The 56152-nt window shown below is 62.0% G+C and carries 57 protein-coding genes (2 of these 57 only partly in view); 32 read left to right on the top strand and 25 right to left on the bottom strand.

Annotation, left to right across the window (positions count from 1 at the left end):
* The 4 genes from M1L53_RS11240 to M1L53_RS11225 all read right to left on the bottom strand — a co-directional run.
* Positions 1-1380: the 5' portion of a class I adenylate-forming enzyme family protein gene (locus M1L53_RS11240; protein WP_185744512.1), read on the bottom strand. It extends 276 nt beyond the left edge of the window; 1380 of the gene's 1656 nt are visible here — the first part of the coding sequence; its start codon is at positions 1378-1380; the stop codon falls past the left edge of the window.
* A 41-nt stretch (positions 1381-1421) separates the two neighbouring features.
* Positions 1422-2186 carry an SDR family NAD(P)-dependent oxidoreductase gene (locus M1L53_RS11235; protein ID WP_003939944.1) on the bottom strand — a complete coding sequence of 255 codons (765 nt, stop codon included), beginning with the start codon at positions 2184-2186 and terminating at the stop codon, positions 1422-1424.
* A gap of 54 nt (positions 2187-2240) precedes the next feature.
* Complete coding sequence (locus M1L53_RS11230) at positions 2241-3371, bottom strand: thiolase family protein (protein WP_003939840.1); 1131 nt, start codon at positions 3369-3371, stop codon at positions 2241-2243.
* Positions 3372-3505: 134 nt separating this feature from the next.
* A complete protein-coding gene (locus tag M1L53_RS11225) occupies positions 3506-4969 on the bottom strand; it encodes an MFS transporter (protein ID WP_174519483.1) in 1464 nt (487 codons plus the stop codon).
* A gap of 195 nt (positions 4970-5164) precedes the next feature.
* Between M1L53_RS11225 and M1L53_RS11220 the strand changes: the two genes are divergently transcribed.
* Positions 5165-6322, top strand: a complete 1158-nt coding sequence (locus tag M1L53_RS11220) for an acyl-CoA dehydrogenase family protein (protein WP_003940617.1) — start codon at positions 5165-5167, stop codon at positions 6320-6322.
* A 66-nt stretch (positions 6323-6388) separates the two neighbouring features.
* Here M1L53_RS11220 and M1L53_RS11215 read toward each other — a convergent pair whose 3' ends face one another.
* Genes M1L53_RS11215 through M1L53_RS11205 form a run of 3 tightly spaced genes read right to left on the bottom strand, consistent with a single transcriptional unit; the run spans position 6389 to position 9511 of the window.
* The gene (locus tag M1L53_RS11215; protein ID WP_054188392.1) at positions 6389-7609 is read right to left on the bottom strand and encodes a CoA transferase; all 1221 of its coding nucleotides are present in this window, start codon (positions 7607-7609) and stop codon (positions 6389-6391) included.
* A gap of 31 nt (positions 7610-7640) precedes the next feature.
* Positions 7641-8639: a MaoC family dehydratase gene (locus tag M1L53_RS11210; RefSeq protein WP_054188391.1), complete on the bottom strand. Its 999-nt coding sequence runs from the start codon at positions 8637-8639 to the stop codon at positions 7641-7643.
* The gene (locus M1L53_RS11205) at positions 8636-9511 is read right to left on the bottom strand and encodes a CoA ester lyase (RefSeq protein ID WP_054188390.1); all 876 of its coding nucleotides are present in this window, start codon (positions 9509-9511) and stop codon (positions 8636-8638) included. Before M1L53_RS11205 ends, M1L53_RS11210 begins: the two co-directional genes overlap by 4 nt.
* Positions 9512-9711: 200 nt before the next feature.
* Between M1L53_RS11205 and M1L53_RS11200 the strand changes: the two genes are divergently transcribed.
* From M1L53_RS11200 to M1L53_RS11180, 5 genes are read left to right on the top strand one after another with little or no spacing between them, the layout of a single operon-like run.
* On the top strand, positions 9712-10863 hold the full coding sequence (locus M1L53_RS11200) for an acyl-CoA dehydrogenase family protein (RefSeq protein WP_003940468.1): 1152 nt from the start codon (positions 9712-9714) through the stop codon (positions 10861-10863).
* A gap of 31 nt (positions 10864-10894) precedes the next feature.
* Complete coding sequence (locus M1L53_RS11195; protein ID WP_003940169.1) at positions 10895-11641, top strand: GntR family transcriptional regulator; 747 nt, start codon at positions 10895-10897, stop codon at positions 11639-11641.
* Between the two features lie 44 nt (positions 11642-11685).
* Positions 11686-12138: a MaoC family dehydratase gene (locus tag M1L53_RS11190; RefSeq protein ID WP_003940415.1), complete on the top strand. Its 453-nt coding sequence runs from the start codon at positions 11686-11688 to the stop codon at positions 12136-12138.
* Positions 12139-12178: 40 nt separating this feature from the next.
* The gene (locus tag M1L53_RS11185; protein ID WP_050654613.1) at positions 12179-13375 is read left to right on the top strand and encodes an acetyl-CoA C-acetyltransferase; all 1197 of its coding nucleotides are present in this window, start codon (positions 12179-12181) and stop codon (positions 13373-13375) included.
* A gap of 60 nt (positions 13376-13435) precedes the next feature.
* Positions 13436-13825: a metalloregulator ArsR/SmtB family transcription factor gene (locus M1L53_RS11180; RefSeq protein WP_003940184.1), complete on the top strand. Its 390-nt coding sequence runs from the start codon at positions 13436-13438 to the stop codon at positions 13823-13825.
* A 7-nt stretch (positions 13826-13832) separates the two neighbouring features.
* Here the strand turns inward: M1L53_RS11180 and M1L53_RS11175 are convergent, their stop codons facing one another.
* The 3 genes from M1L53_RS11175 to M1L53_RS11165 all read right to left on the bottom strand — a co-directional run bounded on the left by M1L53_RS11175 (position 13833) and on the right by M1L53_RS11165 (position 16063).
* The gene (locus tag M1L53_RS11175) at positions 13833-14330 is read right to left on the bottom strand and encodes a hypothetical protein (RefSeq protein WP_003940625.1); all 498 of its coding nucleotides are present in this window, start codon (positions 14328-14330) and stop codon (positions 13833-13835) included.
* Positions 14331-14441: 111 nt separating this feature from the next.
* Positions 14442-15092: a pyridoxamine 5'-phosphate oxidase family protein gene (locus tag M1L53_RS11170; RefSeq protein ID WP_003940212.1), complete on the bottom strand. Its 651-nt coding sequence runs from the start codon at positions 15090-15092 to the stop codon at positions 14442-14444.
* 17 nt (positions 15093-15109) lie between these two features.
* Positions 15110-16063, bottom strand: a complete 954-nt coding sequence (locus tag M1L53_RS11165) for a DNA-3-methyladenine glycosylase (protein ID WP_030537185.1) — start codon at positions 16061-16063, stop codon at positions 15110-15112.
* A 45-nt stretch (positions 16064-16108) separates the two neighbouring features.
* Between M1L53_RS11165 and M1L53_RS11160 the strand changes: the two genes are divergently transcribed.
* Positions 16109-16660: a ribonuclease H gene (locus M1L53_RS11160; protein ID WP_054188389.1), complete on the top strand. Its 552-nt coding sequence runs from the start codon at positions 16109-16111 to the stop codon at positions 16658-16660.
* A gap of 5 nt (positions 16661-16665) precedes the next feature.
* On the opposite strand, the gene M1L53_RS11155 is transcribed toward M1L53_RS11160, so the two are convergent.
* The 3 genes from M1L53_RS11155 to M1L53_RS11145 form a co-directional block, all read right to left on the bottom strand.
* Entirely contained in the window at positions 16666-17664 is a 999-nt protein-coding gene (locus M1L53_RS11155) for an MDR family oxidoreductase (protein ID WP_261949222.1), read from the bottom strand.
* 80 nt (positions 17665-17744) lie between these two features.
* Positions 17745-18878, bottom strand: a complete 1134-nt coding sequence (locus tag M1L53_RS11150) for a 12-oxophytodienoate reductase (protein ID WP_050654615.1) — start codon at positions 18876-18878, stop codon at positions 17745-17747.
* 4 nt (positions 18879-18882) lie between these two features.
* A complete protein-coding gene (locus M1L53_RS11145) occupies positions 18883-19410 on the bottom strand; it encodes a nuclear transport factor 2 family protein (RefSeq protein WP_054188388.1) in 528 nt (175 codons plus the stop codon).
* Between the two features lie 125 nt (positions 19411-19535).
* Between M1L53_RS11145 and M1L53_RS11140 the strand changes: the two genes are divergently transcribed.
* The gene (locus tag M1L53_RS11140; RefSeq protein ID WP_003940342.1) at positions 19536-20441 is read left to right on the top strand and encodes an amidohydrolase family protein; all 906 of its coding nucleotides are present in this window, start codon (positions 19536-19538) and stop codon (positions 20439-20441) included.
* 21 nt (positions 20442-20462) lie between these two features.
* Here the strand turns inward: M1L53_RS11140 and M1L53_RS11135 are convergent, their stop codons facing one another.
* Both M1L53_RS11135 and M1L53_RS11130 read right to left on the bottom strand, forming a co-directional pair.
* On the bottom strand, positions 20463-21206 hold the full coding sequence (locus M1L53_RS11135) for an SDR family NAD(P)-dependent oxidoreductase (RefSeq protein WP_054188387.1): 744 nt from the start codon (positions 21204-21206) through the stop codon (positions 20463-20465).
* Positions 21207-21233: 27 nt separating this feature from the next.
* The gene (locus tag M1L53_RS11130; protein ID WP_007729451.1) at positions 21234-22172 is read right to left on the bottom strand and encodes a 3-oxoacyl-ACP reductase; all 939 of its coding nucleotides are present in this window, start codon (positions 22170-22172) and stop codon (positions 21234-21236) included.
* A 369-nt stretch (positions 22173-22541) separates the two neighbouring features.
* Between M1L53_RS11130 and M1L53_RS11125 the strand changes: the two genes are divergently transcribed.
* Complete coding sequence (locus tag M1L53_RS11125) at positions 22542-24137, top strand: acyl-CoA synthetase (RefSeq protein WP_054188386.1); 1596 nt, start codon at positions 22542-22544, stop codon at positions 24135-24137.
* A 56-nt stretch (positions 24138-24193) separates the two neighbouring features.
* Here the strand turns inward: M1L53_RS11125 and M1L53_RS11120 are convergent, their stop codons facing one another.
* From M1L53_RS11120 to M1L53_RS11110, 3 genes are all read right to left on the bottom strand, one after another.
* Entirely contained in the window at positions 24194-25441 is a 1248-nt protein-coding gene (locus M1L53_RS11120) for an Nramp family divalent metal transporter (RefSeq protein ID WP_020909201.1), read from the bottom strand.
* A 129-nt stretch (positions 25442-25570) separates the two neighbouring features.
* Complete coding sequence (locus tag M1L53_RS11115; protein WP_003939809.1) at positions 25571-26062, bottom strand: nuclear transport factor 2 family protein; 492 nt, start codon at positions 26060-26062, stop codon at positions 25571-25573.
* Positions 26063-26094: 32 nt separating this feature from the next.
* Positions 26095-26970 carry a TIGR03619 family F420-dependent LLM class oxidoreductase gene (locus tag M1L53_RS11110; protein ID WP_003940045.1) on the bottom strand — a complete coding sequence of 292 codons (876 nt, stop codon included), beginning with the start codon at positions 26968-26970 and terminating at the stop codon, positions 26095-26097.
* Between the two features lie 138 nt (positions 26971-27108).
* Here M1L53_RS11110 and M1L53_RS11105 point away from each other — a divergent pair, with 138 nt between their 5' ends.
* From M1L53_RS11105 to bphC, 4 genes are all read left to right on the top strand, one after another.
* Complete coding sequence (locus tag M1L53_RS11105) at positions 27109-28017, top strand: IclR family transcriptional regulator (RefSeq protein ID WP_003940451.1); 909 nt, start codon at positions 27109-27111, stop codon at positions 28015-28017.
* Positions 28018-28093: 76 nt separating this feature from the next.
* Positions 28094-28963, top strand: a complete 870-nt coding sequence (locus tag M1L53_RS11100; RefSeq protein WP_019745379.1) for an alpha/beta fold hydrolase — start codon at positions 28094-28096, stop codon at positions 28961-28963.
* 171 nt (positions 28964-29134) lie between these two features.
* Positions 29135-30313, top strand: coding sequence for an acyl-CoA dehydrogenase family protein (locus M1L53_RS11095; protein ID WP_003940250.1), 1179 nt, complete (start codon positions 29135-29137; stop codon positions 30311-30313).
* A gap of 35 nt (positions 30314-30348) precedes the next feature.
* Entirely contained in the window at positions 30349-31269 is a 921-nt protein-coding gene (bphC, locus tag M1L53_RS11090; protein WP_003940493.1) for a biphenyl-2,3-diol 1,2-dioxygenase, read from the top strand.
* A gap of 64 nt (positions 31270-31333) precedes the next feature.
* Here bphC and M1L53_RS11085 read toward each other — a convergent pair whose 3' ends face one another.
* From M1L53_RS11085 to M1L53_RS11075, 3 genes are all read right to left on the bottom strand, one after another.
* Positions 31334-32647 carry a bifunctional o-acetylhomoserine/o-acetylserine sulfhydrylase gene (locus M1L53_RS11085; protein WP_003939848.1) on the bottom strand — a complete coding sequence of 438 codons (1314 nt, stop codon included), beginning with the start codon at positions 32645-32647 and terminating at the stop codon, positions 31334-31336.
* Between the two features lie 37 nt (positions 32648-32684).
* Positions 32685-33200 (bottom strand): OsmC family protein, encoded by a 516-nt coding sequence (locus M1L53_RS11080; RefSeq protein ID WP_007732784.1) that lies wholly within the window; start codon positions 33198-33200, stop codon positions 32685-32687.
* A 241-nt stretch (positions 33201-33441) separates the two neighbouring features.
* Complete coding sequence (locus tag M1L53_RS11075; RefSeq protein WP_030536952.1) at positions 33442-34203, bottom strand: enoyl-CoA hydratase-related protein; 762 nt, start codon at positions 34201-34203, stop codon at positions 33442-33444.
* Positions 34204-34320: 117 nt separating this feature from the next.
* On the opposite strand from M1L53_RS11075, the gene M1L53_RS11070 reads away from it, so the two are divergent.
* Positions 34321-34914, top strand: coding sequence for a TetR/AcrR family transcriptional regulator (locus M1L53_RS11070; RefSeq protein WP_003940428.1), 594 nt, complete (start codon positions 34321-34323; stop codon positions 34912-34914).
* Here the strand turns inward: M1L53_RS11070 and M1L53_RS11065 are convergent, their stop codons facing one another.
* Entirely contained in the window at positions 34915-35517 is a 603-nt protein-coding gene (locus M1L53_RS11065) for a TetR/AcrR family transcriptional regulator (RefSeq protein WP_054187484.1), read from the bottom strand.
* A 343-nt stretch (positions 35518-35860) separates the two neighbouring features.
* Between M1L53_RS11065 and M1L53_RS11060 the strand changes: the two genes are divergently transcribed.
* From M1L53_RS11060 to M1L53_RS10995, 14 genes are all read left to right on the top strand, one after another.
* Complete coding sequence (locus M1L53_RS11060) at positions 35861-36664, top strand: SDR family NAD(P)-dependent oxidoreductase (protein ID WP_007732778.1); 804 nt, start codon at positions 35861-35863, stop codon at positions 36662-36664.
* Between the two features lie 55 nt (positions 36665-36719).
* Positions 36720-37841, top strand: a complete 1122-nt coding sequence (locus M1L53_RS11055) for a DUF5938 domain-containing protein (RefSeq protein ID WP_003940189.1) — start codon at positions 36720-36722, stop codon at positions 37839-37841.
* 73 nt (positions 37842-37914) lie between these two features.
* Complete coding sequence (locus M1L53_RS11050) at positions 37915-39435, top strand: AMP-binding protein (protein ID WP_054187477.1); 1521 nt, start codon at positions 37915-37917, stop codon at positions 39433-39435.
* Between the two features lie 205 nt (positions 39436-39640).
* Positions 39641-41020 carry an MFS transporter gene (locus M1L53_RS11045; RefSeq protein WP_007732774.1) on the top strand — a complete coding sequence of 460 codons (1380 nt, stop codon included), beginning with the start codon at positions 39641-39643 and terminating at the stop codon, positions 41018-41020.
* Positions 41021-41157: 137 nt separating this feature from the next.
* Entirely contained in the window at positions 41158-41700 is a 543-nt protein-coding gene (locus M1L53_RS11040) for a VOC family protein (protein ID WP_042448493.1), read from the top strand.
* A gap of 2 nt (positions 41701-41702) precedes the next feature.
* Entirely contained in the window at positions 41703-42467 is a 765-nt protein-coding gene (locus M1L53_RS11035) for an SDR family NAD(P)-dependent oxidoreductase (protein WP_007732770.1), read from the top strand.
* Positions 42457-43377: a 3-keto-5-aminohexanoate cleavage protein gene (locus tag M1L53_RS11030; protein ID WP_054187476.1), complete on the top strand. Its 921-nt coding sequence runs from the start codon at positions 42457-42459 to the stop codon at positions 43375-43377. Before M1L53_RS11035 ends, M1L53_RS11030 begins: the two co-directional genes overlap by 11 nt.
* Positions 43378-43435: 58 nt before the next feature.
* The gene (locus tag M1L53_RS11025; RefSeq protein WP_007732768.1) at positions 43436-43792 is read left to right on the top strand and encodes a hypothetical protein; all 357 of its coding nucleotides are present in this window, start codon (positions 43436-43438) and stop codon (positions 43790-43792) included.
* The gene (locus M1L53_RS11020) at positions 43792-44226 is read left to right on the top strand and encodes a hypothetical protein (RefSeq protein WP_007732767.1); all 435 of its coding nucleotides are present in this window, start codon (positions 43792-43794) and stop codon (positions 44224-44226) included. The genes M1L53_RS11025 and M1L53_RS11020 overlap by 1 nt, the downstream gene beginning before the upstream one ends.
* Positions 44223-45218: a dihydroxyacetone kinase subunit DhaK gene (locus tag M1L53_RS11015; protein ID WP_042448479.1), complete on the top strand. Its 996-nt coding sequence runs from the start codon at positions 44223-44225 to the stop codon at positions 45216-45218. The genes M1L53_RS11020 and M1L53_RS11015 overlap by 4 nt, the downstream gene beginning before the upstream one ends.
* A 32-nt stretch (positions 45219-45250) precedes the next feature.
* The gene (gene dhaL, locus M1L53_RS11010; RefSeq protein ID WP_054187483.1) at positions 45251-45880 is read left to right on the top strand and encodes a dihydroxyacetone kinase subunit DhaL; all 630 of its coding nucleotides are present in this window, start codon (positions 45251-45253) and stop codon (positions 45878-45880) included.
* Positions 45877-46770 (top strand): 3-keto-5-aminohexanoate cleavage protein, encoded by an 894-nt coding sequence (locus M1L53_RS11005; protein WP_007732764.1) that lies wholly within the window; start codon positions 45877-45879, stop codon positions 46768-46770. Before dhaL ends, M1L53_RS11005 begins: the two co-directional genes overlap by 4 nt.
* Positions 46763-48493, top strand: coding sequence for an IlvD/Edd family dehydratase (locus M1L53_RS11000; RefSeq protein ID WP_042448473.1), 1731 nt, complete (start codon positions 46763-46765; stop codon positions 48491-48493). Before M1L53_RS11005 ends, M1L53_RS11000 begins: the two co-directional genes overlap by 8 nt.
* Entirely contained in the window at positions 48480-49235 is a 756-nt protein-coding gene (locus M1L53_RS10995; protein WP_007732761.1) for an SDR family oxidoreductase, read from the top strand. Before M1L53_RS11000 ends, M1L53_RS10995 begins: the two co-directional genes overlap by 14 nt.
* A 5-nt stretch (positions 49236-49240) precedes the next feature.
* On the opposite strand, the gene M1L53_RS10990 is transcribed toward M1L53_RS10995, so the two are convergent.
* The 3 genes from M1L53_RS10990 to M1L53_RS10980 form a co-directional block, all read right to left on the bottom strand.
* The gene (locus M1L53_RS10990; RefSeq protein ID WP_007732760.1) at positions 49241-50026 is read right to left on the bottom strand and encodes an IclR family transcriptional regulator; all 786 of its coding nucleotides are present in this window, start codon (positions 50024-50026) and stop codon (positions 49241-49243) included.
* A gap of 92 nt (positions 50027-50118) precedes the next feature.
* Positions 50119-51675 carry an alpha/beta hydrolase gene (locus tag M1L53_RS10985; RefSeq protein ID WP_054187482.1) on the bottom strand — a complete coding sequence of 519 codons (1557 nt, stop codon included), beginning with the start codon at positions 51673-51675 and terminating at the stop codon, positions 50119-50121.
* A 78-nt stretch (positions 51676-51753) separates the two neighbouring features.
* On the bottom strand, positions 51754-52521 hold the full coding sequence (locus M1L53_RS10980) for a MerR family transcriptional regulator (protein ID WP_042448467.1): 768 nt from the start codon (positions 52519-52521) through the stop codon (positions 51754-51756).
* 175 nt (positions 52522-52696) lie between these two features.
* On the opposite strand from M1L53_RS10980, the gene M1L53_RS10975 reads away from it, so the two are divergent.
* The 4 genes from M1L53_RS10975 to M1L53_RS10960 all read left to right on the top strand — a co-directional run.
* Entirely contained in the window at positions 52697-53647 is a 951-nt protein-coding gene (locus tag M1L53_RS10975; RefSeq protein WP_054187475.1) for a TauD/TfdA family dioxygenase, read from the top strand.
* A gap of 142 nt (positions 53648-53789) precedes the next feature.
* The gene (locus M1L53_RS10970) at positions 53790-54920 is read left to right on the top strand and encodes an ABC transporter permease (protein WP_054187481.1); all 1131 of its coding nucleotides are present in this window, start codon (positions 53790-53792) and stop codon (positions 54918-54920) included.
* Positions 54917-55603 carry an ABC transporter ATP-binding protein gene (locus M1L53_RS10965; RefSeq protein WP_003939803.1) on the top strand — a complete coding sequence of 229 codons (687 nt, stop codon included), beginning with the start codon at positions 54917-54919 and terminating at the stop codon, positions 55601-55603. The genes M1L53_RS10970 and M1L53_RS10965 overlap by 4 nt, the downstream gene beginning before the upstream one ends.
* A gap of 27 nt (positions 55604-55630) precedes the next feature.
* On the top strand, positions 55631-56152 hold the 5' portion of the coding sequence (locus tag M1L53_RS10960; RefSeq protein WP_007732757.1) for a TetR/AcrR family transcriptional regulator. It continues 30 nt past the right edge of the window; only the first 522 of its 552 coding nucleotides appear in the window; it begins with the start codon at positions 55631-55633; its stop codon lies off the right edge, out of view.

The raw sequence follows: 56152 nt of genomic DNA, 5'->3' as shown, positions 1-56152 counted from the left end.
CAGAATCTCTTCCAGTTCACGCGGATAGACGTTGTACCCCTTGTAGATGAGCATGTCCTTGGCCCGGTCACAGATGAAGAGGTATCCGTCCGAGTCCAGGTACGCGATGTCTCCCGTGTCCAACCAGCCGTCGACGAACTGTTCTGCGGTGGTTTCCGGGTGTCCGAGATAGCCGTCGGTGACCTGAGGCCCACGCACCCACAGTTCGCCGCGTTCGTTCTCGCCCAGAACGGTCTTCCGGTCGAGCTGATCGCGAATCTGGATTTCGGTGTCGAAGATCGGGAGGCCGACGCTGCTCTGCCGATATTCCGAGCCGTTGATCAGCGGAGCGGCCGTGACCACACAGGTGGCCTCGGTCAGCCCGTAGCCTTCGACGACGAGCGCTTTGGGAAATGCCCGGCGGAGTGCGGCGAGCGTGACACTGTCGATCGGGGCAGCACCCGAAGACACGACGCACACGCTGTCGGTGTTGCGCACCGTAGCGTCGGGATGAACCGACAGTGCGTGCCACATAGCGGGAGACCCGGTGAGATAGGTGGCCTCGTGCTTTTCGATCAGCTCGAGCATCCGGCCGGGTTCGAACCGACCGGCAAACACCTGGGTGAGACCGGAAATCAACAGGAACGACGTGTTGAGCAACGAATGTGCGTGGAAGAGAGGGGAGACAACGATGGTCGCCCCGGTCCCGGGCGTCGGACCGAGCACGTCGAGGCCATCGATGCGTCGAGGAGTGACGAGACCTTCAGGACCTGCATCCAACTCGTGACCGGTTCTCCACCCACACATCTGCGTGATGTTGCCGACGACGTTGCGGTGAAGAACACGAACACCTTTGGAGACTCCGGTGGTTCCGCCGGTGAACGCGATGTGTGCGATGTCGTCGCTACGAACCGAGGCAGGGGTGAATTCGGTGGGTAGATCGGCGATGAAGGAGTCGAATGCGACGACCGACTCCGGTGTGTCGAGCGCGCCCTCGGTGTCCTGGACCATCACGATCGTACGCACGGAGGTTCCTGAAGCGGCCGCGAGCAGTACGTGCAGCTGCGAACTCTGAGTCACTGCAGCAACGGCGGACGTCTCTTCGATCTGCTTGCGCAGGCCGAGCTCTGGCTGCAGTGGGTTGACCAATGTGACTGTCGCCCCGGCCTGTAGGCATCCGTAGTAAGCCTGGAGGAACTCGACGCAGTTCCCGAGGTGCATCAACACCACGTCGCCGACGCCCACCCCGGCTTGCCGCAGTGCGCCGGCGAATTGCGCACTGCGCTGACCGAGTTCGCGGAAGGTGCACGTACGCTCGCCGTCCACGACGGCGAGGCGGTCACCGTAGAGCGCCGCCATGCTGGGCGCCCAGTACGCCATGGTGGTATCCGGGTATTGCATGTTGTGCCGCAGTTGTGGATTGGCGATCACGCTGGTGCCCGTCACCGGGGAGCCATTCGGATAGCGCCGTCGAGTCTGATGGTCTCGCCGTTGAGGTAGCCGTTCTCGAGCATCGAGACGGCGAGCTGGCCGAACTCGTCCGGACGACCCAGTCGTGAGGGATTGGGAACAGAGGCTTCGAGGGCCGTGCGCACGTCTTCGCGTAGGCGCGCCAGCAGGGGAGTGTCCATGATGCCGGGAGCAATGGTGTTGACGCGAATTCCGCGGCTGGCGAGATCGCGGGCAGCGGTGACCGTCATACCGACGATGCCGGCTTTGGACGCTGTGTAGTTGATCTGACCGATCTGACCCTCGAATGCTGCGACCGACGCCGTCATGACGATGGCACCTCGCTCACCGTCCACGGCGTCGAGTTCCGCCATCCGCTCGGCGCCGAGACGGAGTGCGTTGAACGAACCGACAAGATTCAGCTTGACGACGAACTCGAAATCTTCGACCGATCCGGCTTTTCCGTCCTTGTCGAGAATGCGCATACGACGCCCGGCACCCGCGCAGTGGACGACGCCGCGGAGGCCGCCGCGCTCGTGCGCCGCGTCGAGTGCTTCGGCGAATTGTTCGCTGTCGGTGACGTCGGCCGGGGCGAATTGTGCGGCAGCACCGAGATCGGCCGCCACCTGCTTACCGTCGGACGAAGGCAGATCGATCAACGTGACCTGCGCTCCGGCGTCGAGCAGCCGTCGAGCGGTTGCCAGGCCGAGGCCTGAAGCGCCGCCGGTGATCGCGGTGGAAAGTCCCTCGAGTTTCATGGATCAATTCTTCTTTCCTGCTGGATGACGTGTCGGCCCGAAAGCGTTGTCGGGTCAGATCAATTCGAGAATGGTCGCATTGGCCATGCCGCCGGCCTCGCACATCGACTGGAGACCGTAGCGAATTCCGTTGTCGCGCATGTGATGTGCCAGGCGAGTCATCAAGATCGCACCTGATCCGCCGAGTGGGTGGCCGACCGCGATAGCGCCGCCGAGCGGATTCACACGATCGATGGCTGCGCCGGTTTCAGCCTGCCAGGCAAGCGGGACGGGGGCGAATGCCTCGTTGATCTCGAAGGCGCCGATGTCGTCGATGGACAATCCGGAGCGATCCAATGCCTTTGCGGTGGCGGCAATCGGACCGGTGAGCATGATGACCGGGTCGTCGGCTGCGACCACTGCGGTGTGAATACGAACGAGCGGCTTCCACCCGCGTGCCCGGGCGTACTCGCTGGTCGTGACGAGTGTGGCGCCCGCCCCGTCGGAGATCTGAGAAGAGTTGCCGGCGTGGATGGCACCGTCGGCGTCGAAGGCCGGGGGCAACTTCGCGAGCGACTCCACACTTCCGCCTCGCCGAATGCCTTCGTCCTGGGACAAGCCCGCGATCGGAGTGATCTGCCCGGTGAATGCCCCTTCATCGGTGGCACGGGCCGCGAGTTCGTGTGAGCGGAGGGAGTATTCGTCCAGAGCTGTTCGTGTGAGTGCCCATTTCCGGGCCATCATCTCGGCGCCGGTCCCCTGGCTGAAACCGTCCACCCCGTAGCGTTCGAGTACCGAAGCCGGAAAATGCTCACCGTTCTTGCTGGCGGTACCCATCGGTACTCGTGACATCGATTCGACGCCTCCGGCTACGACCACGTCGTTCTGACCGGAGATGACGGTGGCCGCAGCAAAGGAAACTGCCTGCTGGCTCGATCCGCAGGCCCGGGTCAGTGTGACGCCGGGAACGCTGTCGGGCCAGCCGGCAGCGAGTGCCGCTGTGCGGGCGATGCTTCCGGCCTGCTCGCCGACCTGACTGACGCAACCCCAGATCACGTCGTCGACCGTCGCCGCGTCGAGTCCGGTCCGTTCAGCGAGCGCACGCAGTACATGGGCGGACAACTCGGCCGGATGGATCTCCGAGAGGGCGCGGCCGCGACGGCCGATCGGTGTACGTACTGCGTCGACGATGACGGCATCTCGCATGTATCTCTCCTGCTGTTCGTGCCCGGTTCTGCGACTGTGCGGTCGGGGCGTGTCTCGAGTCGATCACGAGCGGGTCGACCCGGCAATGTCTTTCGGTGAATGGCTTTGTTAGCGAATGGCTATACGTGGAGTACTCAGCCTCGGATGAGCTTGCGATCGCGCTCGGGATTGGCGAAGACGAGGACCAGAACCGCGGCGATCACTCCGATGACGCCGATTGCCTGGAAGGACTGGGCGTAACCGTCGGCCGGGGTTGCAGCGTTGTCCACGATGACTCCCGTTGCGTAAGGAGCAATCAGGCCACCGATCGACATGATGGCGAGGAAGAATCCCATCGTTCCGGCAGTCTGCTGCGGCGGGCACAGCTCCGAGATCGCAGCGTTGATGAGCGGGAAGGTGATTGCCGAGAACCCGTAGCCGATCGAGACCATGGCGACAGCGACGATGGGAGTGGAGATCTGTGGCAGGAACAGGAGAATCGATCCGCAGATCAGAACGCCGACACAGGGAACGATGACGCGAACCGTACGAGAGGTGAAGCCGCGGCCGATCAACTTGTCCGTGACGGAACCGGAGGTGATCATGAGGACGAGACCGACGATCGAGGGCAGCGCGAACATCGAACCGGCCTGCATCGCACTGTATCCGAGGCCGACCTCGAAGTACGACGGCAACCAGGTGAGAACGACGGTGGTCAGCGCGTAGATGGTCGCGATGAGGAAGCAGCAGCTGACGAAGGTGCGGGAGAGCAGGATCTTGCGCCACGGAACGTTGGGCTCGGTGACCGCCTTCGTGGCTGTCCCGGCTGCCTCGGTTGCTTCTGTATCTGCAGTCTTGGTCGCCTTGACGGCCTTGCTCGTGTACGGGCCCTCGGACCAACCGGCCAGCCAGCAACCCATCCACACGAGACCGAGAACGGAGAGCGAGAGAACTGCTGCGCGCCAGCCGTAATGAACGGCGATGAAGGTCAGTACCGGCGCGAGGGCGATCTTTGCGACAGAGGCGGATCCGGCGAGCATTGCGCCGGGAAGGCCGCGCTTGGCCGGCGGGTGCCACGAGTACGCCGCGGTGTGCATCAGCGCCGAACTGGGGCCTTCGGCAAATCCGAGGAGCATGCGCGAGACGATCAACATCGCGAGGCTGGCGCCGAGAACGAGGGGGAGCATGACCACGGACCAGATTGCGGCCAGGATCAACAGCGCCCAACGCAGGGTCAGGTACTTGTTGAGCGGTCCGGCGAGGAATCCACCGATGCAGAACATCAGGAAGAAGAGCGAGCCGACCATGCCGATTTGCGAAGACTTCAGTCCGAGCTCACGAGCGAGGGGCTGAGCGATGATTCCGAGGACTGCCTTGTCCGCGTAGTTGACGATGTAGAGGAAAACGACGAGCCCGGTCATCGTCCACGCACGCTTGCGGGTACCGAAGACGGGAACTGCTGACGAATCTGGCGTTGCTGTTGCTTCGGGCTGGACGTCGTTACGCTGTGGCGCGATGGGGGTCACGTGGCGTCCCTTCGAGACTGGTGGGCGGATGCGATCGTGCTCGAAGCGCGGCCTCGAAGCGATCGATGGTGGTGTGTTTGCCGGCTGACTCATTCAACGTGTTCTGGATCACTTTGAGCAATGTCGCGTCGATGATCGGAACGATAGCGGTTGCCTATGTATCGCAGGTCAGGCCATATTGGTACGCCCTATCGGACGCATAGCCGATGGGTGTTGGATCGAATGCGGAACATTGAGGCAAGGTGAGATCAGGATCACCCTGTCCCCTTGACCGACTGGAGTTCATACATGCAGCGCACCGTGTTCAACGAGGATCACGAGGCATTCCGGGCAACCGTTCGCGATTTCATCGCGAAGGAAGTAACCCCGGTCCACGAGAAGTGGGAAGAGGACGGTCACCCGCCCCGTGACTTCTACCGACGACTCGGAGAGCTGGGCGTACTCGGAATTCAGGTGCCGGAAGAATACGGCGGAGGCGGCGAGAAGTCGCTCAAGTTCAACGTCGTCGTCGCCGAGGAAGTTGCTGCCGCCGGGGCGTCATTCGGCTCGCAGTCGGTGCATACGAACCTGATCCTGCCCTACCTGCTCGAGTACGCGAACGAAGAACAGAAGAGCCGCTGGTTGCCGGGCTTCGCTTCCGGAGATCTGATGTTCGCGATTGCGATGACCGAACCGGGAACAGGATCGGATCTGGCGAACATCGCGACCACGGCCAAGCTGTCGGAGGACGGTACGCACTACGTGGTCAATGGTTCCAAGACGTTCATCACCGGTGGAGTACTTGCCGACCGCGTCCTGGTGGTGTGCCGTACCGCGCCCAGCACAGCGGAGAACCGGCGCACGGGGTTGTCGATTCTGGTGATCGATACGTCGTCGCCCGGATACTCGGTGGGGCGCAAGATCAACAAGATCGGGCTCAAGACCTCCGACACTGCGGAGCTTTCGTTTGTCGACGTCAAGGTGCCCGTCGAGGACCGACTCGGAGAAGAGGGCGACGGCTTCAGCTATCTGACCCACAACCTGGCTCAGGAGCGGTTGACCATCGCGTTCGGAGCGGCCGCCACTGCCAGTGCAGCGCTTCGCTTTGCCATCGACTACGTCAAGGACCGCAAGGTGTTCGGCAAGCCGGTCGCGGCCTTCCAGAACACCAAATTCGTTCTGGCCGAATGCGCTACCGAGGTTGATGCCATCCAGCTGGTGTCCGACAACGCACTCGAATGTCATGACCGCGGCACTCTGACGATTCCCGACGCAGCGAAGGCGAAACTGTTCTGCACCGAGGCGGCAGGTCGAGTGATCGACAAGTGCCTCCAATTGCACGGCGGGTACGGCTACATCACCGAGTATCCCATCGCGCGTCTTTACGCAGACACGCGTGTCACACGAATCTACGGTGGCACAAGTGAAGTCATGAAGACCATCATCGCGAAGGATCTTGGTCTCTGACGCACTCTCGACATGTTGTCGGCCTCGGAACAAGTGTTCCGAGGCCGAAAACATCTTCCGGGTAGGTCAGTTCGCCGGAACCCCGACCACGCCGTCCGCGATCAGCGTCGAGGCGTGATCGGCGTTGGTTCCGAGGATGTCGGCGAGCACCGCGATCGAATCGCCGCCGACCTCGGAGGCGGGTCCGGTACCCAGGTGTGCGCCGTCGAACGAGGCAGGATTGGCGGCAGCCAGGTAGCTTCCGATTCGAGGTTGATCGAGTGCGGAGAACATCGGGTTGTTCTCCAGTTCGCCAGATTTCACCACTTCCTCGAAACTGCGGTACCTCTCGAACAGAACCGACGATGTGTCCAGCGCTGCAGCGATCTCGGCGCCGCTGTGTTCCCGGAACCAATGTGAGAACAGAGCAGTGAGTACCTCTCGATGACGGTAGCGATCCGCTTCGGTGGAGAAGTCGGCTCCGAGCGCAGCTTCGACAGCGTCGACAGCCGCCGTGGTGCCGGTGACCGACGCAAGGTCGCGGAAATGGCGGGTAGTGAGTGCAACGATCATGAACCGTTCGTTGTCGCTGGAGACGAAATCGATTCCGTACGTGCCGTAGACGGCGTTTCCGCCGGACTCGCGACTGCGACCGTTCACTTGTACCTCGGTGAGGTAACCGAGGGTTCCCGCGGTGGCCAATGCGACGTCTTCGAGTGGGAGCGTGATCCGAGATCCATGTCCGGTCGAGTCACGTTGGCGCACTGCGGCAGTGATCGACAGGGCGGCGTAGAGCCCGCATGCGACGTCCCAGGCGGGCAGTGCGTGGTTGACAACTCCGGCGTAGTCGGCGGGGCCGGTGATCTGTGGAAATCCCAAGGCGGCGTTGACCGTGTAGTCGACTCCGGGGCTGCCGTCGCGGCGTCCGAGGATCTCGAGGGTGATGACGTCGCTACGCAACTGGGCCAGGGAGTCGTGGCTCATCCACTTACGGCCGCCGGCGTTGGTGACCAGGATTCCGCCGCCAGGTCCCGGCGCCGTGACCAGTTGGCGTATCAGTTCTTGGCCGCGTTCGGCGCGCATGTCCACTGACAGTGACCGTTTGCCTTTGTTGAGTCCGGTCCAGTAGATGCTCTCGCCCTTGTCTGTGACGGGCCAGCGGTTGTAATCGGAGGCACCTCCGATCGGGTCGATCCGGATCACCTCGGCGCCGAGTTGGGAGAGCGTCAGTCCGCACAGCGGCGCGGCGACAAAGCTCGAGACCTCGACGATGCGAAGCCCGGACAGCGGGCCTGGGCTCTGAGTCATGTGTGGTCCTCCGTGATAGAAGAGTGTGTGCTCATGCCATCAACACGGTGAAACGCCAGTCGAGAACCGGAGTTTGTGTTGCAGAAGCATTGTGGGAGAACACGAGCGAACGCAGTTGCACTGCGGTTCCGTGTTCGAGGGGCGACGAGTTTTCGACGTGCAGTTCGCTCGTGAGGGTATCGCCCTCGTGAACGGGTCCGGTGTGATCGCACGAGTGCCACCCGAGAACCGTCACCACGTTGGGCAGAGCGCGAGTCGCCTGGGCGAGTGCGATCCCGATGGTGTGGCCGCCGTAGACGAGGCGACCGTGGGCGCCGACGCGATCGTCATGGTGCGTCGCTGCGATGTTCAAGCTCAGCCGGGCAAGTTCGGGTGCGCTGGAGACGACGTCGCCGCTGCTGTGGAAGACGGAGCCCACCAAATCGGAATCGAAGTGCCTGCCGGGTACCCGCTCTCGATACGTGTCGAGGTCCCAACCGTCAGGTGATACGTACGGAGCCGGTTCGGACGGACCGATCGCCCCGAGGTCGTCGGCGTGGCGAGTTCTCGTCTCGATCGGGTCGGGGCTCAGGGGGAGCATGGCGCAGCGGTAGAAGTCGAGGACCGTGTTGCCGTTCTGATCAGCAGACGTCATCCGTAGCGCGGCAAGTCCGGTGGCGCCGCGTCCCGGCTTGGCCGAGTTCTCGCGTAGACCGACAACCTCGGTGCGCGTGTACAGAGTGTCGCCGAGTACCGGGAAACGGTGGAATCGCAGTCCACGGTAGAAGAGGTTCGCCTTGACGTGGTGTGTGACCACGGTTGACTGGCCGATGGCGATGTCGGTGACCAGTCCTGGATTCGCCACTGGTGCAACGGAACCCGTGACGCTCGACGACAAGTGTGCGTCGAGAGGCAAGCGCATGCGGTCACCGAGGATCGCCTGATGGGAGGCGGCGAGTCCACTGGTCAACGTCACCGCGGGGGCTTCGTCGAAGATCTGACCATGGGTGAGCTCGTCGAAGTACGGGCCTCCCACGTAGTGCTCGCTCATACGGTGACTCCTTCGGCTCGGGCAAGCGTACGACGCGCTGCCACGGCCACAGCTTCGTCGAGCATCTGGCCGTCGAGTTGGGCGGCACCCGAACCCAGGGTTTCGGCTTCTTCGAGTGCGGTCAGTACCCGTCGGGCGTCATTGACGGCGTCGTCCGAAGGAGTGAATGCGGTAGTGGCCGAGTCGATCTGCGCCGGGTGGATGACCCATTTGCCGTCGAACCCGAGAGCGCTGGTCCAGTGCGCGGCGCGGCGGAAAGCGTCGTCGTCGGTGATGCCGAGAAAGGGCCCGTCGATGGCTGCGACGCCGGCTGCGCGGCAGGCGATCAGGATTCTGTCCTGGACGGCAAGCCAGTGTTCAGGCAGTGCCGAGCGTGAACGGCCGAGCGCTGCACCGAGATCGGCGTATCCGATGATCACGGCTTGGAGACGAGGAGTCGCGCGGGCGATGGAGTCGGCATTCTGGACGCCGAGCGGAGTTTCGATCAGGGCTTGCAGGGTGGTGTGGTGCCCACCGGCAGTGAAGAGGATGTGCTCGGCCTCGAGTAGTTCGTCGGCGGACTCGACCTTCGGGACGATCACGCTCGTCAGCGATTCTCCGAGGGCGCCGCAGGCGATCAGGTCGTCGCGGGCCCATGGTGTGGTCAGGCCGTTGATTCGGACCGAGATGGTGCGCGCCCTACCGAACTCGTGCACCAAGGTGCTCACGAGGGTTCGCGCCAGGTCCTTGTTCGCCGAAGTGACGGCATCTTCGAGGTCGAGAATCACCTCGTCTGCGTTCGAGAAGAGTGCTTTGCGTGCCTTGCGCTCGTCTGAACCCGGCGCGACCAGGGACGCGCGACGTCTGGTGGCGCGGTAGTGGTTCTCGTCCATAGTGTGTCGATTACCTCGATCTGGAAATCAAATGTACGGCCAGTTGTGAAGTGGATGAGCTGCCGTGAACGGCGTTGATGTGCACGGAACTGCCTCGATGCTGGCAGTTGCTGCGTATCGATGTCAAGGCGCGGTATTGACATTGCGCGAACAATATCGAAATATGGCCGTACAAACTTATTTCAAGTCGAGGCGGATTCATGCTCAAGCTCAACGACGAAGAGACATTCCTGATCGAAACCGTGCGCCGGTTCGTCGACCGAGAGGTCAAGCCCACGGTCCAGGAGGTGGAGCACGCGAACGAGTATCCCGAGAAGTGGATCGATCAGATGAAGCAGATCGGGATCTACGGGCTCGCGATTCCCGAGGAGTACGGCGGATCGCCGGTGTCCATGCCCTGTTATGCGCAGGTGACGCAAGAACTGTCGCGCGGATGGATGTCCCTGGCGGGAGCGATGGGCGGGCACACTGTGGTCGCCAAGCTCATCTCGCTGTTCGGTACCGAAGAACAGAAGGTGAAGTACCTGCCGCGAATGGCAACCGGCGAGATCCGGGCAACGATGGCCCTCACCGAGCCCGGCGGAGGTTCCGATCTGCAGGCCATGACAACCAACGCCAAGAGCGACGGCACAGATCTGGTCGTCAACGGCGCCAAGACATGGATCACCAATGCCCGCCGATCCGGCGTGATCGCCTTGCTGTGCAAGACCGATCCAAGCGCAAGCCCTCGTCATGCGGGCATCTCGATCGTTCTCGTCGAGCACGGCGAAGGGCTGACCGTCTCCCGCGACCTCCCGAAGCTCGGATACAAGGGCGTCGAGAGTTGTGAACTGTCCTTCGACAATTACCGCATCTCCGAGTCGGCCATTCTGGGCGGTACTCCCGGAAAGGGTTTCGGGCAGATGATGAAGGGGCTCGAGACCGGCCGTATACAGGTGGCTTGCCGCGCACTGGGCGTCGCCACGGCCGCACTCGAGGATTCACTTGCCTACGCGCAGCAGCGCGAGAGCTTCGGCCAGCCGATCTGGAAGCACCAGTCGATCGGCAATTACCTCGCCGACATGGCAACGAAGCTGACGGCCGCACGGCAGCTGACGTGGCACGCGGCGCAGATGTACGACAGCGGCGAGCGGTGCGACATGGAGGCAGGCATGGCCAAGCTGTACGCCTCCGAGGTGGCGATGGAAATCGCTTTGTCCGCCGTCCGCATCCACGGCGGTTACGGCTACTCGACGGAGTACGACGTCGAGCGGTATTTCCGTGATGCACCACTGATGATCGTCGGGGAGGGAACCAACGAAATTCAGCGCAACGTGATCGTTTCGCAGCTGGTTGCCCGCGGCGGTCTGTGACGGACCGGTGAGCAAGTAGGATCATGTCGCTATGAGCGGTAAGGAAAGAGAGACGGAGCCGGCGTACCAACGCCTCTCTCGTGAGCTTCGTCAGCAGATCTCTGCCGGTACCTACCGCGACGGCATTCAACTGCCCACCGAATCCGAACTGGCGCAGCATCACGGCGTGAGTCGGCAGACGGTCCGCCGAGCCTTTCACGATCTGGTTGCCGAGGGCATCGTGTACCGAGTACCCGGGCGCGGAACGTTCGTGACCGAGAACAGCGGCCGCTATCTCCGTCATCTCGGATCCATCGAAGATCTCATGAACCTTTCGCGGGACACGACGATGGAAGTTGTGTCACCGCTGCAACGGCGCGTGGACATCGAGGCGGCCAGTCGGCTTCGGCTCGACACCGACGTCGTGTACACCGTGGTCTTCCGGCGGATACACGAGGGAGTTCCGTTCGTGCAGACGACGGCGCATCTGCCGGAGGCGATCGCGCGGCAGATCATCGACCTGCCCGCCATGGCGGCCGGTGCGGTGAGCGCCAATACGGTGATCGGCTTGCTGGAACCGCTGATCGACAGTCCGATTGTCGAAGCAGCACAATCGATCACGGTGTCCCCGGCCACGGCGGACGTTGCCAGGGACGTCGATTGCGAAATCGGCCACGCCATGTTGCGGGTGGACCGTTTGTACTCCAACGCGCAGGGCGTTGCCAACGAGTTGTCGGTGAGCTATTTCTTGCCGGAGCAGTACACGTATCGGGTCACGCTGCGCCGCGGCGCACATTAGCGCTGCACTTTTCTTTGCTGTTCAACACCTTTCAGGAGAGAACTATGCGAATTTTCAACGGAATCGACGAAGTGGAGACGGCTGTCGGTGAGCACTTGGGCTACAGCGCGTGGTTCCCGGTCACACAGGACCGGATCGACAAGTTCGCCGACGCCACCGAGGATCACCAGTGGATTCACGTGGATCCCGAGCGCGCAGCGCAGGGTCCGTACGGCGGCACCATCGCCCACGGCTATCTGACTCTTTCGTTGTTGCCGGTGCTCGGCGCTCAGGTGATGCGTGTCGACGGAATCTCCATGACCGTGAACTACGGAAGCAACAAGGTGCGATTCCCCGAACCGGTCAAGGTCGGTTCTTCGGTGCGGGCAGGTGCGGAGATTCTTTCCTTCGAGCGCACCGCGAAGGGCGCGACGATAGTCGTGCGGTACACGATCGAAATCGAAGGAGCGGGTAAACCTGCGCTGGTGGCGGATACCGTGCGCCTGTTGGTCTCCTGAATCCTTTTCCATTCTTCCAGAACGAGATTCGAGGTCAGTTGTGAAACGAGCAGCATTGGTGGCGCCGGTCAGAACCGCGGTGGGCCGTTTCGGAGGGGCACTTCGTGACGTGCCTGCGGAAAGTTTGGCTGCCACTGTCGTCAAGGAGACCGTGCGTCGTAGCGGAATCGATCCGTCCCGCATCGACGACGTCGCGATGGGGCAGTCGTATGCCAATTCGGAGGCACCGTGCATCGGAAGGTGGGCGGCGCTCGAGGCCGGGTTGCCGATTTCGGTAGCCGGCTTCCAGACGGATCGCCGATGTGGAACGGGTCTGCAGGCCATCGTTACCGCGGCCATGATGGTCCAGACGGGTGCGGCCGACGTGGTTCTCGCGGGTGGCGTCGAATCGATGAGCGGGATCGAGCACTACACCACCGGAGCGCGGTGGGGCACCAGATCCGGTGGGCTGCAACTGTTCGACCGCCTCGATCGTGGCCGCGAGCGCTCGCAACCCGAGTGGCGATTCGGTCGGATCAGCGGAATGATCGAAACGGCCGAGAACGTCGCGACACGCTGCGGGATCACGCGGGAAGAGTCGGACACCTTCGCCGTCGACAGCCACCGAAAGGCAACACTGGCAAGAGAATCCGGCCGCTTCGATGCCGAAATCGTCGCCGTCGAACTGACGGATCGAAAAGGGAACGTCACACAGTTTCGTGCTGACGAGGGGATTCGTCCGGATACCTCACTCGAAACCTTGGCACGGCTGCGTGCGGTGACCGAGGGAGGCGTCGTGACCGCCGGTAACGCCAGCCAGCAGAACGACGCTGCGGCAGCGATGTTGGTTGTCGCCGAGGATCGTCTGGACGAGCTGGGGCTGGAACCCATCGGGTTCCTCGACAGTTGGGCCGCGGCCGGTTGTGAACCGGCGCTGATGGGCCTCGGGCCGGTTGCCGCCGTCTCGAAACTGTTTGCTCGCACCGGGGCACGCTTTGCCGATTTCGATCTGGTCGAGCTGAACGAGGCGTTTGCGTGCCAGGTTCTCGGCGTCGTGAAGGAATGGGGATTCGAGGACCTCGATCGCCTGAACGTCAACGGTTCCGGCATCTCGCTCGGGCACCCCGTGGGAGCGACGGGTGCGCGTATGGCAACAACCGCGCTTCACGAACTCGGCCGACGCGGCGGCGGAAAAGCGCTGTTGACCATGTGTATCGGCGGTGGCCAGGGTATGGCGGCCGTGGTGGAGTCTGCCTGACGAGGTTCGCTTCTGGGTACACTTGCGGCGGGGGATCGGAAGTTCTACGGAGGCAGTCGGTTGACGAATGCAGGCGCAGCAGACACCAGTGGCGCGCTGAGCGTCGAGGATGTTCGTCGCGCCAGGGCCGCACTCGAGGGTTTGGACGTCACCAGTTGGTCCGGTCGCTTCGAGCTTCTCTCCGACACCAATCGTCTGCGTCTGTTGCTCTGCCTTCATCACGCACCGGGTATCTGCGTCACGGATTTGTCCGTGGCGCTGGGGATGAGCGGCACAGCCGTCTCACATGCGCTGCGGCTACTGCGTAGCCAGGGGTGGGTGAGCGCGACCCGCGACGGCCGATCGATGCGATACCAACTGGCGGACGACACCGTTCACCAGCTGCTGCATTCGATCGGCGCCACACATTTTCACGACGAGACACCCACCCCCGGGCACACGCACAGCTGAGCGCTACTCAAGGAGTCGCGAAGAACTTCTCGACGGCCGGCGCAGCGTTCGGGTTTCCGTTGGTGATTCCTGCGCCGACTCCGGCAACCGTGCCGATGACTCCACCGACGATGCAGCCGGCGATGAAGTTCGGGAAGATCGACAGGCAGCCGATTCCGACGCCGAGGTTAGCTCCGATCAGGGTCGATTGCAGACCACCGTTGTTCCAGCCGATATTGACCTCGTTGGCCATCGTGTCGAACGCGGCCTGCTTCGGATCGTTACCGGGGAAGAGCATCAACGCCGCCTGGCTGTTCGACTCTGCGGTCGGTGTCAGTAGGGGTTGGGACGGATCGAAGCCCGCATTCGGGGGCGCTGCGACCGCGGTGCCGGCTCCAGCGCCGACTGCGGCGACGACGAGAACGGACATGGTGAGAGTTCGGGACAGTTTCATGGGGACGGCCAATCTGTCTGTGTGGAACCAGTCGTGAATGGTGGCGGTGCAGTTCGTTAACCAGAACTCCACCGTCTGGATCGATCGTGCGGACCTCCTCGGGCACAACGGGACCCGTCGTCTCCGCGCGACGGGCCGTGTTTGGTGGCTACCCGACTCCGAGTGCCCTGAAACCGCCTAGTCTCATTCGTTTTTCGACAACCGCGCACGCAATTCTTCGACCTCGGCAGTAAGCCGATCTACCTCGGCTTGCAGGGGTTGGCGTGCCAGAGCGAGGGATTCGTCCATGCGCTCCTTGTCGAAGCGTGGCGTGATGTTTCGACTGCAGTTCCAGTCGAACGCTTCGACGTCGATGACGATGGAACGCTGGGCTTTTGCCGTCATGGTGCCGCCGGGGACTTGCAAGAGCTGTTGCAGTAGTGCAGGGTCCTCGTCCGCTTCGATCACCTGCGCGCGCCCGTAGATCTTCAATCTCGTTCGCGTCGGGTAATCGATGACGAACAGCGAGATGCGATTGTTCTCTTCCAGATTGCCGAGCGTCACGAATTGCTGATTGCCGGGGAGATCGGCGAATCCGATTCGATTCGGGCCCAACACATGCAGGAATCCGCGCGGGCCGCCGCGATGTTGGACGTACGGCCAACCGTCGGGCGTCACCGTGGACATGAAGAAGGAATCCACGGATTTCACGAATCCCTGCGCGCGGAAATCGAATTCCATCGGGCCTTCGTCGGGCTGATCGAGTTTCGAACCGTACACGGTGAAACTTCCGGTCGACCGCTGACGCTCCACCGCAGCGGGGGAGAAGGCGATGTGTGCGTATCGGGTCGACATTTTCCAACTCCTGATGCTCAGTGCCAACGGTGGTCGGCAACGGCAGTTCGCGGACCGAACTTGGGTTTGACGGCTTGCCCGCTGACCTGCAGGAGCCTCACGGCGCGGTATCGATGCGGTTGAAGGGGAGCGAGGTACTGCACCATCTCGGCGTCGTCGATCGGTTCACCCAGCAGTGACCACCCGACGACGGCAGCGAGGTGGTAGTCGCCGACCGAGAGTGCATCGGAATCGCCGAATGCACGCTGAGCCACTTCGGCGGCAGTCCAGATCCCGACGCCGGGTACCGCTCGCAACCGTTTGGTCGCCTCGGTCCTGGGGAACGTGGATGCCTGCTCGAGGCGGTCGGCGACGCGAGCGCACTGAACGATCGTCTTGGACCTCGCGGGATCGACGTTCGCGCGATGGAATTCCCATGACGGCATTCGACGCCATTGGTCCGCGGTGAGTGGAACCCGCATTCCGTCGGGCGCGGGGCCGGGTGGGCGCTCCCCGAACTTGGTCAGCAGGCGGCGCCACGCGGCGAATGCGTCGATGCCGTGGACTCGTTGCTCGAGGATCGCGGGAACGAGAGCTTCCATGACGCGGCCGGTGCGGCCGATGCGCAGATGAGGGAAGCGTCGATGAGCTTCGGCGAGCTTGGGATGTTCGGGGGCAAAATCTTCGGCTTCGTCGTCGAGACCGAGCAGCGCTTCGGCGCCGGTCAGGAATTCCGTGGCGCCGGGACCCCAGGCCTGTACCCGGACCGTATGGCGATCCGACTGGGTGATGCGGTAGGTCACAGGACCCGAAAGTTGGCGGGAAACTCGCCAGATCGCTCCGTCGGCTGACCGTCGATGTGCGGGGTCGCCGGGTCCGCGCTGATGCGGGCTGAGCGTCAGCGCGGCATCGAGTGGTCGCTGAGAAGTCACCGTGACTTCGTCGACCGGAGATAGCGGCGTCATCGAGGTCAGCGTATCGCCACCGTCCATCCTCCGTTAAGGCGTGTGTCGGTGGCGCAACGTATTGTCCGAGCCATGATCATCGTGAGCACCGACGGATCCTGTCTGCGAAACCCCGGTGGGGCTATCGGCTGGGCGTGGGTCAATCACGAGGGTCCGAGCATGTCCGGCGGAGAAGCGTCCGGCACCAACCAGATTGCAGAGTTGCGTGCTCTGTTCGAAGCCGTCGTCGCCCATCCCGGTGCTGATCCTCTACTCATCGAATCCGACTCGCAGTACGCCATCAAGTGCGCTTCCGAATGGTTGCCCAGTTGGAAGCGCAAGGGCTGGAAGACCGCGAGCGGCGGGGCGGTCAAGAACCTCGAACTGGTGCAGAGTATCGATCGAGCCATCACCGATCGAGTCGGTCCGGTGCGCTTTCGCTGGGTGCGCGGGCACGTCGGCAACCACTACAACGAAATGGCAGACAAGCTGGCCGGCGAAGCCGCACGCGCCATCGTCTCGGGGGACATCGCATCGGTCCCGCTTGCTGCCCCGGTGAAGAAGGAACCGACCGCCGTGAACTCTCCTTACAAGGAGAAGTCCACGACGGTCGAAGAACCGGCAGATCTGTTCACACTTTTCTGAGCGGTTCAGAATCCGTCGGCAACCTGAACCAGCGCCCGGCCGGTGTACTTGCCTTCGCGGACCTGATCGATCACCGAGACGACGTCGCTGACGGCAACGAGGTTCGTGATCTCCTTCAGATGACGTGGGGCCAAGTCGGAGCCCAGACGGGCCCACAGCGCGCGACGGGGTTCGATCGGCATCAATACCGAGTCCATGCCCAGCAGTGAGACTCCGCGGAGAATGAACGGCAGCACGGTCGTAGGCAGCGCGGCGCCGCCGGTCAATCCGCTGGCGGCCACAACACCGCCGTAGTTGATCGTGCTCAGAACGTGAGCGAGGGTCTTTCCACCGACGCAGTCGACGGCCGCCGCCCACTGAGATTTTCCGAGCGGGCGAGGCTTGGCGTCGGGATCTTCGGGGAGCCGGCCGATCACCGAAGACGCACCGAGTGACGTCAGAAGGTCTGCCGCGCCTGGCTTACCGCTGGAGGCGACCACGTCGAAGCCTGCGCTTGCCAGAAGGTCGACGCTGACGGTGCCGACTCCGCCGCTCGCACCCGTCACCAGGACGGGACCGTCGGCGGGCTTCACTCCGCTGGCCAGAATGGCTTGGACACTCATGGCCGCGGTGAATCCTGCCGTGCCGATCGCGGCAGCGTCGGCGGTGGAAATGCCGTCGAGCTTCACGACCCACTCGGCAGGCAAACGGGCGATCTCGGCGTAGCCGCCGTTGCGGGCGGTCCCGATCTCGTAGCCATGTGCGACGACCTTGTCTCCCGGGGCGAATGCGTCGGACTCGGAGGCGATGACCTCGCCGGCGACGTCGATGCCGGGGACGATCGGGTACTCGCGAACTACCCCGCCTTTCGGCGTGACCGCGAGCGCGTCCTTGTAGTTGACGCTCGAATACTCGACGCGAATGGTGACCTCACCTGCCGGGAGGAAGGATTCGTCGACGGTTTCGGGGGCGAAGTCGATGGTGCCGTCGCTGTCGCGGGCGACCCAGGCGTTGAAAGTAGTCATGGGTCGAACATAAAGGCCTTCGGCCCTGTGCGCCTTTTTGGTAGTGCGAACTACCAGAAAGGCGCACAGGGGCGGAGCCCCTAGATCAAGCTGCCCTCATGCACCGCTCGATCGAACGCCGGTAGCGGGCCACCGGCGCGCAGGGTAGTTGCCAATGCAGGATCGGCGAGATGGAGACGGCCGATCGCGATCAGATCGAACTCTCCGCTGCCGATGCGCTCCTCGAGCTGTGGGATGTTGTCGACTACAGGTGCGACGCCTTCGATGCGGCTGTCCCGCAGCGACTTTCCGATACCGACGCTGCCGACGGCCATCGTGACGGCGCCGGTCAGCTTCTTCGCCCAACCCGCCAACGAGAGATCGCTGCCTTCGAAGGCCGGCACGTCGAAACGCCTGATGCTGGCGTCGAGAACGTCGACTCCGGCGTCGACCAGCGCGCCCAGGATGACGCCCAACTCTTCGGGGGTTTCGGCGATCTTCGCGGTGAAATCTTGCTGCTTGTGCTGTGAGAAACGGTAGATGATCGGCAGATCCGGTCCGATGGCCGCGCGGATCGCGGCGACGACGGCGGCCGGGAACCTGGTACGACGCTCCAGGTCGCCTCCCCACGCGTCGTCGCGCTGGTTGGTGCCCTCCCAGAAGAAGGAATCGAGGAGATAGCCGTGACCGCCGTGGATCGCGATGCCGTCGAAGCCGAGTTCGACGGCGTGCTTCGCGCTACGGACGTACGCGTCGATGACGTCCTGGATGTCCTGCTCGGTCATCGCTTCGGTGCTGGCCTGTGCGCGTTCGACGTAGGCAGCGGAGTACGAGGTGACGCCGAGCGGGCCCCACTCGCCTGAGGGGCGCATCGGCTTGAGTGAGGGGTCCATCTGCGTCATCGCGCCCCACAAAGGTCCGACGTGCCAGAGCTGAGGCACGATCTTGCCGCCCGCAGCGTGCACATCGTCGACTACCTTCCGCCATCCGGCCTGAGCAGCGGGAGTGTGGAGGTTGGGGACGTTGGCGTGGTCGACAGCAGTCTCGTGATCGATCGCGACGCCTTCGGTGACGATCAGTCCGGTGCCGCCCTCAGCTCGTCGGCGGTAGTACTCGGCGACGTCCCGGCCAGGCACGCCCTCGATGGAGTACGTGCGCGTCATCGGCGACATGACTATGCGGTTGGACAGTTCGAGCGAACGGATGCGGAGCGGTTGGAACAGCGGGTTGGTCACTTCGTCACAGCGCTTTCATGAATCGGAAGAATCCGGGGTCCTGGTCGACACGGAGCCGGGTGAGGGTTCGGTAGCTGATCAGCCACTTGCCGTCTTCTTTGCGGTATTTCTCGTGGTAGTGGCCGTAGCCGTGTAGGTGCAGTTCTTTTTCGCCGTCGTTCCACCACAGCATGTCCTCCATCGCCCAGATGCCGGTTGCGGTGGAGGGCGAGGTCAGCACGATTTCGGGAGTGTGTGCGTGGTGCGCCGTGGTGAGGGGGATGTCGCCGTCGAGCATGTTCCGAATTGCCGCGGTGAGTTTGTCGATGCCCACTACCTGGTTCGAGGTGTCGCCGGTCTTGGGTTGCTTGTCTGTCGGGAGTCCGCCCCACGTCTCGCTGACGACGTCTGCGGTGTGCAGGGTTGGGTAGACGTGCCACTGCTTGGTGTCCATGCAGCGTAGGCGCGCGGCGAACACACGCTTGATTTCCTCGATTGCGAGCAGTTCCTCGACGGCACTGATCGACCCCACTTCGGACTCGGCCTGAGACATTCAACCTCCAACGGTGATCGGCAAGATGGGTTCACATTCGGGTGCTCCGGGCGGGCCGTCAACGACCTGTCCCGGTGAGCGCGACGGCACTCGGTATGGTCGAGCGAACGAAAGGGGTGTCAGACGTGTGTACCGAAGAGGTCCCATCGACTGGACCGGAGGAGATCGCCGAGGTTCGGGCTTTTTGGCGCGAGTTGGGTGTTCCTGGCGTGATCGACGTCCATACCCATTTCATGCCGAAGAGCGTCATGGACAAGGTGTGGGGCTACTTCGATTCGGCGGGACCGATGATCGGTCGACCTTGGCCGATCGCGTACCGACTTGCCGAGGAGGAGCGGGTACACCGTCTCCGCGAGTTCGGTGTCCGGGCTTTCACGTCGATGATATACCCGCACAAGCACGCGATGGCCGAGTGGCTCAATCAGTGGGCCGTCGAATTTGCCGCGCAAACGCCCGATTGCCTGCACACGGCCACGTTCTATCCCGAGGAGTCGGCGGCGTCGTACGTCGGCAAGGCATTGGAGTCGGGCGCGCGAATCTTCAAGTCCCACATTCAGGTCGGAAACTACGATCCGAACGACCCTCTGCTCGACAAGGTCTGGGGGCAACTCGAGGACTCCGAGACGCCCATCGTGATCCACTGTGGTTCGGGACCGGCGCCGGGGGAGTACACGGGACCTGATCGCATTGCTTCGCTGCTCGCACGGTACCCGCGCCTGTCGTTGATCGTCGCCCACATGGGGATGCCCGAGTACAGCGAATTCCTCGATCTGGCAGAGGCTTACGGCAACGTCCGCCTGGATACGACCATGGCGTTCACCGATTTCACGGAAGAGCAGTGTGCCTTCCCGAAGGCGGACGTTTCACGGCTCGTCGACATGCAGGACCGGATTCTGTTCGGTAGCGACTTCCCGAACATTCCGTACCCGTATCTCACGGCTTTGCAAGCGGTTACGCGTTTCGATCTCGGAGACGAATGGTTGCGAGCCGTCGTGCACGACAACGCTGCGAAACTCTTCTCGGTGAGCTGAGCCCACCGAGAAGTATTTCGCTCAGCGCAATTTGATGCTGCCGCCGTCGGCCATCAACGTCTGTCCGGTCATGTACTTGGAATCCTCGCTCGCCAGGAATACCACGACGGGAGCGATGTCGGTTTCGGGATCACCGATGCGTCCGAGAGGTACCTTGGCAACCGATGCGGCTGCGCGCTCGGGGAAGGCTTCCTGCCACTTGACGACGCCTTCGGTGGCGGCGAACGGGCAGACCACGTTGACCCGAATGCCTTCCGGCGCCCACTCGTTGGCGACGACGCGCGTCAGGCCTCGCACAGCTTCCTTGGCCGCAGCGTAGGACGTCTGGGTGGGCATTCCGTCCAAACCTGAACCCGATGCGAAGTTGACGACCGAACCCTTGGTCTTCGCGAGTTCGTCGTGGCACGCCTGCATGAGGTGGACAACGGGGTAGAAACCGGTGTTGAAGGACAGGTCGAACATGTCCTGCGTGGTTTCGAGCAACGGAGCCTGACGGGACGCGTGAGCGTTGTTCACCAGGATGTCGAGCTTGCCGAAAGCCTCGAGTGCGGCGTCACGGATCTGCTCGGCCGAACCGGCGGCAGCAAGGTCGACGTTCAGGAACTTGCCGGAGCCGGCCAGTTCTTGTTCGAGGGCCTGGCCCTGCTCGTCGTTGATATCGACGAACAGGACCATCGCGCCTTCACGGGCGAAGACTCGGGTGATAGCGCGACCGATTCCACCGGCGCCGCCGGTGACGATCGCTACCTTGCCGTTCAACCTCATGAAAACGCTCCTCTTCGTAAGTGCTGCTCAAACTGTTGCGGTCTCGTCGACTGCAAGTGCAATCTTTTCGAGGCCGGCGATGCTGTAGGCGGCGTAGGTCTCGTACGGCCCACGGCCGGAGAAGTAAGACGAGAGCTGGCCACCGAGCTCTTCGACGGTGAACGCGGATCCGGCTGCGTCGAAACGGTTCTCGACCTTGGGTGCTTCCATCAACGCCACCATCTTGCCGTAGACGACGAAGACCTGTCCGTTGATCTCGTCGGAATCGGGGGATGCGAGGTAGCTGACCAGGGTCGCGACGCGCTCGGGTGCAAGCGGATCGAGGCCGACGACGCCGGTGTTGTTCTCGCCGAAGGCTTCTGCCGTCATGGCGGTGCGCGCGCGGGGGCAGATCGCGTTGGTGCGGACGCCGTAGCGGGAAAGACCTGCTGCGCTCGAGAGCGTCAGAGCGGTGATGCCGGCCTTGGCTGCCGAGTAGTTGGGCTGTCCGGCGCTGCCGAAGAGGAAGGCCTCGGAAGAGGTGTTGATGATGCGGCCGTAGACCGGTGCGTCGGCTGCCTTGCTGGCTGCGCGCCAGTGGACTGCGGCTGCGTGCGAGGTGGCGGCGTGGCCCTTGAGGTGCACACGGATGACGTCGTCCCAATCGGATTCGGTCAGGTTGAAGATCATCTTGTCGCGCAGGATGCCTGCATTGTTGACGAGGATGTCGAAGGATCCGAAGTTCTTGACAGCCTCTTCGATGATGCGCCCGCCGAGCGACCAGTCGGAGACGTCGCCGGTGATGGCGAGTGCCTGTCCACCTGCGGCCTTGATCTCGTCGACCACGTCGTTGGCCGCTGCACCCATGTCGTTGACGATGACGGCTGCACCGGCAGCCGCGAGTCCGAGTGCTTCGGCGCGACCCAGGCCGGCGCCGGCGCCGGTGACGGCGGCAACTTTGCCTTCCAAGCTCAGTGATTGCGTCATGTCGTGCTCCTTCGATCCGGTCTGGCGGGTAGGTATAGCAAAATTAGTATTCATTCTAATTTGAAGTCGAGAGTTCGGTAGTCGTTCCGAAAAAATCATTCGAGCGAAATCAGAATTAGTTCTAGTTTTGAACAGAAGTTTGGCCGACTGAGGAGGAGTCTCACTCAGCGGGAGCGGTGATCTGGGTCACGAGCGCTGCATGCCACCTTGGGGCGACGCGGCGATCCCACCGCGTACGCGTTTGCGTCACCACCGATCCGCTCAGTTCTCGGCCGCATTCGTCGGCTCCAGGGTCGGATAGTTCCCACCGAAAACGCAGTACGGTCGGCCCCGAATTCACCGGGCCGGACATCAAGGAAGGCACCAGCAGTGTCACTGAATTTGGCAGATCTGTACGAGGGCATCTCGGATCTGATTCCGGACCGCACGGCGCTCGTGTGCGATGGTCGTCGTCGCACCTACGTCGAGCTGGACGAGGGCTCGAATCGCATCGCCCGCCACCTGGCGAGCGTCGGTGTCGGGCCCGGCGATCACGTTGCTCTGCACATGCGCAACAGCATCGAGTTCGTCGAGAGTTTGCTCGGCTGCCTCAAGATTCGTGCGGTCCCGATCAACGTCAACTATCGCTACGTCGACGCCGAACTGACCTATCTGTACAACGATTCGCAGTCGGTGGCACTGATCGTGGACGAGGAGTTCGTTTCCGTCGTGGAGACGGTTCTCCCGGCCGCGCCCGGCATCAAGCACGTCGTTGTCGTCGGCGAGTCAGCCGTCCGCGATATCGAAGGCGTCGACGTCGTTCGATTTGCCGACGCTGCCGCGGAGCAGGCCGCCACTCGTGACTTCGCGCCCCGCAGCAACGACGACCTCTTCGTCATCTACACCGGCGGCACGACAGGGATGCCCAAGGGCGTCATGTGGCGTCATGAAGACTTCTACTTCGCGGCGCTCACCGGCGGAAATCCGTTCGGTCCGCCGCACACGACCGCTGAGGCTCTGTTCGCCGCGGTGCCGAACGTCCCCGCGATGAACATGCTCAGTACCGCACCCCTGATGCACGGTGCGGCGTCGTACTCGCTGTTCACCGGATTCTTCATGGGCGCCAACGCAATTCTCATGGCGCGGTTCGACGCGAAGACGACGCTCCAGCTCGCCGGAAGTGAGAAGGCCGTCTCCATCACCGTCGTCGGAGACGCGATGGCACGTCCGCTCGCAGACGAATTGGCAGCAAACGCAGCAGATTACGACCTCAGCACGGTCGGAATGGTCTCGTCCGGCGGAGCCTTGTTCTCGCTCTCACTGCGGGAGCAGCTCAAGTCGATGCTTCCGAACCTGGTGATCCGCGACGGATTCGGCTCCTCGGAGTCGGGCGTCGACGGCAATCTGGAGATCGGCGAAGACGGCCTGATGCGCATCGCCGCTCGCGACGAGACCCGCGTCGTGGACGAAAGGATGCGGCCGCTGGAGCCGGGATCGCCCGAGACCGGCTACATCGCTCGCAGCGGTCACGTGCCGGTCGGCTACTTCAATGATCCGGTCAAGACCGCGGCTACGTTCCCGGTGATCGACGGGGTGCGGATGTCGGTGCTCGGCGACGTCGGACGCGTGGAAGCCGACGGCTCGATCGTCTTGCTGGGACGTGGTTCTCAGTGCATCAACACCGGCGGGGAGAAGGTGTATCCGGAAGAGGTCGAGCAGGCGCTCAAGAGTCACCCGGCGGTGCTCGACGCTTTGGTCGCGGGAATTCCGGATGCGAAGTTCGGTGAGCGCGTCGCTGCGGTCATCACGACCCGCGAAGGCTTCGACGTCCCGGACGCTGCCGAGATCGGTGAGCATTGCGCGTCGCAGGTCGCTCGGTACAAAGTGCCGCGCACCGTCATGAACGTTCCGTCGATCAGGCGTTCTCCCAGCGGAAAGGCCGACTATCGCTGGGCCAAGGCCACTCTCGCCGAGCAAGTCTCCTAGTCCGGCCGGAGCCGTCCAGCGCGTTTGTGAGGGACGCGTTGGGTGGCTCCGGTGCTCTAGCCTGTCACCGTCAGAACCAGCAGAGCGACGTTGAGTGCAACGATCAAGCCCGCCGCAATCCACGCCGCGACGGTCGTGAGCGGGGCATTGCGCGCGTCGCCCATGAGTTCGGGGTCCGAGGTCATTCGCACCAGCGGGATGATCGCGAAGGGGATGCACAGGCTCAAGACCACTTGGCTGAGCACGAGCGCCAGCGTCGGGTCGACGCCGAGTCCGAGCACGATCAGTGCCGGGATGAGCGTGACGATCCGGCGTGTGATCACCGGAATCCGAATGGCCAGAAGACCATGCATGATCTCGGCGCCGGCCGCGCATCCCACGGAGGTCGACGCGAGTCCGGAGGCGAGGAGGCCGATCGCGAACACCACGGCTACGCCCGGGCCGAGCGAATTCTCGATCGCGGCATGCGCGCCGTCGATGGTGTCGGTGCCGGGTACTCCGCGCAGCGCCGAAGCGGCCAGCAGCAGCATGCCGATGTTCACGCCACCGGCGATGATCAACGCGACAACGACATCCCAACGGGTGACTTTGAGTAATCGCTGCAACCGTGGGCCGGGTTTGATGTGGCCGTGGCGATCACGTGCCAATGCGGAGTGAAGGTAGATCGCGTGCGGCATGACCGTTGCTCCGAGCATGCTGGCGGCGAGCAGTACGGTCTCGGTTCCTTCGAAGCGGGGGACCAGTCCGGCGACGGCCTCGCTGCCGGAGACGTCGGTGAAGGCGAGCCCGGTCAGGAAGCCGATGGTGATGATGGCCAGCAATCCCATGACCACGAACTCGAAAGTGCGCTGTCCGCGCCGACTTTGGATCGTCAGGATGACCATCGACACGCATCCGGTGATCAGTCCGCCGAGGAAGAGCGGGATGTTGAAGAGCAGGTTGAGTGCGATGGCGCCGCCGATGACTTCGGCGACGTCGGTCGCGATCGCCATCATCTCGGCCTGGAGCCAGAACGCGCGGCGGTTGTTCTTACGCAGGCGCTGACCCAGCATTTCGGGCAGGGATCTGCCGGAGACGAGACCGAGTTTCGCGGACAGATACTGCACGAGGACGGCCATCGCGTTGGCGAGTACGAGTACCCAGATGAGGAGGTAGCCGTACTTGGCGCCGGCGGTGAGGTTGGCGGCGACGTTGCCCGGATCGACGTACGCGATTGCCGCGACGAACGCCGGACCGAGCAGGGCGATGGATCTCCCCGTGGGTCGTCGGCGCGGAGTCGTCGGCTCTTGCGTACTGGTGCTCATCGGTCTCCTGGTCACACATACTCGGACCTGTTGGTTCGAATAAGTGAACTATAGAGTTCGGGGAGCCGAACTTTCAACAGCTGTGCGCGGTTACCGACCGCAGAGGGTCCCTAACCGCGCACAGGCCGGTTAGGCCGTCACGCCGGCAGCCAGGAGAGCGCGAGCCTCGGGTCGGCCGTCGAGGAGGGCGTTGGTACGCAGTTCGACCTTCCACTCGCCGTCCGTCTTGATCAGTTCCCAACGGTTTGCGGTGATGCGGAGGACCTTGAATCCCGTCGGGTTCTCGGGATCTTTGATGACCAACTGCGAATGGCAGGTCGCGACGGCCTTGTTGCCGTCGATGCGGATGTGGGCGGGTGTCATCATGTGGGCCGCGCCGTTCATGATCCAGTTCTGGTGTGAGGCGCTGTGAACCATCGCGCGCAGTTCGCCGCGGCCGTGCATCGCACCTGTATCGACGTCGTAGACGCCGTCCTCGAGCCACAGGTTCGCGACCTCGTCGGCTGATCCGCTGTCGACGGCAGGGCTGTATGTGGTCAGCAGTTCGGTGATCGCGAGCTTGTCCTCGAGCAATTCCACTCGGGCGAGCAGGGATTCGATCAGGGCGGTCGAGTCGGTCATCGGTACGTCCTTTGCATTGAATTGTCGGGGAATCAGGAAGTGGTGAAAGAAAAGCCCTCGGCGAGGGCGATTCGGTGAAGTTCTTCGAGTTGTTCGCAGTAGTGCTCGACGCTTCGAGCGCCGACCGAGCAGCTGGCGATGGTCGCCCCGGCGTCACGGACGCGAGTCAAGGCGCGAAGGGTGGATTCGCGATTGCCGAGAGGATCGAGCGGCGCACCGGCGGGAAGCACCACGTCGAATCCGTCGGGGAGCGTCGTGGCATCGAGCATTTCCTTCAGTTCGGAGAATCGCAGCCCGAACGGCACCCACCCGTCGCCGTGTGTGGTGGCCCGGCGCAGCGATCTCTTGGTCCGGCCGCCGATCCACAGCGGCACCCGTTTCTGGACGGCGTGGGGTTCGACGACAAATCCGGAGTAGTCGTAGAACTCGCCGTGATACTCCGGAGTCGGCGTCGACAGTGATGCCCGAAGTGCGGCCAAGGCATCGTCAGCGCGCGCTCCTCGGTCGGCAAATGGAGCATTTATGAGATCGAATTCTTGTTTCAGAGTCCCCACCCCGAGGCCGAGTATCAGGCGTCCATTGCTGACGCGATCAAGCGTTCCGTAACGCTTGGCGATCTCGAGGGGGTGGTGGTAGCCCAACACCAGCACCTGGGTCGCCAGCAGGATTCGTGATGTACGCGCGGCGAGAAAACCAAGGGTGGCGAGCGGATCCCAGTAGGTTCCGCCGCGCTCGGCGGCAATCTCCTCGGGGACCGCCACGTGTTCACTGCAGGTCAGATGATGGAAACCGAGTCGATCCGCCGTGGCGGCCACTGTGGCGATCTCGCCGATGTCAGCACTTGCCTCCCACTCCGAGCGCGTGCTCGGGTGCTGAATCAGGACCGGCGTGACGATTCCCAGGTGCATCGGGCGTTTATAGCGTCCCCACTCGCCCAGCGGCAGGTGAATTACCGCTGATCGGGATCGAAAAGATCGATTCACTTTCCAGAAACTGTGACCTGGGTTATAGTCGGTAGAATCAATTCCAGTTTTCGGGAGGCGTCCATGACCATTGTTGACATGAACGACACACTGTCCACCGTCCAGACTGCCGGTGGGCAACCCAAGAAGGATCTGCCGCCGTCGATGGTCGAGCGGATGACACTGATTCTCGACGCCTTCGACGGCCGCGCCGCGCGGCTGACGCTGGAAGAGGTCGCGTGCCGTACTCAGTTGCCGCGCTCCACGGTCCACCGCATTCTCGATCAGCTGGTCAAGCTGGACTGGGTCGATCACGCATCGTTCGGCTACTGCCTCGGGCGTCGTGCGCTCGGCCTCGGTGGTGGCGACGGCGGCCACAGCCAGATCCGCGAAGCCGCTGCACCGCTTCTGCACGAACTGCACCTGCAGACCGGCATGGTCGTTCACCTATCGGTGCTCGACGGACGCGAGAGCGTCTATCTCGACAAGGTCGGCGGACGATTCGCCGCGGCGCTCCCGTCCCGCGTCGGCGGCAGAGTGCTCGCTCATTCGACGGCTGGTGGCAAGGCGATGCTGGCGTGGATCGACCCCGAGCGCGTCGACGCTCTGTTCGGGTCTTCTCTTCCCCGCTGTACCGAGAACACGATCACCGACGTCGCTGTGCTCCACCAGGAACTGAACCGCATCCGTCAGCGTCGGGGACTGGCCTTCGAACGAGGGGAGTCAGCGCGTGGAGTCGCTTGTGTGGCTTCGGCAATTCGCGGACACGAGGGTCCCGTCGGCAGCATCGCGTTGTGTGGTGACATGCGGACCGCTCAGCTCGAGCGAGTTGCTCCGCTGGTCGTCGACGCGGCTCGCGAGGTCTCACGGACGCTGTACCCCGAACTGGGTGCTCCTCGCCGCGGCCGCAAAACGCCTCCCGTTCCGACCAATACGTTCTCGGCGGAGACGATGGATCGCCTGCTGGCAGCGTCGTCCGACCACTGGATCTGACGTATTTTGATCGACTTGTCTCGCTGATCGGGACGAGTCATAGCAGCTCAGCGGTACTGATGGCACCGTTCGGACCATGACGACTGAACTGAGCTACGAGGGAACTCTGAAGGAACTGCAGACCGATCTCGGTGTGCTCCGGTACCACGAAGCCGGCGACGGCCCGCCGCTCCTGCTGCTGCACGGATCGGGCCCCGGCGTCACCGGTTGGCGTAACTACCGCGGCGTTCTCGCGGACTTCGCGGAGCACTTCCACTGCTACGTTCTCGAGTTTCCCGGATTCGGCGTCAGCGATCCCGGCCCCGACCATCCGATGATGATGGCGCAGGCGTCGGTCGGGATGTTCCTCGACGGCCTCGGCCTCGGCCCGGTCCACATGATCGGTAACTCCATGGGCGGCATCGTCGCCACCAAGGTCGCGATCGACGAGCCGCACCGGGTGAGCAAGCTCGTCACCATCGGCGGCATGGGAAAGAACACCTTCTCGCCAGGCCCCGGTGAAGGCATCAAACTCCTCATGGAGTTCACCGACAACCCCACCCGCGAAGCTCTGGTCCGCTGGTTGCATTCGATGGTCTTCGACCGCGCCGTCGTCACCGAGCAGCTCATCGAAGAGCGTTGGGCCCTGGCCACCGAGCCGACGACGCTCGAGATCGCCCGTCGTATGTACAGCAGCAAGGCCATGGCCGCCATGGGCGCGGCTGCCGCTGCGTCGACCGCCGTGCCGTACTGGGCGCAGCTGAACAAGATCAAGGCGCCGACGCTGTTGACCTGGGGACGCGATGACCGCGTCAGCCCCGTGGACATGGCGATTCTGCCGATGCGCGACATCCCCAACGGCGAAGTTCACATCTTCCCCAACTGCGGACACTGGACGATGATCGAAGCTCGCGACGCCTGGGTCGCGTCCGTTCTGGCATTTCTGACGCGTCCAGAAGGCAAGTAAGGCCCGTGCGCCTTTTTGGTAGCCCCCACTACCAAAAAGGCGCACAGGGGTGCTCCCACTCACCGGGAAGCGTTTCTGCACTTCGGTGGGCTACCTGCCACCGTTTCACCAACAGATTTTCATTCTGCCCAGGCACTCGCCGGGTAGCGAAACCAGAAAGCCGGAAAAATCATGGGTCAGGTTCTGGACAACATCTCACAGTTCGCCGACGAGATCCGCGCCGACGGAGTCGAGGGCGACAAGCTGATGCGCTTGACGGACGGCAGCGCGAAGCGCTTGCGCGACTCCGGCGTCATCCGGATGTTCCAGCCGAAGGAGTTCGGTGGCCTCGAGGCGCATCCGCGTGAATTCGCCGAGACGGCAATGGCTATCGGCGCGATGGACGGTGCCACGGGCTGGGTCAGCGGCATCGTCGGTGTGCATCCGTGGGAGCTTGCGTTCTTCGACCGCAAGGCTCAGGAAGAGGTGTGGGGAACCGATCCCGATACGTGGATGGCGTCGCCGTATGCGCCGATGGGTGTGGCGAGGCCGGTCGAGGGTGGGTACATCCTCAACGGTCGCTGGTCGTTCTCCTCGGGTACCGATCATTGTGACTGGATCATGATCGGTGCGATGGTCGGTGACGAGTCCGGCAAGCCGTTGATGCCGCCGAAGCACCTGCACGTGCTGTTGCCGCGTTCGGATTACGACATCGACCAGGACAGCTGGAATGTCGTGGGCCTACGCGGAACCGGGTCGAAGGATCTGATCGTCAAGGACGCATTCCTGCCGACGTACCGCACGATCGACGCCGGAAAGGTGTACGACGGGACGGCGTGGAAGGAAGCGGGCCGTACGGAGACGTTGTACAAGTTCCCGTTCTCGTGCATTTTCCCGTTGGGGATCACCTCGTCGTTGATCGGTATCGCCGAAGGTGCGTTGGCGTGCAACATGGCGGCGCAGCGTGAGCGTGTGACGGTCAGTGGTGTTCCGATCAAGGAAGATCCGTACGTGCTGTTCGCGATCGGTGAGGCGGCGGCCGAGATCGCTGCTTCTCGGGCTGCGATCTTGGAGACGGTGGATCGTTTCTGGGACATGACGGAGAAGGGGCAGGAAGTTTCGTTCGAGCTTCGTGCGATCGGTCGGCGTACGCAGACTGCTGCGGCGTGGCGGGCGGTGCGTGCGGTGGACGAGATCTTTGCTCGTTCCGGTGGTGGGGCTTTGCAGTTGAACACGCCGATGCAGCGGTTCTGGCGTGACGCTCATGCCGGTCTCGCGCATGCGATTCATGTGCCTGGCTCCATCTTCCATGCGTCGACGCTCTCGCAGCTCGGCGGCGAACCGCAGGGTATCCACCGCTCGATGATCTAGTCCCACAAATACTTTCGAAGCAAGGACGGTTAGGCATGACTGAAATTCGGGGCCTGGGGTATCTCAGGATCCAAACGCAGGACGTGGCTCGCTGGCGCGAGCTCGTGGTCGACGGACTCGGCCTCGCGGTCGGTAGTGGCCCGGAAGCCGACGGCCTCTACTTGCGCCTGGACGAGCGTCGTGCGCGACTGATCGTCCTGCCCGGTGAGACGGACAAGGCTCTCGCAGTGGGCTGGGAAGTGCGAGATCAGTTCGCGCTCCAGCGTGTTCGTGAAGCAGTGGAGAAGGCCGGAGTCGAGGTCGAGGTTCTTTCCGAGGTCGACGCCAGCTACCGCGATGCCGAGCAGGTCATCGCATTCGACGATCCCAACGGTAACCGAGTCGAGGTCTTCTTCGGACCGGTACTCGACCACAGCCCGTTGGTCACCCCGCACGGCGGCCGTTTCGTCACCGGCGATCAGGGCCTCGGCCATGTGGTGCTTCCGGTTACGCGTTTCGACGAGGCATACACCTTCTACACCGAGGTGCTCGGATTCCTCCCGCGCGGTTCCATCCGTCTCGGCGGTATCGATGCGCCGCCGCCGGCTCGCCGCGTTCGCTTCATGGGTGTCAACCAGCGCCACCACAGCCTGGCGTTGTGCCCGGCGCCGCCGGTTGACGAGCCCGGTCTCGTGCACCTGATGATGGAAGCCGAGACTCTCGACGCCGTCGGTCAGGCTCTCGATCGTGTTGCCAAGCTCGGCTTCTCGATCTCCTCGACGTTGGGTCGCCACACGAACGACAAGATGGTGTCGTTCTACGTGCGCGCACCGGGTGGATGGGATCTGGAGTTCGGTTGCGAAGGCATGCTTGTCGACGAAGCCTTCTACACCGCTGAGGAAATCACGGCCGACAGCTACTGGGGCCATGACTGGTCCGAGAGTGAACCGCTGGCCGCGTTCACTCCCAAGAGCTAGCTCTTACGCAACGAAAAAGCTCGGTCCCAATGCATATCGGGGCCGAGCTTTTTCGTGCGATAGATCAGGAAGCTGCTGCGGCCAAACCGGTTTCGAGGTCGGCGAGAATGTCGTCGATCCCTTCGATGCCGACCGCAAGGCGGACGAGCCCCGGGGTGACGCCCGAAGCGAGCTGCTCCTCGGGGGTGAGCTGCGAGTGCGTCGTCGACGCGGGGTGGATGACGAGTGAGCGAACGTCACCGATGTTGGCGACGTGGCTGTGCAACGTCAGTGCGTTGACGAACTTCTTGCCTGCGTCGACTCCACCGGCGAGCTCGAACGCGACGATGGCGCCGGTTCCCTTGGGAGCCAGCTGCTTTCCGCGCTCGTGCCAGGGCGAGGATTCCAGTCCGGCGTACGCGACCGACGTGACCTCGGCGCGGCCCTCGAGGAATTCCGCGACCTTCTGGGCGTTGGACACGTGGCGCTCGATGCGCAGGCTCAGTGTCTCGATACCCTGCGAGATGAGGAAGGCGTTGAACGGTGCGATGGCCGAGCCGAGGTCGCGCAGAAGCTGAACGCGTGCCTTGAGGGCGTAGGCGGGTGCACCGAGATCGGCGAAGGTGACGCCGTGGTAGCTGGGGTCGGGGGTCGTGAAGTTGGTGTGGCGTCCCTGGGTCCAGTCGAAGGTGCCACCGTCGACGATGACGCCGGCGATCGCGGTGCCGTGTCCGCCGAGGTATTTGGTGGCGGAGTGGACGACGATGTCGGCGCCGTGCTTCAGCGGCTGAATGAGATACGGAGTTGCGACCGTGTTGTCCACGATCAGTGGGATGCCGTGCTCATGGGCGACTGCGCTGATGCCGGGGATGTCGAACACGTCGTTCTTGGGGTTGGAGATGGTTTCGCCGTAGAACGCCTTGGTGTTCGGACGGATTGCCTCACGCCAGTGATCGAGGTTGTCCGGGTCCTCGACGAAGTCGACGGTGATACCGAGCTTGGGCAGCGTGTAGTGGAAGAGGTTGTACGTGCCGCCGTACAGGCGAGGGCTTGAGACGATGTGGTCCCCGGCCTCGGCGAGGTTGAGGATCGCGAAGGATTCGGCGGCCTGACCGGACGCAACCAGCAGAGCCGCGACTCCGCCTTCGAGGGCGGCGATGCGCTGCTCGACGGCGTCCTGCGTCGGGTTCATGATGCGGGTGTAGATGTTGCCCGGCTCGGCGAGGCCGAAGAGCGCCGCCGCATGGTCGGTGTTGTCGAAGACGTAGCTGGTGGTCTGGTAGATCGGAAGCGCCCGAGCGTTGGTAGCGCTGTCCGGGCCCTGTCCGGCGTGGACCTGCTTGGTTTCGAACGACCAATCGGCGGTCGGATCGGTATCGACGGGGGTGTTCTCGCTCATGAATTCATACTCCGTGGTGAAGGTGGGTTGGTGCGGGTCAGGCGGTTTCGACGACTGTGTGCACTGGGACGGGATTGCGGGTGAGATCGAGTACGGGGCAGTGGGCGTCGACCGTTTCCTGCAGTTCCAGGTAGCGCTCGCGGGTTTCGGGGCCGGTCAGGGTGACGACCACGCGGACCTCGGAGAATCCCGGACGGACGGCGTCGTCGAAGCCGAAGAATCCACGAACGTCGAGGTCACCTTCGGCTCTGGCCGAGATGTCGTCGAGAGCGATACCGAGTTTGTCCGCCCAGACGCGGTAGGTGACCACCTGGCAGGAGAGCAGGGAAGCAAGGTAGTACTCGACAGGATTGGCTGCGGTGTTCTCGCCGCCGAGGGCCGGCGGCTCGTCGACCTCGACGCTGTACTTACCGAGAGAAATAGTGCTGGCAACGGCGTCGTGCGCCTGGGCGGAAGCCTTGAAGACGACGTGCGCTTTGCTCGCGTCTTTGTCGATGGCGTCGGCGTTGGCTGCTACGACGGAACTCAGGTGTGAGATGGAGGCGGTGGTCATGACAGAAATGTCCCCTGATCTGGGTGTACATACGAGTATCGACGTGAGCGGCGCTCACGTCGTAGGTCCGATCAGTAGATCGGACACCCGGATGTACAGACATGCGCAAAGTCGACATGGCGCCGCCGCGTCAGCAGCGTGCCCGTCTCGTATGCGCCGATTCCCGTCACAGGAGAGACTGTAACCGGTTCATACCCTTTCCGACCAGACGTATAGGAAATCTGTCTCGGATTGTGGTCTGTCATGCGGGCGGCAGTCCGCTCCACCGGGGTGTCCGACGATTGGCGAAAGCGTCGAGTCCTTCGGCGATGTCCGGAGAGCGCAACACTGCGTCCTTGGCGTCGTCGGTGACCTTCCATCCGTCGGCGTCGGCGTCGGCGTAGAGAGCCTCGATGGCCTTCAGACTCAGACTCACGGAGGTGGGGGAGGACTCGCAGATCTCCGCTGCCATCACCAGTGCCTCGTCGAGTGCCTTACCAGGGGCAGTGACTGCATTGACGACGCCGAGGTCCTTTGCCCGTTCGGGATCGAGTGTGCGGCCGGTGATCAAGAGTTCACGGGCGACGTTGATCGGAAGCGCGCGAGGAGCCCGAAAGAGTGCGCCGGACGTCGCAACCAGACCGCGTTTGGTTTCGGGAAGGCCGAATTGCGCTGTGGCAGAGGCGACGATCAGATCGCAGGCCAGTGCGATTTCGAAACCGCCACCAAGCGCGTAGCCCTCGACTGCAGCGATCAGGGGCTTGTTCCGCCGGCGCCGAATGACGCCGTACTCACCGCCGCGAGGCATGCGAAGGTCGGCCCGCTCTCGGATATCGGTTCCGGCGCAAAAGATATTGGGGGTTCCGGTGATGATGCCGACCCACAGATCAGGGTCGTCGTCGAGAAGATTCAGCGCGGCTTCGATTCCCTCGGCAGTCTCACGGTTGATCGCGTTACGGCGTTCTTCGCGTTCGATCCTGACGATGAGAACGCGGTCATGGCGTTCGGTGGAAACAGTCGACATAATTGGACTGTAGTCCACCTATCGGAGGCGGAGGTGCGTCACCTGACGGGACGGACATTGGACACATTCCGGACTGTGGCGAAGACTGTGTTCTGAGGCGGAGAAGGGCAGGTCGACGTGATTTCCAAACGAGAACAGAACAAGCGCGACACCAACGACAGGTTGCTCTCGGCTGCTCGAATTCTGTTCTCGGCGCAGGGTTTCGCCAGCACGACCGTCGACGACATCGCCGAGCGAGCCGAGGTGTCGCGAGCCACCTTCTTCAATTACTTCCAGGGCAAGGACTCGGTTCTCGAGGCGTTGCACAGTGATCATCTCGATCAGCTTGCGGCACTGGTGGATCAGCTCATGGAATCGCCGATGCCGACTTCTGATCGGATCTCCCGGATTTTTCAGGACTTTGCGCAGCAAGCGATCATGCACCCGCGCTATCTGCGCATGGTGACTGCAGAACTCGAGCGCGACTTCGCCTCCTCCGGAGCGGGGGCGGCCCACGATCATCGGTTCCACGTGGAACTTCTGCGGATCGTCACTGCCGGTATCGAAGCCGGCGAAGTGAGATCGGACTACCCGCCGCTCTTTCTCGCACAGATGATCGGTGGTACGTACGGAGCGTTGGTCCGCTTCTGGCGGCAAGACGCCGATTACGACGTGGTCGGAGAATTCGATCGCGGAGCCAGGTACGTCGCGGAAGGCATCGCTGCTCGCTGATCAGGGAGTGGGCACTACCAGAGGCAGCATCTGCTGGACGCTCTCCGAAAGATAGTTTGCGGCAGTCTGATCGCCGGACAGATGGCGCAGCAGGCTCTGCTGGAACAGGCCGTCGAAGATTGCGTACATCGCCGCCGAGGTGACCGATGCCTCTACGTCGAGAAGCTCGGCGTAGCGAGAAACAATGCGCCAGATCATGTTTTCGAGACTCTCGTCGATCGCGGCGACGTCGGCTCGGAACGACTCCTCGAACATCGACTGCGCGCGCAGGTCGTACCAGAGGCGGTGCATCGTGGGTTCTTCGATCATGGTCTCGGCGAGCAGTGCGCCGAAACCGGTTTTCAGTTCCTCCGGTGTCTTCGCGGTGGCGACGATGCCGTCGTAGCGGGTGACGCAGCGTGACTTGTAGTGGCGCACGCAGTGGGTGATGAGATCGACCTTGTCGCTGAAGTAGTAGTGCAGGACGCCGTGGGAGAACTCCGAATTCTGGGCGATTTCGCGCAGGCTCGTGCGTGCGTAGCCCAATTCGGCCAGGGTTTGCAGTGCGGCCTCGGCGAGTTGATCACGTCGCTCGGAGAATTTGTCGACCTGGCGACGCGACACCTTGTCTGCGTTGGACCGCTTGGCGGAGTCGGACCGCTTCGCGGAGTCGGACTGCTGGCCCGGTGAGCTAGGTGCAGCCTTTTTCCCTGCCTCACTAGGCTTCTCGACTGTCGTGGTCACGATGGCACGTCCTGTTCCCTGCGGTTTCCACAGCGGCACGATCACCGCGTCCGAATCAGTGTAACCCCTGGTCTTTGACGAGTGTGTAACAAAATCTTGACAGTCGTCAAGATTTCTCTTGACACTCGTCCAAAGTTGAATACTCTGTGACTCACACCACTTGGCAGCGTCGCTGTGAACGGTGGCATCGCGAGAGTCGTTTCAGTCATGGAGGCAGTCGAAAATGAGCGTGTTTGATCTCGAGGGACGAAAAGCACTGGTCACAGGTGGTGCCAAGGGGCTCGGAGCCGGAATGGCTGAGGCGTTGGCGAAGGCGGGGGCGTCAGTGATGATCGGCGACGTTCTCGAAGACGAGGGTCGTGCCACCGCAGAGGCTGTTGGTTCGGGCGGAGTCAAAACCGGCTTCGTAAAGCTGGACGTCACCGACGATGCCAACTGGGAAGAGGCAGTCGCCGCCACCGCGGAGACCCTCGGCGGCTTCGACATCCTCGTCAACAACGCAGGCATCGAGATTTCCTCGCTGGTGGTCGACCTCGATCCGAACGACATCCGCCGTATGTGTGAGGTCAACATCCTCGGAACAGCGCTCGGAACCAAACACGGACTGCGCAGCATGCGTCCGGGTGGCGTAGCCGGAACCGGCGGTTCCGTCATCAACATCTCTTCAGTGGCCGCAACCATTCCGTTTCCCGGGATCAGTGGATACTCCGCGACCAAGTCCGCGGTCGATCGCTTCACCAGAGTTGCCGCCGCCGAGTCGGGCAAGCTCGGCTACGGAGTCCGCGTCAACTGCATCTACCCGGGTCTTGTCGCCACGGAGATGGGTCTCGGACTCGCGGCGGACATGGAGAAGCTCGGTCTCTGGCCCAGCGCCGAAGCAGCAGTCGGAGACGTCATCGGCCTCACCCCGCTCGGCCGCCTCGGTGAAGTGAACGACATGGCTGACGCCGTTGTGTTCTTGTCCTCCGACGCCGCGCGATTCATCACCGGAATCGGCCTACCGGTCGACGGTGGCATGGGCATGTAACTCGCCCTTCATTCGTACGTACACCCTTCTCACGTCTTCGAAAGGTTCCACGAACATGTCCGAAAAGAAGCCCGTCATCGTTTACGGCGTCTCCGGGTACACCGGCCGTCTGGTGTGTGAATACCTGCGCGAGTTCAACATCCCGTTCATCGCAGCCGGCCGCGACGCCGCTCGCATCCAAGAGGTCCTCGATAAGATCCCCGGATTAGACACCGTCGATCACGAGGTCGTCGAGGTCGAGCACACCGTCGAGGCGCTCACCGAACTGTTCACCGGTGCACAGGTTGTCAGTAATATGGTCGGCCCGTTCATCAAGCTCGGCGGCACCGTCGTCGAGGCCGCGTTGAATGCCGGTTGCCACTACATGGACACAACCGGTGAGCAGGACTGGGTACTCGACGTCCAGGAGAAGTTCAGCGACAAGTACCAGGAGAAGGGCCTGCTCCTCTCGCCCGGTATCGCGCAGATGTACACCACCGGTGAGATCGCGGCCAATATCGCACTGGAAACGCCGGGCCTCGATACGCTCGACATCCTCGTGCTGTGGAAGGGATTTCCCACCTACGCGTCCACTCAGACGATCTTCACCATCCTCAAGGCGAACTGGTACTACCTCGAGCAGAACAAGTACGTGCAGTGGGCGCCCGGCCAGACTTTCGACGTCGTCGTTCCGGGCCAGCACGAAACTGCGCTTGCATTGCCGTGGGGCGGAACATGCCACCCGGTGTGGTTCAAGAACGATCCGCGAGTTTCCAACGTCAAGGCTGCGGGCGGAGTGTTCGACCGCACCGTGATGGAAGGCGTTGTCGCGACGCAGAAGATCGTGGAGGAGCAGATCAAGACCCTGCCCGCCGACGAGCAGGAAGCCGCCTTGGCCGAGATCGCCGGATCGGTTCAGGCCGGTATGCCCCCTCGTGAAAATCCGCGCATCAACACCTCACTCGACTCCGTCTACGCGTCGGGCCCGCTGGGTCGCTCGCACGTCGTGATCCACGGAAACTGCAACTACAAGCAGACGGGCCTCCTGCACGCCTATGCAGCGCATTCTCTGCTCCAGCAGGCGCCGAAGCGGACCGGGCTTGCCTCGGCTTGCCAGGCGTTCGGCCATCGCGAACTGCTCGGCGCGCTACGTAGTTTCGGGCTGGCTCTGGAGCCGGAAGTAACCATCAACGCCTAACTCGTCGCCCTCGTCATCATGTTCACGGCTCCCGGCGTGTAGCGCGCCGGGAGCCCCGCCCTGGAGGCTCCCCATGCGTTTGACCGACTATCTCGACAAGGGAGCCTCTCTTGGTTCCACCGCACCGTGTTTGACGATGGGGGAGCGCACTCTCTCCTACGGCGAGGTGCAACAGTTCAGCCGACGCTTCGCAGCTTCGCTCGCGGCTTCGGGCATCGCGCCGGGCGAAAAGGTCGCGATTCTGTCCGGCAATGATCCGATCTCGTTCTCGTGCGTATTCGGAATAAGCCGGGCCGGCGGCGTCTGGTGCCCGATCAACCCTCGCAACGAAGCTGCGGAAAACCGAGACCTGTTGGATTTGTTCGATTGTCGCGCTCTGTTCTTCCAGAAGTCCTATGCGCCGCTAGTCGACCAGATCAAGGATGCGCTTCCCCAGTTGGTGACGCTCGTCTGCATCGACGGCGAATGGGACTCGGCACAGTCCCTCGAAAGCTGGCTCGGGGAAGAAGAACTCGACGCCGCGGCGCCCGACGACGTCACCATGCTGGTCGGCACCGGTGGTACAACTGGACGGCCAAAGGGAGTGATGTTGACCGGGCACAACATCGAGACGATGACCGCAATCACTTTGATGAGTTATCCGTTCGAGGGGCGCCCGGTGTATCTGGCGCTGGCACCGTTGACTCACGCCGCCGGTGTTCTGTGCTTCCCGATCATGGCCCTCGGCGGCGAAGTGGTGATCATGCCGAAGCCCGATCTCGGGTACTTCCTCGCGAACGTTCAGAAGCACAAGGTGACTCACACCTTCCTGCCGCCGACGCTCATCTACATGCTGCTCGAGCACGAGGCCCTGCCGGCCACGGATCTCAGCTCGCTGCAATGCTTCTGGTACGGAGCGGCGCCGATCTCCCCGACCAGACTCGCGGAGGCGATCGACAAGATCGGCCCGGTCATGGCTCAGCTGTTCGGGCAGAGTGAAGCCCCCATGATGATCTCGACGATGTCACCGAAGGAGCACTTCGGCTCGGACGGCACTGTCGCAACGTCACGACTTTCGTCGGCGGGTCGACCGTCGCCGCTGGTGACCGTCGGGATCATGGATGACAAAGGCGCGCTGCTCGGACGTGGCGAGCGTGGTGAGGTGGTGATTCGCAGTTCGTTGGTGATGGCGGGTTATTACAAGAACCCCGACGCAACCGCGGAAGCGTCAGCCCACGGCTGGCATCACACCGGCGATATCGGGTACCTGGACGACGACAATTTCCTGTTCATCGTCGACCGTGCGAAGGACATGATCATCACCGGCGGTTTCAACGTCTATTCGGTCGAGGTGGAGCAGGCGCTCATGGCGTATCCGGGGATTCAGGACTGCGGAGTGATCGGGTTGCCGGATGACAAGTGGGGCGAACGCGTTGTGGCAGTGGTGCAACCGCACCTCGGCGCCGACATCGACGGCGCCGAGGTGATGGCTTTCGTGAAGGCTCGCATCGGAAGTGTGAAGACTCCGAAGCAAGTCATCGTCTGGGACGATCTACCTCGCTCCAAGGTCGGCAAAGTTCTCAAGAACGAGATCAAGAGCGAGCTGACTGGCTGAATACCCTCGGGACGCCTATGTTTCACCGCACGGAGTGCCTGTCGAAACCGACAGGCACTCCGCTTTCTTGTCACCCCGGCTGGTCGATTGCTCACGAATCGAGTACCGATCATCGGGAATCGTGTCTGTGAAGTTCGAATCGCGACCCGCATCGTCTCTGTGTCAGCCATCACAATGATGTGTTCGAATGAGTACGAGGTGAATCATGCGTCACGAAAGAACAGTCACCGAGCAACTTCCCCTTCCGGCCAGGACCGTCCGGAAGGTCATGCTCCGCTTCATGCCGGTCATCGGATTGGCATACATCGTCCTGTATCTCGACCGATTGAACATCGGCGTTGCAGCATTGACGATGAACAAAGAACTCGGAATATCGGCCTCGATGTTCGGGTTTGCGGCCGGAATCTATTTCTGGAGTTACACGATCTGCGAACCCCCGAGCAACTACATCCTCACAAAGGTCGGTGCGCGGCGCTGGATCACACGAATCATGATCACGTGGGGCGTGGTCACCATCGGAACCGCGTTCGTTCAGGGTGCCAGCGGATTGGTGGCAGCACGATTCCTGTTGGGTATTGCCGAAGCCGGCTTTTCGCCCGGCATGCTGTTCTTCGTCTCGAAGTGGTTCCCGAATCGGGATCGAGGCAAAGCAATGGCGTGGATCGTGACCTTCATCTGTATCTCCGGCCTGGGTACTCCGATCACCACACACCTGATGGCTATCGACGGCTTTCTCGGTCTTTCCGGATGGCGATGGGTTTTCATTCTCACCGGCGTCCCCGCTGTGGTCATGGCGTTTGTGATCTACAAGGTTCTGCGGGACAAGCCTTCGGAGGCGGAGTTCCTCTCCGAGGAAGAACGCGGTTGGCTCACCGATACGCTCGAGTCCGAGGCGCAAGAGCGCGAAGCGGTCGTCGGTAAGCACAGCTTCCTCCAGGGACTCGTGCACCCACGAGTACTGGTGTTGATCTCCGTGTTCATTTGTTTCACCTTCAGTCTCAACGGTTTCCAGATTTGGATGCCGCAGATTTACGCGCAATTCGGGATGAGCACCAATCAGATCGGATGGGTTGCCGCACTACCTGCACTGATTGCGATCGGACCGATGATCTGGTGGACGCGCCATTCGGACCGCGCCGGAGAGCGCCCCGTGCACTTCGCCATCGCCGCATCGGTCGCAGCACTCGGATTTGCTATTGCTGCGCTGTTCTTCACCACACCGGTTGTCGCTATCTTCGGATTCTGCATCGCCGGGATCGGTCTCTACAGTTCGATGAGCATCTTCATCACCATGCCTTCGAGCTTCCTTACCGGCGCTGCCTTGGCGGCAGGTTTCGGTGTCATCAACGGAATGGGTAACCTCGGAGGCTATTTCGGTCCACAGGTCACCGGCTGGATCAAGGACGCGACCAACAGTTTCACACCGGCAATCGGGGTGTACTCCGCGGTGCTGGCGACGGCAGCATTGATCGTGCTGCTGCTCAAGGTGATCACCAGAAAGGCCGACAAGGCCAACGACCAACTGACACTGGATTACCGGGCGGAGCGCGACGCCGGAACCTTGGTTGCACCTGAACAGGCTTGAGCCGAGTCTCGGCCCCGGAAGATTCCCGATCAACGGGAATTCTTCATTCTTCAGGCGAGCATGCGCAGGACATCATCACTTATCAGGATCACAGTCGTCGACCGTGGTTTCGTCGGCAACGAACAAACGAGGACGTCGTGAGTAGATACTTCGGGCCTTTGCGCCAATTGGGTTTTGTGGTCAACGACATCGACAGCGCGCTGAAGCATTGGATCGACGTTGTCGGCGTTGGCCCCTTCTTCTTCGTGGAGGACCAACCGTTGAACGACTTCGTCTTCCGTGGCAAGTCGAGTGCGCCTCGATTCAGTGTGGCGCTCGCGCACAGCGGAAGCGCGCAGATCGAGCTGATTCAACAACACAACGATGAGCCGTCGGCATTTCGCGAGTTCGCCGATCGAGGGCTCGAAGGACTTCAACATGTTGCCTACTGGACAACGGATTTCGATCGATATGTGGAGGAATCCAAGAACCGAGGGCTCGTCGAATTGCAGAGTGGTAGATCCGGTAGTGGCGCACCGGACGAGCGATTCGTGTACTACGAGGACGGCCCGTATCCGGGAACAGTCATCGAAGTCTCGGAGGTCAGCGGAAGGAAGGGCGATCTGTTTCGCGCAGTCGAGGCTGCATCGAAGGAGTGGGACGGGTCGAATCCCATTCGCGACATGAGGAAGGTGCTGTAGTCGTGAGTAGGAAGGTAGCGATCGTCACTGGTGGCGCATCCGGGATCGGCCTGGCAACGTGCAAACGATTCGCCGACTTGGGTTGGCATGTCATCTCTGCCGACCTGTCGCATACATCCGGAGACACTGCGCCGGAACCAGATACACGGACGGTCGGCGTTCGAGTGGATGTCACCGATGAGGGAGACATCCGACGGCTTCGCGACGTCGCCGAAGAGCTGTTCGGTCGTGTCGACACGGTTGTGACCTCGGCGGGAACCGCGGACAACGCGCCGATCCGGCACACCACACCCGATCGATTCAGGCGAACCCTCGAGCTGAACCTCGTTTCCACGTTTGCGGTGGCCAGGGAGTTCGTGGATCTGCTCGCCGCAGATGGCGGCGGATCCGTGGTGACAATTGCCTCGGTTTCCGGCCTACGCGGCAGCGTAGACCGTGCTGCGTATTCCGCATCGAAAGGTGGCGTGGTCGCGTTGACCACACAACTCGCGATCGAGCTCGCCGGCGAGGGGATCCGAGTCAATTGTGTTGCACCGGGTTCGACGCGGACACCGCTTGCAAGTCGGGCCCAGAGCCCTGAAATGCAGAGCGCCATCTTGCAATCGATCCCGTTGAGCCGTTACGCGGAGCCGGCTGAGATTGCCGAAGTCGTGACCTTTGTCGCTGGTCCCGGCGCCGGTTTCGTGACGGGTCAGACGTGGACAGTCGACGGAGGTCAGTCGATGACAGCCGGTTGGAATCTTCCGAAGGAGCGACATGACTCTTGAGGCAACGTCCAGTACAACGGAGAAACCGGTAATCATCGGAGTGCACGTCAACGAGAACACCATGCGCGCACCCAATCCCCACATTCCGTGGACGCCCAGCGAAATAGCCGACACTGCCCTCGCTTGTGAGGATGCGGGGGCGTCGTTGATGCATTTTCACGGTCGAGCCGTGGACGGCGGCGTGGATCACTCGGCGGCGACCTACGGAGAGATCGTCGAGCGGGTTCGGGCGGTATCGAATCTGCTGCTTGCGCCGTCGATGGCCAATGTTCCCGGCTACACGATAGACGAGCGGCTGTCGAATCTTGCCCCGAACCAAAGTGATCCGAAACGACGTTCGGACTTCTTGGTCGTCGACATGGGCTGTGCGGCGATGGACTTGATCGATGCGACGACAGGCTTGTTCGCAACCGATTCCAGGGTCTTCGTCAACGACACTCGAACACAGATCGAATTACTCTCGCGCGCTAGTGAATTGGGTCTGGTGCCGTATCAGACGTCATTCAACGTGAGTTGGACGCGCGCGATCTTCGCCCACGCAAGGGTGCGGAATCCGTCGTCACCATTGGTGATCGCTTTCATTCTCGGTGGTGACGAGTTTCCGGCTGCACATCCGGCGACAGCAGCAGGGCTACGTGCGCAACTGGACCTCCTGCCGGCTGATCTTCCAGTGGAGTGGATCGTCTCGGCCTACCGAGGCAATGTTCTTGCAGCAGCGGAGGAGTCGATCAAGCGCGGGGGCCATGTAGCAATCGGTGCCGGTGACTACCACTACGAAGAACTGGGATACCCCTCCACACCTGATCTGGTCGCCGAAGTTGTTTCGATCGCTCGGCGGTACGGGCGTGAACCCGCAACTCCTGATCAGGCACGTCGAATTCTAGGGGTGGATGTCCATGCGAGTAGTTGAAACCGAAGGTGCCGAACCTACTTTGGTTCATTCCTCTAACGGAACGAGAGTGTGGATCATGGATTCGATTGCGTTTGCTTCCTCGGCTCAGGCCGGTGATGTGATCGTGACCGGATCACACGGAGGGACGAGTGCTGGAGAGTACGCCGTCGGGTTCGGGGTTCGTGTTGTGGTGTGCAATGACGCCGGCATAGGGAAGAACAAGGCCGGAATCGCAGGTTTGGCTGCGATCGACGCCCAGAAGATCGTCGGCATTGCAGTCGGACACGAGAGTTCGCGTATTGGAGATGGCAACGACGTGTGGGAGTGCGGCATCGTGACGTATGCCAATCCGACTGCAGTCGCAGCGGGTGTGCGTGTGGGCAGCCGCGTTTCCGAAGAAGTGCTGGCACTGATAGAGAGGAGCGTCGACTGATGTTTCGGAACATTGTCGGTGTGGAGAACGGTAGACAGATTGTCGTCATGGACAGTATGTCGCAGATCGAACGGACGGACCGCGACCGCATCGTCGTTGCGGCATCCAACGGCGGTCAAGAGTCAGGGCGGATGGCGATTGCGACGGGCTGTGCGTTGGCGGTGCTGAACGATGCCGGAATCGGCAAGGACAACGCGGGGATCATCGGAATCGTCCGCATGGGAGATTCGGGACTTGCCGGCGTAGCGGTCAGTCACGACTCTGCCGAGATCAGCAATGGAATGGATATGTGGCACAACGGAACTGTTTCGTATGTCAACGAGCCTGCAGCGGAGGCTGGGATACGGGTCGGTGACAACGTTCGCACGTGTGTGAGTGCGTTTGCGGTTCGCTTCCCTGTCGGCCCAATGTCGGCGTCCGAGAGTTCGTCATGATCGGCCATGTGGTCAACCGGCCCGAGGATGTAGTCCGCGAAGCGCTCGAAGGACTTCAGATCCTGCACCCGGAAATGCTCTCCTACCACCGAGATCCGTTGTTTGTGACTCGCGCGGGTGTCGCCCGAGACAAAGTTGTGTTGGTCTCAGGTGGCGGGGCCGGGCATGAGCCGTTACACGCGGAGTTCGTCGGATCCGGCATGTTGGACGCCGCGGTTCCTGGGTCGGTCTTCGCCAGTCCCACAGCCTTTCAGATCCGCGCTGCGGTCAATGCTGTCGAGACCGGACGGGGTGCACTTCTCATCGTGAAGAACTACACCGGAGACAAACTGAATTTCTCGATCGCGGCCGAGTTACTCGGAACTGAGCGGCAAGTGGAGATCGTGATGGTCGACGACGACCTCGCGACGACGACTGCAGACGAGGGTGGACCTGGACGTCGTGGTACCGCTGCGGTAATTGCCGTGGAGAAGATTTGTGGGGCGGCCGCGGAACGGCACTGGGCGCTTTCCGAGATCGCTGACCTGGGGCGCCGGGTGGTGGCGGCGTCGGCGACGTTGGGTGCAGCTTTCCGCTCGTGCACGGCTCCCGGACAGGATCGTCCGTCCTTCGAACTGGCGCCGGGGGAGATGGAGTTCGGCATCGGAATCCATGGCGAGCGTGGACGTGAGACGCGTCCGACGGTTCCTGCCGCCGAACTCGTGGCGCAGTTGTCGGAGCCGATCCTCGATGCTGTCGGGGTTGAGCGCGGGGACGGTGTGATAGCGATAGTGAATGGGCTAGGGGCAACCCATGGACTCGAATTATCCATTGCCACTGCAGAATTAAAGTCTTTCCTCGAGGATGCCGGTATCGGTTTGGATCGTGTGATTGCAGGTTCTTTCGTCACTGCATTGGATATGCACGGGCTCTCTATCACCCTTCTCCGTTCGACCGAGGAGTTTCTGGATCTCTGGGATGCAACGGTACGCACTCCCGCACTCGCTTGGTAACTCGAATATGCACTACTGAAAAGAGTTTCATGATGACAATGTTGAGCGTCGGGGACACTCGGGCGTGGATCGATCGATTTGCCGATGCCGCCGAAGATCAATTCGATTCCCTCACAGATTTGGACCGGCTTGTCGGAGACGGCGATTTCGGAATGAATCTGCGGGCGGGCCTGCGAAGTGCGGTGCAACGACTTCGTTCCGACCCGCCGACCAGTCCTGGTGAAGTGTTCGCCCGTACGTCGGATGCGTTTCTCGACATCGGTGGGACAAGCGGACCACTTCTCGGTCTATGGTTCGGCCGGATCGGAGCAGTCTCTGGAGTTGAAGTGACCGCAACAGACTTGGCTTCTGCCTTGGGTACGGCGACAGCTGCGGTGCAGCGTCTCGGCAATGCCCAGGTGGGTCACAAGACCATGGTCGACGCCATGGTCCCCGCAACCAGCGCATTGACCGAGGCGGCAGTCAGCGGGGCAACCTTGTCCGCTGCCTTGAACTCTGCGGCCACGGCTGCGAGGCTCGGCGCCGAATCGACTCGCGCGATGCTCGCCCGCCGCGGACGCGCGACCTACGTGGGAGAACACGCCAGGGGCGTCGAGGACCCGGGGGCATCGGCGATTGCCATGTTCTTCGCCGCATCCAGCTACAGGAGCGTTCCGGCATGAGCGATCTGCGAGACAAGGTCATCGTCACAGTTGCCCCGACGGGTGGCTTCCTCACTGTTGCCGACAATCCGTTCATTCCGACTCAGCCTGAGCAGATTGCGGCGGATGTGGCACGCTGCCACAGCGCTGGAGCCAGCGTGGCAGCACTTCATGCTCGACGACCGGACGATCAAGCGACCTGTGATGCCGCAATCTATCGGCAGATGAATACGCTTGTCCGCCAAAGCTGCGACATCGTGATCAACAACTCGACCGGCGGCGGAGTCAACGGTGACATGGTGAGTGTTCGCAGTGACGGTGCGCGCATCGTGGACTGGGACGCGAGGCTCCAGGGCCTGCATGGCGGCGCAGACACATGCACGCTCGATGCCATCACGGCCTATGTGACCTCACCGGTCGGTGAGGTACTGATGGACACGCCGCCCAGTCGTGCCGCCGAACTGGCAGCGTCAATGCGCAAACTAGGAATCAAACCTGAGTGGGAGGCCTTCAGCCCGTCACATCTGCTCCAGGAGATACGTACGTTGACCGAAGGGCAGCCTGGCCCGCACCTCGTCAATCTTGTACTGGGACTTGATCGAACTTTTCAGAATGCGATGCCGTACTCCCCGCAGATCTTGCAGCAGATGGTGGAACACCTACCGGAGAAATCGGTCTTCTCCGTGAGCATCAGCGGGCCAGATCAACTGCGTGGTCTGACTCATGCACTCCTGCTCGGAGGGCACGTGCGTGTGGGAATCGAAGACTATCCGTTTCTCGCGAATGGAGAGCCGGCCGAGAACGTTCGTTTGGTGGAGAACATCATCGACATCGTCCAGCGACTCGGAATGCAGCCTGCAACACCTGGGGAGGCAAGGGCAATCCTTGGTTTGGAGGGTTCGGATGAGTAGAACACCGACGAGTAGAACACTTCGCTCGCAGGATTGGTTCGGAGGCAATGATCTCAATGCATTCATCCACCGCTCGTGGATGAAGAACCAGGGTATCCCTGATCGGATGTTCGACGGCCGACCGGTTATCGGTATCTGTAACACGTATTCCGAGCTCGCGCCGTGCAACGCTCATTTCAGAGATCTGGCCGAGCAGGTGCGACTGGGAGTCATCGAAGCAGGCGGATTTCCAGTTGAGTTTCCGGTGATGTCATTGGGTGAGACGATCATCCGCCCCACCACGATGCTCTATCGGAACCTCGTCAGCATGGATGTGGAGGAGTCGATTCGAGCCAATCCGATCGACGGCGTCGTACTGCTCTGCGGCTGCGACAAAACCACCCCGGCGCTGGTGATGGGCGCAGCCAGTTGTGACCTTCCCACCATTGTCGTATCCGGTGGGCCCATGTTGAACGGCCGCCATCAAGGTAAGACTGTCGGATCTGGAACCTCGGTGTTCGAGATGAGTGAAGCAGTGCGAGCCGGATGCATGAGTGAATGTGAGTTCAGAGCAGCGGAATCGGCTATGTCTCGATCGCCCGGTCACTGCAACACTATGGGCACCGCGTCGACGATGGCGTCGCTTGTCGAGACTTTGGGCCTCACGCTCCCCGGTAACGCTGCGATCCCGGCAGTGGATTCACGGCGACGTGTACTTGCACGCGACAGCGGCGTGAGAATCGTGGAGATGGTGGCCGAGAACCTGACGATGTCTTCGGTCGTCGACCGAAATTCATTCGAGAATGCGATCAAGGTGAACACGGCTATCGGTGGGTCGACCAACGCTGTGGTGCACTTGCTTGCCATCGCCGGAAGGCTGGAAATTCCCCTCGAGCTCAGCGATTTCGGGGAGCAGAGTCGTGACGTTCCCCTGCTGGTCAACCTCATGCCTTCGGGTACCTATTTGATGGAGGATTTCTTCTACGCAGGCGGACTGCCTGCGGTGATCGCCGAGCTCGGAGACATCCTCCATCTGGATGCCGCCACGGTTACCGGAAAGACTCTCGGTGAGAACAACTCCGGCGAAACAATTTGGGACGACGACGTAATTCGTAGCACGGCGGCACCGTTGCTGGAGCAAGCCGGCATAGCGGTATTGACCGGCAATCTCGCGCCGAACGGTGCAGTGATCAAGCCATCTGCGGCGTCGCCGGAGTTGCTCAGCCACGTGGGCCGTGCGGTCGTGTTTCACGGAATGGACGACTTCACGGCGCGCGTCGACTCGCCGGATCTCGACATCGAGGCCGACGACGTCATCGTCCTCACCGGCGCTGGACCGAAGGGGTTTCCGGGTATGCCAGAAGTAGGTAATCTGCCACTCCCTCGAAGGCTGCTCGAGCGGGGTGTACGAGACATGGTCAGGATCTCTGATGCGCGAATGAGCGGAACAGCCTTCGGCACAGTCGTTTTGCACGTTGCGCCCGAAGCGGATGCCGGTGGGCCTCTCGGCGCGGTCAGGGATGGTGATTTGATCGAGTTGGATGTTGCTCGTGGGGTCTTGCGTGTACTCGTCGACGACGACGAGCTGGCCAGGCGTCTCGAGGCGTTGCCGCCACGCGTACAAAAGAGTACGAGTGGGTATCAACGACTGTTCGTGGATCATGTGATGCAGGCCGACCGCGGAGTCGATTTCGATTTCCTGGTGGGCAGGCGTGGAACGGAGGTACACGGTGACAATCACTGAGCGTGTCGGCCGAGTCGTGGTCGTGACCGGTGCAGGGTCGGGACTCGGCCGCGCAATGGCCAGAGGTCTACTCGATGCAGGACACCACGTTGTATTGGCTGGTCGAAACAGCGTGAGCTTGGAAGCGACAGGTGGGGGTCACGAGCGCGCAGTGGTAATTCCCGCTGATGTGTCCTCGCCCGAATCGGTTCACCGGTTGTTCACATCCGTGACTGAGCGTTTCGGCAGACTCGATGTGCTTGTCAACAACGCAGGGACATTCGGGCCGTCGGGGAGTGTGGACGAGATCGATCCTGAAGCGTGGAACGCGACAGTCGCAGCCAATCTCACCGGCGTATTCCTTTGTGCGCGTGAAGCGATTCGTATCATGAAAACACAGGATCCGAGAGGAGGCCGGATCATCAACAACGGGTCGCTCTCCGCTCACACGCCCCGGCCCGACAGTGCCGCCTACACGGCGACCAAACACGGTGTGTCAGGTTTGACGAAGTCGATCTCTCTCGACGGCCGAGAGTTCGACATCTGTTGCAGTCAAATCGACATCGGCAATGCGGCAACTGACATGACAGCCGGAATCGGCCACTCGGCAAGACAAGCTGACGGCACCACCAGGCCCGAGCCGACATTCGATCCTCGTCATGTCGCGAACACCGTTGTGCAACTGATAGATCTACCACTCGACGTGAATGTCCCGACTCTGACGATCATGGCAAACCGGATGCCGTACGTCGGGCGCGGTTGACGGCATCAGCGTCGTTGTAGGACAGGGCGGACGACGGACTGGGCACTCGAGAGATCACGTGAGATGGCGATTGCCGTCGTCCGCACCGCCGCGTCGATACGGGTCAGATTTATTCGGCCTGCCATACCGGAAATGGAGATTGCGCCGAGGACGCCTTCGTCCGGGCCGAATATTGGTGCTGCGGCGCCGACGATCCGGGGAAATGCTTCCTGGCGGTCGAAGGCGACACCACGCTTGCGAACACGATCCAGTTCTCGGTGGAAGAGTTCGGGATCGGTGATGGTGTTCTCGGTGTGTGCTTCGAGGACAGTGGGCATCGTGAAATCCCCAGAGTTGGTGAACGCCAATACTGCTTTGCCGGAACAACTTGCGTGTGCAGGCCACCGACCACCAATTTGCTGCGGAAGGCGTGGTCCGTCGTCGCCACGGAAGACATCAAGGTAAACCACGTCGAAACCGTCCAATACAGCGAGTCCCACGTTGTGTCCCGTTGCTTCACGCAAGGCCGAAAGGTGGCGCCGCGCTGCTTCGCGGAGGTTTCGCTGCCGTGGAACAGATTCGCCGATCTCGAACAGGAGGAGACCCAAGCGGTAATTGGTTCCTTGCCGTTCGAGCAACCCGACTCGGACGAGATCGTCGACCATTCGATACACCGTTGTTTTGGCCATGCCTGTCCGTCGAACAAGCGCTGCTGCGCTGAGAACGCCTGAGCTGTCACGAAAAGTCTTCAGTATCTCGGTGGAACGACCAATTGCGGAAACCTCGCCATCGGCCCGATGAATGGGACTCACCGAACTATTCTGTCTGCCTGATGCGAGATTGTCGAGGGGCAATCGCGCATCAGATCACGCAGGTCTTCCGGTGATGGGATCGCCGGAAATCGTCACGACTCGCACACCACGTCTTCGGCCGGCAGTGAGCCGTCGAGCAGGTACGAGTTGACGGCGGCGTTCGCGCAAGTATTCGCGTAGCCCGGGAACACCGCATGAGTGCGGCCTGGAACTGTCACGAGCCGTGAGCCTTTCATCGCTTCATGCATGCCGAGGCCTTCGTCGTACGTCGTGCGGGTGTCACCGGTTGCCTGGATCTGCAAGGTCGGAACGTTGTTGTCGATGTCGATCCGCGTAGGGGCCTCACTGCGCCAGAACGCGCACGGCATGATCGTGTTGTGTGTGCCGGCAAAGATCGGCTGATCATCACGGTGCTCCTCCAACTTGTTGCGGTACCACTGGGGATCGCTCGGCATCGATACGTCTCCGCAGACGATGGCGATTGTCCCGGCATAGTCAGGACCGGTTCCCAGTTCGGTCTGGAACCATGCCTGCATCAATCCCGTCAGCTGGGGATGGATGTTCTCGACGGTCTTGCCTGCGGCGAGATCGCGCAACTGAACCAATACCTGTGCGAATGCCTCGCTTTCCTTTTCGGTGTCGCCGGTTCCGTTGACGTACATCAGGAATGGAAGGACGTGATCGTCGACGGCATGATCACCGATCTGTATCGGAGTGGTGGCCGCGTCCGAGATCAGCTTCTCGATGAGGGCGCGAACTTCGGCGGGCGTCGATCCGAGTGCATAGGTGGAGTTGTGTTCTGCTGCCCACTGCGAGAATCCGTCGATCGCTTTCTCGTTGGCCGGGCCCATGTCCTGGAACATCTCGTATCCGTATTTCTTCGGATCCGGTGCACTGTCGAGAACCACACGGTCGATCCTGTCCGGGAACATTTGAGCATAGGTTGCACCGAGGTATGTGCCGTACGACCACCCGAAGTACGACGCCTTCTCCTGGTCGAGGGCGCCACGAATCACGTCGAGGTCGCGGGCGATGTTTTGAGTATTGATGTGCGGCAGATAGTCCGGGTACTTGTCCCAGCATGTGTCAGCGGCCTTGCGTGCGAGCGCAACACTCTCGTTCCATCCCTCGTCCGTGGTGCCCGGCGACCGCATCCATGTCATCTGTTCGACGCCGCAGTCGATCGGTGTGCTCTTGCCGAGTCCTCGGGTGTCCATGCCGATGACGTCGTATGCCGCTGCGACTTCCGGTGTCATTCCCGCATTCAGAATCTCGGGCAATCCCAGTCCTCGGCCACCCGGCCCACCAGGGTTGGTGAGCAGGATCCCGCGTCGCTGTGCGGGGTCGGTGGACGCGACCCGCGAGATCGCCACTTCGAGCGTTTTGCCGTCAGGGACGGAATAGTCCAAAGGTACTGTGAACATGGCGCATTCACTTGCGGTCGACGTTCCGGTATCTGTGGCGCATGGCCCCCACTCGAGATCCTGTTCGTAGAACGCGCTGAGATTCGATTGTGGATCTTCCTGCGGAGTAGCAGGATCCGAGCACGCCGCCAATGCAGGTACGGCGAGCGCGGCAGCGGCGATTGTGGTAGCCAGCCACCTTCGTGGTCGAGGCATGCGTGATCTGGGCATGGTGAATCCAGTCATTGTCGTGTCCTTGCGTTGAGCCCATTTTCGGGCAGTGTTGGTCACCCCACTTCGAATGTGGGGGTTGATCAGGGTTTTTCAGAGGCGGGATTGACGGGCGGCGAACTCCGCGGCCACAGCCTTCGCGAATCTTTCCTGGGTGACGGTTCGTCGATCCGCTTGGTGTTCGCGCAGTACCGCTACCAGCCGGGTGGGGGAAGCGTCCTCCGGTGCAGCCTGTTCGGGTAGCACGCTCTCGGTGAAGTCGCAGAACTGAATGGCAAGGGCCGCAATCGTGTCCGCGTCGGCCGGTGCGTCGGCGAGGGCATACATGCGAGTTATCAATTCGATGGCCTGCTCGCGGTTCGGCTCGGCCAATACCCGGCGATGGGCGGACAGGAGTGAATCGCAGACCTCGGGATCGCCCCCGGAGACCGTGAGTGCGAGGATCAGAAGTTCACGCTCGTTGTCGATCCACGCTGTCGGCGCACCGGCAACGACGTACTGTGCGAGCACTTCCGAAAACGCGTCGGGTAGTTCAGGATCGGCATTGCGGCGTAGCGACTCGATGTGCGCACGCTGAACAGCGATCTGTTCGGCCTTCGTCGCCAATTCCTTGTCGAGGGCATCGAGTGCAGACCGAGTGTCGTGAGCGTCGCCGTCGAGTAGTTCGGCGATCTTGGCAACAGGAATCCCCAGATCGCGCAGGCGGCGGATGCGACTCAGTCGTGCCAGGTCCACCGCCCGGTACGTGCGGTAGCCGTTGGGTTGGCGTTGTGGTTCTTCGAGAAGGCCGTTCGAGTGGTAGTAGCGCACGGACCTGACGGTGGTGCCGGCCAATTTGGCCAGCTCGCCGATGGTCATCATCGCCCTGCCCTCCCGTGATCGAATCGGATTCCGTCTGTGAAAACCATTCTCCAACCTTGACGCGGCGTCAGGGTCAAGATTCGCGCCGGAGAACGTGACCGTTGACACTTTAAGGAGGCGGACTTAATCTGACTTTTGTCCTTTACGACATCGTCGATTTCGAGGAAGTGCCCTGATGGCTACCCTTTTTCCTGCGGCAACAATCTTTCCGATCCCCACCGACCCGCTTGCTGCGTACGGTCCACTCGTTGCTCGCCGGAATCCCGAGTCGGTAGTTCCGGCACCGTACGAACACTTTGCGGTCAAGGCGGTCGCGCCGACGATCGGAGCGGAAATCTCCGGTATTCGACTCGGCGGGGGCCTGTCTGATGCCGTGATTGCGGAACTCCGCCGAGCTCTCCTCGAATGGAAAGTCCTCTTCTTCCGCGATCAGGACCTCGACCGAGCGGAACATCGAGCTTTTGCCGAGCGTTGGGGCGATCTCGAACAGCATCCGTTCTTCAAGTACACGCAGCCCGGGCAGACGGACGTCGATGTCACGACACTGGCGAAGGATGCGATGGTCGGCGGAGTCGAGAACAACTGGCACAACGACGTTACGTGGCACGAGTTTCCTTCGTTCGCAGCAGTTCTTCGTGCGGTCGAGGTGCCGGAGGTGGGTGGTGACACTTTGTGGGCCGATACTGCAGCTGCCTACGATCTGCTTCCTGAAGACATCAAGAAACGTATCGACCCACTTGTTGCAGAACACGATTGGATCAACTCGTTCGGTAGGTCGATGCCGGTGGATGCGGTCGAGATGTTGCGTCCGAAGTTCCCCGCTGTGCAGCATCCGGTGGTTCGGATCATTCCGGAAAGTGGCAGGCGGGTGTTGTTCGTCAACATGACCTTCACGCAACGGATCTTGGGTGTGTCAGAAGAAGAATCGAACGAACTTCTCACGATGCTGTATCGCCACGTCAATCGTCCGGAATTTCAGGTCCGTTTGAAGTGGGAGCCGAATACTGTTGCCTTCTGGGACAATCGGACCTGCCAGCACTACGCGGCCAGTGACTACTTCCCGGCTCGTCGTGTGATGGATCGAATCTCGATTGTCGGGGATCGACCGGTGGGCGTCGGGGGCTGATGCGACGCTCAGTCCCTCGAATGTCTACTACGGGTAGTAGTAACGCACCTCACATAGTTTTTCGACGCCATGTCGATATGATTTCGACAAGGCGTCGATAAAAGTCGGCGTGACTCGCACCGACGACTTTGGAGCTTCCCGAATGTTCCTCGCCCTGCGTGAACTGTGGTTTGCGCGAAATCGATTCCTCTTGATGGGTGCCGTGGTTGCCCTCATCTCGATCCTGATGGTGATTCTGTCCGGCCTCTCGTCCGGACTGGTAAATGACGGTGTCTCCGCTTTGCAGCGGACGCCGATTCAGGCGTTTGCCTTCGCGCCGGACACCAAAGCCGACTCGGCGTTTTCGCGCTCGGTCGTCACCGAGGAGCAGGCGCAGGCATGGCGCATGCAACCCGATGTCCAAGACGCCGAGCTCTTCGGCAACATGATCGTCAATGCAAAAACTCGCAGTGGCACGCCTGTCGATCTCACGCTCTTCGGTATCGAACCTGGCTCCTTCCTCGAGCCCGTCACCGCCGACGGGAGGGGACTGCAAGCCGACACGGACATCATCGTCAGCTCTACTTTCCGCGACGACGGTGTTGCGATCGGTGACACCGTGATACTCGATCGACTCGGTACGGAGCTGACAGTTGTCGGATTCACCGAAGACAAGCGCACTTTCGGTCACGTCGACGTCGCCTACCTGCCCCTGCGTACTTGGCAGGAGGTTCACGCCGGTGCCAAGATCGGCGAAACCGCCAATGCCAGTGCCTATTCCGAAGCAAGTGTTGTTGCGATTCGGGGCATTGGTGGCGCGTTACCGGATCTCGTGTCGGGCGATGCGGCGGCGGGAACGTCCGCAAAGACGCTCGAGGAATCTTTCGACTCCTCACCAGGGTTCTCCGCGGAAATGATGACTATGTCGATGATCAAGGCGTTACTGTACGCGATTTCGGCCCTGGTGGTCGGTGCATTCTTCAGTATCTGGACGGTTCAGCGCGGTCGTGAACTCGCAGTGTTGCGCGCGATGGGAGCCTCTACCGGCTTCCTGCTTCGTGACGGCATGGCGCAGGCACTGGTAGTGCTGCTTGGTTCCATCGGCCTCGGTGTGTTGCTGGGCTTGGGGCTCGGTTCGGGGCTCGAAGGCGGGGGGATGCCGTTCGCCCTCGAGTCCGGCCCAGTCGTCAACGGCGCAGTGCTCTTGGCGGTACTCGGGCTGGTCGGCGCAGCCGTTGCCATCGTCCGTGTTACCCGTGTCAACCCGCTCACCGCATTGGGAGAAAACCGATGACCACAGTCGAAAAGACCACAACCGGATTGGTATTGACCGCTGTCAGTCTTCGATTCGGTGACGGTGACTCCACCGTGCTCGCCCTCGACAACGTGAACCTGGAGGTCTCGTGCGGCGAACTTGTCGCGATCGTCGGACCGTCAGGCGCTGGAAAGTCGAGCTTGCTCGCTGTGGCCGGCGGACTCGGTCGGCCGTCGAGTGGAACGATTGTCATCGACGGCGTGGACGTGTCGGCGATGCCGGCCCGTGCTCTCGCCAAACTTCGACGAGACAAGGTCGGCTTCGTCTTTCAGTCCGGCAACCTGATTCCAGCGCTGACGGCGCGCGATCAGCTTCGGCTGATTCCCAAGCTCACGGGGCGGCCGGGTCGCGATCCCGAGGAGTTGCTCGACTCGGTCGGTATGAGTCACCGTGCAGATCGTCGACCCGGTCAACTCTCCGGCGGTGAACGCCAGCGCGTCGGTATCGCTCGGGCATTGATGAGCAATCCCTCGCTACTGCTCGTCGACGAGCCGACGGCTGCTCTCGACCGCAAACGCAGCCATGAGGTGGTCGAACTGCTCTCGCGCGAAACTCACGAGGCAGGCGTCGCTACGATCATGGTGACCCACGATCACGACGTGCTCGGGCACTGCGACCGCATCCTCGAAATGGTTGACGGTCGGTTGCGTCAGAGCGAGTAAGCCCGCGAGGGGACTGGAGGAGATTCGGTGCCGAGGATCGATGCGCCCACTGTGGTCGAGCATCGTGCTGCTCAGCGCCGTGCTCTCCTCGACGCTGCACACGCTCTTCTGTCCGAGGCCCCGGACCGGCCGCCGGGGCTCGGTGAGGTGGCAGCGAAGGCAGGGCTCGCCAGGTCGAGTGCCTACCACTACTTCCGGTCCCGGGAAGATCTCCTCAGTGCCGTCGTCGAAGACATGTTCCCGCGCTGGAACGACAAGATCGTCGAGGCGATGGCAGGCGCAGACGATCCGGTATGGGCGTACGTCGAGGCAAACCTCCAACTGGTTGCCGACGGGGAGCATGCGATAGTCGGAGCGCTGGCGACGCTGACCCCGCAAACGTTTCGAGATTCGCGGATCATGGAAATGCACGACAGTCTTGTGCTTCCGCTGGTCGAGGCCCTTCGCCTCCGTGGCGTGTCGGACCCGAAGCTCACCGCCAAGTTGATCAACTCGCTGGTGCATACGGGTACTGAACTGATCGAATCCGGTTGCAGCATGGACGAAGTC

This window comes from Rhodococcus sp. T9N, from assembly GCF_024436645.1.
Taxonomy (GTDB): Bacteria; Actinomycetota; Actinomycetes; order Mycobacteriales; family Mycobacteriaceae; genus Rhodococcus_F; species Rhodococcus_F qingshengii.
Note: the sequence above shows the minus strand (reverse complement) of the source record. Positions and strands in the feature narration are given on the sequence as shown.

What these genes read in the sequence shown, in the direction of transcription:
- M1L53_RS11235 (WP_003939944.1), bottom strand. Translation starts at nt 2,186, where the DNA reads ATGAAACTCGAGGGACTTTCCACCGCGATCACCGGCGGCGCTTCAGGC.
- M1L53_RS11230 (WP_003939840.1), bottom strand. Translation starts at nt 3,371, where the DNA reads ATGCGAGATGCCGTCATCGTCGACGCAGTACGTACACCGATCGGCCGT.
- M1L53_RS11225 (WP_174519483.1), bottom strand. Translation starts at nt 4,969, where the DNA reads ATGAGTCAGCCGGCAAACACACCACCATCGATCGCTTCGAGGCCGCGC.
- M1L53_RS11220 (WP_003940617.1), top strand. Translation starts at nt 5,165, where the DNA reads ATGCAGCGCACCGTGTTCAACGAGGATCACGAGGCATTCCGGGCAACC.
- M1L53_RS11215 (WP_054188392.1), bottom strand. Translation starts at nt 7,609, where the DNA reads ATGACTCAGAGCCCAGGCCCGCTGTCCGGGCTTCGCATCGTCGAGGTC.
- M1L53_RS11210 (WP_054188391.1), bottom strand. Translation starts at nt 8,639, where the DNA reads ATGAGCGAGCACTACGTGGGAGGCCCGTACTTCGACGAGCTCACCCAT.
- M1L53_RS11205 (WP_054188390.1), bottom strand. Translation starts at nt 9,511, where the DNA reads ATGGACGAGAACCACTACCGCGCCACCAGACGTCGCGCGTCCCTGGTC.
- M1L53_RS11200 (WP_003940468.1), top strand. Translation starts at nt 9,712, where the DNA reads ATGCTCAAGCTCAACGACGAAGAGACATTCCTGATCGAAACCGTGCGC.
- M1L53_RS11195 (WP_003940169.1), top strand. Translation starts at nt 10,895, where the DNA reads ATGAGCGGTAAGGAAAGAGAGACGGAGCCGGCGTACCAACGCCTCTCT.
- M1L53_RS11190 (WP_003940415.1), top strand. Translation starts at nt 11,686, where the DNA reads ATGCGAATTTTCAACGGAATCGACGAAGTGGAGACGGCTGTCGGTGAG.
- M1L53_RS11170 (WP_003940212.1), bottom strand. Translation starts at nt 15,092, where the DNA reads ATGTCGACCCGATACGCACACATCGCCTTCTCCCCCGCTGCGGTGGAG.
- M1L53_RS11165 (WP_030537185.1), bottom strand. Translation starts at nt 16,063, where the DNA reads ATGGACGGTGGCGATACGCTGACCTCGATGACGCCGCTATCTCCGGTC.
- M1L53_RS11160 (WP_054188389.1), top strand. Translation starts at nt 16,109, where the DNA reads ATGATCATCGTGAGCACCGACGGATCCTGTCTGCGAAACCCCGGTGGG.
- M1L53_RS11155 (WP_261949222.1), bottom strand. Translation starts at nt 17,664, where the DNA reads ATGACTACTTTCAACGCCTGGGTCGCCCGCGACAGCGACGGCACCATC.
- M1L53_RS11145 (WP_054188388.1), bottom strand. Translation starts at nt 19,410, where the DNA reads ATGTCTCAGGCCGAGTCCGAAGTGGGGTCGATCAGTGCCGTCGAGGAA.
- M1L53_RS11135 (WP_054188387.1), bottom strand. Translation starts at nt 21,206, where the DNA reads ATGAGGTTGAACGGCAAGGTAGCGATCGTCACCGGCGGCGCCGGTGGA.
- M1L53_RS11130 (WP_007729451.1), bottom strand. Translation starts at nt 22,172, where the DNA reads ATGACGCAATCACTGAGCTTGGAAGGCAAAGTTGCCGCCGTCACCGGC.
- M1L53_RS11120 (WP_020909201.1), bottom strand. Translation starts at nt 25,441, where the DNA reads ATGAGCACCAGTACGCAAGAGCCGACGACTCCGCGCCGACGACCCACG.
- M1L53_RS11115 (WP_003939809.1), bottom strand. Translation starts at nt 26,062, where the DNA reads ATGACCGACTCGACCGCCCTGATCGAATCCCTGCTCGCCCGAGTGGAA.
- M1L53_RS11110 (WP_003940045.1), bottom strand. Translation starts at nt 26,970, where the DNA reads ATGCACCTGGGAATCGTCACGCCGGTCCTGATTCAGCACCCGAGCACG.
- M1L53_RS11105 (WP_003940451.1), top strand. Translation starts at nt 27,109, where the DNA reads ATGACCATTGTTGACATGAACGACACACTGTCCACCGTCCAGACTGCC.
- M1L53_RS11100 (WP_019745379.1), top strand. Translation starts at nt 28,094, where the DNA reads ATGACGACTGAACTGAGCTACGAGGGAACTCTGAAGGAACTGCAGACC.
- M1L53_RS11095 (WP_003940250.1), top strand. Translation starts at nt 29,135, where the DNA reads ATGGGTCAGGTTCTGGACAACATCTCACAGTTCGCCGACGAGATCCGC.
- bphC (WP_003940493.1), top strand. Translation starts at nt 30,349, where the DNA reads ATGACTGAAATTCGGGGCCTGGGGTATCTCAGGATCCAAACGCAGGAC.
- M1L53_RS11085 (WP_003939848.1), bottom strand. Translation starts at nt 32,647, where the DNA reads ATGAGCGAGAACACCCCCGTCGATACCGATCCGACCGCCGATTGGTCG.
- M1L53_RS11080 (WP_007732784.1), bottom strand. Translation starts at nt 33,200, where the DNA reads ATGACCACCGCCTCCATCTCACACCTGAGTTCCGTCGTAGCAGCCAAC.
- M1L53_RS11075 (WP_030536952.1), bottom strand. Translation starts at nt 34,203, where the DNA reads ATGTCGACTGTTTCCACCGAACGCCATGACCGCGTTCTCATCGTCAGG.
- M1L53_RS11060 (WP_007732778.1), top strand. Translation starts at nt 35,861, where the DNA reads ATGAGCGTGTTTGATCTCGAGGGACGAAAAGCACTGGTCACAGGTGGT.
- M1L53_RS11055 (WP_003940189.1), top strand. Translation starts at nt 36,720, where the DNA reads ATGTCCGAAAAGAAGCCCGTCATCGTTTACGGCGTCTCCGGGTACACC.
- M1L53_RS11050 (WP_054187477.1), top strand. Translation starts at nt 37,915, where the DNA reads ATGCGTTTGACCGACTATCTCGACAAGGGAGCCTCTCTTGGTTCCACC.
- M1L53_RS11045 (WP_007732774.1), top strand. Translation starts at nt 39,641, where the DNA reads ATGCGTCACGAAAGAACAGTCACCGAGCAACTTCCCCTTCCGGCCAGG.
- M1L53_RS11030 (WP_054187476.1), top strand. Translation starts at nt 42,457, where the DNA reads ATGACTCTTGAGGCAACGTCCAGTACAACGGAGAAACCGGTAATCATC.
- M1L53_RS11025 (WP_007732768.1), top strand. Translation starts at nt 43,436, where the DNA reads ATGGATTCGATTGCGTTTGCTTCCTCGGCTCAGGCCGGTGATGTGATC.
- M1L53_RS11020 (WP_007732767.1), top strand. Translation starts at nt 43,792, where the DNA reads ATGTTTCGGAACATTGTCGGTGTGGAGAACGGTAGACAGATTGTCGTC.
- M1L53_RS11015 (WP_042448479.1), top strand. Translation starts at nt 44,223, where the DNA reads ATGATCGGCCATGTGGTCAACCGGCCCGAGGATGTAGTCCGCGAAGCG.
- dhaL (WP_054187483.1), top strand. Translation starts at nt 45,251, where the DNA reads ATGACAATGTTGAGCGTCGGGGACACTCGGGCGTGGATCGATCGATTT.
- M1L53_RS11005 (WP_007732764.1), top strand. Translation starts at nt 45,877, where the DNA reads ATGAGCGATCTGCGAGACAAGGTCATCGTCACAGTTGCCCCGACGGGT.
- M1L53_RS11000 (WP_042448473.1), top strand. Translation starts at nt 46,763, where the DNA reads ATGAGTAGAACACCGACGAGTAGAACACTTCGCTCGCAGGATTGGTTC.
- M1L53_RS10985 (WP_054187482.1), bottom strand. Translation starts at nt 51,675, where the DNA reads ATGACTGGATTCACCATGCCCAGATCACGCATGCCTCGACCACGAAGG.
- M1L53_RS10980 (WP_042448467.1), bottom strand. Translation starts at nt 52,521, where the DNA reads ATGATGACCATCGGCGAGCTGGCCAAATTGGCCGGCACCACCGTCAGG.
- M1L53_RS10975 (WP_054187475.1), top strand. Translation starts at nt 52,697, where the DNA reads ATGGCTACCCTTTTTCCTGCGGCAACAATCTTTCCGATCCCCACCGAC.
- M1L53_RS10970 (WP_054187481.1), top strand. Translation starts at nt 53,790, where the DNA reads ATGTTCCTCGCCCTGCGTGAACTGTGGTTTGCGCGAAATCGATTCCTC.
- M1L53_RS10965 (WP_003939803.1), top strand. Translation starts at nt 54,917, where the DNA reads ATGACCACAGTCGAAAAGACCACAACCGGATTGGTATTGACCGCTGTC.